Annotated in this window: 59 protein-coding genes (1 of these 59 running past the window's edge); 7 read left to right on the plus strand and 52 right to left on the minus strand. The window is 33.9% G+C overall.

Annotated elements, in window-relative coordinates; genetic code table 11:
- Positions 1-356: 356 nt before the first annotated feature.
- The 5 genes from DWV06_RS09410 to DWV06_RS09430 form a co-directional block, all read right to left on the minus strand.
- Positions 357-710 carry a hypothetical protein gene (locus DWV06_RS09410; protein ID WP_115481931.1) on the minus strand — a complete coding sequence of 118 codons (354 nt, stop codon included), beginning with the start codon at positions 708-710 and terminating at the stop codon, positions 357-359.
- 22 nt (positions 711-732) lie between these two features.
- A complete protein-coding gene (locus tag DWV06_RS09415) occupies positions 733-1,110 on the minus strand; it encodes a plasmid mobilization protein (protein ID WP_115481932.1) in 378 nt (125 codons plus the stop codon).
- Positions 1,103-2,185, minus strand: a complete 1,083-nt coding sequence (locus DWV06_RS09420) for a site-specific integrase (RefSeq protein WP_115481933.1) — start codon at positions 2,183-2,185, stop codon at positions 1,103-1,105. Before DWV06_RS09420 ends, DWV06_RS09415 begins: the two co-directional genes overlap by 8 nt.
- Position 2,186: 1 nt before the next feature.
- Positions 2,187-2,939, minus strand: a complete 753-nt coding sequence (locus tag DWV06_RS09425; protein WP_115481934.1) for a replisome organizer — start codon at positions 2,937-2,939, stop codon at positions 2,187-2,189.
- Between the two features lie 115 nt (positions 2,940-3,054).
- Entirely contained in the window at positions 3,055-3,264 is a 210-nt protein-coding gene (locus DWV06_RS09430) for a LysR family transcriptional regulator (protein WP_115481935.1), read from the minus strand.
- A gap of 164 nt (positions 3,265-3,428) precedes the next feature.
- On the opposite strand from DWV06_RS09430, the gene DWV06_RS09435 reads away from it, so the two are divergent.
- On the plus strand, positions 3,429-4,046 hold the full coding sequence (locus tag DWV06_RS09435) for a helix-turn-helix domain-containing protein (protein WP_115481936.1): 618 nt from the start codon (positions 3,429-3,431) through the stop codon (positions 4,044-4,046).
- 86 nt (positions 4,047-4,132) lie between these two features.
- Here the strand turns inward: DWV06_RS09435 and guaA are convergent, their stop codons facing one another.
- The 6 genes from guaA to DWV06_RS09465 form a co-directional block, all read right to left on the minus strand.
- Positions 4,133-5,677 (minus strand): glutamine-hydrolyzing GMP synthase, encoded by a 1,545-nt coding sequence (gene guaA / locus DWV06_RS09440; protein ID WP_115481937.1) that lies wholly within the window; start codon positions 5,675-5,677, stop codon positions 4,133-4,135.
- Positions 5,678-5,909: 232 nt separating this feature from the next.
- Entirely contained in the window at positions 5,910-7,235 is a 1,326-nt protein-coding gene (locus DWV06_RS09445; RefSeq protein WP_115481938.1) for an MATE family efflux transporter, read from the minus strand.
- A 75-nt stretch (positions 7,236-7,310) separates the two neighbouring features.
- A complete protein-coding gene (gene spoIIID, locus DWV06_RS09450) occupies positions 7,311-7,571 on the minus strand; it encodes a sporulation transcriptional regulator SpoIIID (RefSeq protein WP_115481939.1) in 261 nt (86 codons plus the stop codon).
- Between the two features lie 114 nt (positions 7,572-7,685).
- Positions 7,686-9,392 carry a S8 family serine peptidase gene (locus tag DWV06_RS09455; protein WP_115481940.1) on the minus strand — a complete coding sequence of 569 codons (1,707 nt, stop codon included), beginning with the start codon at positions 9,390-9,392 and terminating at the stop codon, positions 7,686-7,688.
- Positions 9,393-9,404: 12 nt separating this feature from the next.
- Positions 9,405-10,730, minus strand: a complete 1,326-nt coding sequence (locus DWV06_RS09460; protein ID WP_115481941.1) for a radical SAM protein — start codon at positions 10,728-10,730, stop codon at positions 9,405-9,407.
- 382 nt (positions 10,731-11,112) lie between these two features.
- A complete protein-coding gene (locus DWV06_RS09465; RefSeq protein ID WP_115481942.1) occupies positions 11,113-11,805 on the minus strand; it encodes a M48 family metallopeptidase in 693 nt (230 codons plus the stop codon).
- A gap of 145 nt (positions 11,806-11,950) precedes the next feature.
- Here DWV06_RS09465 and DWV06_RS09470 point away from each other — a divergent pair, with 145 nt between their 5' ends.
- Both DWV06_RS09470 and DWV06_RS09475 read left to right on the plus strand, forming a co-directional pair.
- Positions 11,951-13,309 (plus strand): SPFH domain-containing protein, encoded by a 1,359-nt coding sequence (locus tag DWV06_RS09470; RefSeq protein WP_115481943.1) that lies wholly within the window; start codon positions 11,951-11,953, stop codon positions 13,307-13,309.
- A gap of 31 nt (positions 13,310-13,340) precedes the next feature.
- Entirely contained in the window at positions 13,341-14,438 is a 1,098-nt protein-coding gene (locus DWV06_RS09475; protein WP_115481944.1) for a hypothetical protein, read from the plus strand.
- Positions 14,439-14,497: 59 nt separating this feature from the next.
- Here DWV06_RS09475 and DWV06_RS09480 read toward each other — a convergent pair whose 3' ends face one another.
- From DWV06_RS09480 to tig, 17 genes are all read right to left on the minus strand, one after another.
- Positions 14,498-15,415 (minus strand): (4Fe-4S)-binding protein, encoded by a 918-nt coding sequence (locus DWV06_RS09480; RefSeq protein ID WP_115481945.1) that lies wholly within the window; start codon positions 15,413-15,415, stop codon positions 14,498-14,500.
- A 59-nt stretch (positions 15,416-15,474) separates the two neighbouring features.
- Positions 15,475-16,635, minus strand: a complete 1,161-nt coding sequence (locus tag DWV06_RS18825) for a glycosyltransferase (protein WP_115481946.1) — start codon at positions 16,633-16,635, stop codon at positions 15,475-15,477.
- A 166-nt stretch (positions 16,636-16,801) separates the two neighbouring features.
- Positions 16,802-17,959, minus strand: a complete 1,158-nt coding sequence (locus DWV06_RS09490; protein ID WP_115481947.1) for a C40 family peptidase — start codon at positions 17,957-17,959, stop codon at positions 16,802-16,804.
- 207 nt (positions 17,960-18,166) lie between these two features.
- Positions 18,167-19,153 (minus strand): helix-turn-helix transcriptional regulator, encoded by a 987-nt coding sequence (locus DWV06_RS09495; protein ID WP_115481948.1) that lies wholly within the window; start codon positions 19,151-19,153, stop codon positions 18,167-18,169.
- A 119-nt stretch (positions 19,154-19,272) separates the two neighbouring features.
- Positions 19,273-19,953 carry a prepilin peptidase gene (locus DWV06_RS09500; protein WP_115481949.1) on the minus strand — a complete coding sequence of 227 codons (681 nt, stop codon included), beginning with the start codon at positions 19,951-19,953 and terminating at the stop codon, positions 19,273-19,275.
- A gap of 77 nt (positions 19,954-20,030) precedes the next feature.
- Positions 20,031-20,258, minus strand: a complete 228-nt coding sequence (locus tag DWV06_RS09505; RefSeq protein WP_115481950.1) for a PF20097 family protein — start codon at positions 20,256-20,258, stop codon at positions 20,031-20,033.
- A gap of 79 nt (positions 20,259-20,337) precedes the next feature.
- Entirely contained in the window at positions 20,338-20,592 is a 255-nt protein-coding gene (locus DWV06_RS09510; RefSeq protein ID WP_115481951.1) for a hypothetical protein, read from the minus strand.
- 436 nt (positions 20,593-21,028) lie between these two features.
- Positions 21,029-21,706: an ABC transporter ATP-binding protein gene (locus DWV06_RS09515; RefSeq protein WP_115481952.1), complete on the minus strand. Its 678-nt coding sequence runs from the start codon at positions 21,704-21,706 to the stop codon at positions 21,029-21,031.
- A gap of 1 nt (position 21,707) precedes the next feature.
- Positions 21,708-22,562: a hypothetical protein gene (locus DWV06_RS09520; RefSeq protein WP_115481953.1), complete on the minus strand. Its 855-nt coding sequence runs from the start codon at positions 22,560-22,562 to the stop codon at positions 21,708-21,710.
- On the minus strand, positions 22,555-23,355 hold the full coding sequence (locus tag DWV06_RS09525) for a hypothetical protein (protein WP_115481954.1): 801 nt from the start codon (positions 23,353-23,355) through the stop codon (positions 22,555-22,557). Before DWV06_RS09525 ends, DWV06_RS09520 begins: the two co-directional genes overlap by 8 nt.
- Positions 23,348-24,493, minus strand: coding sequence for a hypothetical protein (locus DWV06_RS09530; protein ID WP_115481955.1), 1,146 nt, complete (start codon positions 24,491-24,493; stop codon positions 23,348-23,350). The genes DWV06_RS09525 and DWV06_RS09530 overlap by 8 nt, the downstream gene beginning before the upstream one ends.
- Before the next feature lie 15 nt (positions 24,494-24,508).
- Positions 24,509-24,931: a hypothetical protein gene (locus tag DWV06_RS09535; RefSeq protein ID WP_115481956.1), complete on the minus strand. Its 423-nt coding sequence runs from the start codon at positions 24,929-24,931 to the stop codon at positions 24,509-24,511.
- 169 nt (positions 24,932-25,100) lie between these two features.
- Positions 25,101-27,056, minus strand: coding sequence for a bifunctional metallophosphatase/5'-nucleotidase (locus tag DWV06_RS09540; RefSeq protein WP_115481957.1), 1,956 nt, complete (start codon positions 27,054-27,056; stop codon positions 25,101-25,103).
- 21 nt (positions 27,057-27,077) lie between these two features.
- Complete coding sequence (locus DWV06_RS09545) at positions 27,078-27,800, minus strand: tRNA threonylcarbamoyladenosine dehydratase (RefSeq protein WP_115481958.1); 723 nt, start codon at positions 27,798-27,800, stop codon at positions 27,078-27,080.
- 87 nt (positions 27,801-27,887) lie between these two features.
- Positions 27,888-28,898, minus strand: a complete 1,011-nt coding sequence (gene asnA, locus DWV06_RS09550; protein ID WP_115481959.1) for an aspartate--ammonia ligase — start codon at positions 28,896-28,898, stop codon at positions 27,888-27,890.
- A gap of 24 nt (positions 28,899-28,922) precedes the next feature.
- Complete coding sequence (asnS, locus tag DWV06_RS09555) at positions 28,923-30,314, minus strand: asparagine--tRNA ligase (protein WP_115481960.1); 1,392 nt, start codon at positions 30,312-30,314, stop codon at positions 28,923-28,925.
- 27 nt (positions 30,315-30,341) lie between these two features.
- A complete protein-coding gene (gene tig / locus DWV06_RS09560; RefSeq protein ID WP_115481961.1) occupies positions 30,342-31,448 on the minus strand; it encodes a trigger factor in 1,107 nt (368 codons plus the stop codon).
- Between the two features lie 221 nt (positions 31,449-31,669).
- Between tig and DWV06_RS09565 the strand changes: the two genes are divergently transcribed.
- Entirely contained in the window at positions 31,670-32,143 is a 474-nt protein-coding gene (locus tag DWV06_RS09565) for a hypothetical protein (protein ID WP_115481962.1), read from the plus strand.
- A 66-nt stretch (positions 32,144-32,209) separates the two neighbouring features.
- Here the strand turns inward: DWV06_RS09565 and galU are convergent, their stop codons facing one another.
- The 9 genes from galU to ispE form a co-directional block, all read right to left on the minus strand.
- A complete protein-coding gene (galU, locus tag DWV06_RS09570) occupies positions 32,210-33,100 on the minus strand; it encodes a UTP--glucose-1-phosphate uridylyltransferase GalU (RefSeq protein ID WP_115481963.1) in 891 nt (296 codons plus the stop codon).
- A 13-nt stretch (positions 33,101-33,113) separates the two neighbouring features.
- Positions 33,114-33,563, minus strand: a complete 450-nt coding sequence (locus tag DWV06_RS09575) for a DUF1934 domain-containing protein (RefSeq protein WP_115481964.1) — start codon at positions 33,561-33,563, stop codon at positions 33,114-33,116.
- A gap of 1 nt (position 33,564) precedes the next feature.
- Positions 33,565-34,413, minus strand: coding sequence for a glutamate racemase (gene murI / locus DWV06_RS09580; RefSeq protein WP_235828934.1), 849 nt, complete (start codon positions 34,411-34,413; stop codon positions 33,565-33,567).
- A gap of 69 nt (positions 34,414-34,482) precedes the next feature.
- Positions 34,483-35,145, minus strand: a complete 663-nt coding sequence (gene spoIIR, locus DWV06_RS09585) for a stage II sporulation protein R (protein ID WP_162300614.1) — start codon at positions 35,143-35,145, stop codon at positions 34,483-34,485.
- Positions 35,146-35,206: 61 nt separating this feature from the next.
- A complete protein-coding gene (locus tag DWV06_RS09590) occupies positions 35,207-36,271 on the minus strand; it encodes a Ger(x)C family spore germination protein (protein WP_115481966.1) in 1,065 nt (354 codons plus the stop codon).
- Positions 36,264-37,340, minus strand: a complete 1,077-nt coding sequence (locus tag DWV06_RS09595; RefSeq protein ID WP_115481967.1) for a GerAB/ArcD/ProY family transporter — start codon at positions 37,338-37,340, stop codon at positions 36,264-36,266. Before DWV06_RS09595 ends, DWV06_RS09590 begins: the two co-directional genes overlap by 8 nt.
- 3 nt (positions 37,341-37,343) lie before the next feature.
- Positions 37,344-38,858, minus strand: a complete 1,515-nt coding sequence (locus DWV06_RS09600; protein ID WP_115481985.1) for a spore germination protein — start codon at positions 38,856-38,858, stop codon at positions 37,344-37,346.
- 120 nt (positions 38,859-38,978) lie between these two features.
- Positions 38,979-39,653 carry a GntR family transcriptional regulator gene (locus DWV06_RS09605; protein ID WP_328587641.1) on the minus strand — a complete coding sequence of 225 codons (675 nt, stop codon included), beginning with the start codon at positions 39,651-39,653 and terminating at the stop codon, positions 38,979-38,981.
- A 45-nt stretch (positions 39,654-39,698) separates the two neighbouring features.
- The gene (gene ispE, locus DWV06_RS09610) at positions 39,699-40,565 is read right to left on the minus strand and encodes a 4-(cytidine 5'-diphospho)-2-C-methyl-D-erythritol kinase (RefSeq protein WP_115481968.1); all 867 of its coding nucleotides are present in this window, start codon (positions 40,563-40,565) and stop codon (positions 39,699-39,701) included.
- 175 nt (positions 40,566-40,740) lie between these two features.
- Here ispE and DWV06_RS09615 point away from each other — a divergent pair, with 175 nt between their 5' ends.
- Positions 40,741-41,337, plus strand: coding sequence for a hypothetical protein (locus tag DWV06_RS09615; RefSeq protein ID WP_115481969.1), 597 nt, complete (start codon positions 40,741-40,743; stop codon positions 41,335-41,337).
- A 60-nt stretch (positions 41,338-41,397) separates the two neighbouring features.
- Here the strand turns inward: DWV06_RS09615 and DWV06_RS09620 are convergent, their stop codons facing one another.
- The 3 genes from DWV06_RS09620 to DWV06_RS09630 all read right to left on the minus strand — a co-directional run bounded on the left by DWV06_RS09620 (position 41,398) and on the right by DWV06_RS09630 (position 43,814).
- Positions 41,398-42,963: a DUF3794 domain-containing protein gene (locus tag DWV06_RS09620; protein ID WP_115481970.1), complete on the minus strand. Its 1,566-nt coding sequence runs from the start codon at positions 42,961-42,963 to the stop codon at positions 41,398-41,400.
- Positions 42,964-43,061: 98 nt separating this feature from the next.
- A complete protein-coding gene (locus tag DWV06_RS09625; protein ID WP_328587642.1) occupies positions 43,062-43,310 on the minus strand; it encodes a Veg family protein in 249 nt (82 codons plus the stop codon).
- A gap of 93 nt (positions 43,311-43,403) precedes the next feature.
- Complete coding sequence (locus DWV06_RS09630; RefSeq protein WP_235828935.1) at positions 43,404-43,814, minus strand: protease complex subunit PrcB family protein; 411 nt, start codon at positions 43,812-43,814, stop codon at positions 43,404-43,406.
- A 136-nt stretch (positions 43,815-43,950) separates the two neighbouring features.
- Here DWV06_RS09630 and DWV06_RS09635 point away from each other — a divergent pair, with 136 nt between their 5' ends.
- Positions 43,951-44,679 carry a lysophospholipid acyltransferase family protein gene (locus DWV06_RS09635; RefSeq protein ID WP_115481972.1) on the plus strand — a complete coding sequence of 243 codons (729 nt, stop codon included), beginning with the start codon at positions 43,951-43,953 and terminating at the stop codon, positions 44,677-44,679.
- Positions 44,680-44,713: 34 nt separating this feature from the next.
- Here DWV06_RS09635 and DWV06_RS09640 read toward each other — a convergent pair whose 3' ends face one another.
- From DWV06_RS09640 to DWV06_RS09660, 5 genes are all read right to left on the minus strand, one after another.
- On the minus strand, positions 44,714-46,081 hold the full coding sequence (locus DWV06_RS09640) for a UDP-N-acetylmuramoyl-tripeptide--D-alanyl-D-alanine ligase (protein ID WP_115481988.1): 1,368 nt from the start codon (positions 46,079-46,081) through the stop codon (positions 44,714-44,716).
- 14 nt (positions 46,082-46,095) lie between these two features.
- Complete coding sequence (locus tag DWV06_RS09645; RefSeq protein WP_115481973.1) at positions 46,096-47,148, minus strand: D-alanine--D-alanine ligase family protein; 1,053 nt, start codon at positions 47,146-47,148, stop codon at positions 46,096-46,098.
- Between the two features lie 222 nt (positions 47,149-47,370).
- Positions 47,371-48,504, minus strand: a complete 1,134-nt coding sequence (locus DWV06_RS09650; RefSeq protein ID WP_115481974.1) for an Ig-like domain-containing protein — start codon at positions 48,502-48,504, stop codon at positions 47,371-47,373.
- Between the two features lie 361 nt (positions 48,505-48,865).
- The gene (locus DWV06_RS09655; RefSeq protein ID WP_115481975.1) at positions 48,866-50,050 is read right to left on the minus strand and encodes an Ig-like domain-containing protein; all 1,185 of its coding nucleotides are present in this window, start codon (positions 50,048-50,050) and stop codon (positions 48,866-48,868) included.
- A 367-nt stretch (positions 50,051-50,417) separates the two neighbouring features.
- Positions 50,418-51,992, minus strand: a complete 1,575-nt coding sequence (locus DWV06_RS09660) for an O-antigen ligase family protein (protein ID WP_115481976.1) — start codon at positions 51,990-51,992, stop codon at positions 50,418-50,420.
- A gap of 367 nt (positions 51,993-52,359) precedes the next feature.
- On the opposite strand from DWV06_RS09660, the gene DWV06_RS18360 reads away from it, so the two are divergent.
- Positions 52,360-52,521: a hypothetical protein gene (locus DWV06_RS18360; protein WP_155522625.1), complete on the plus strand. Its 162-nt coding sequence runs from the start codon at positions 52,360-52,362 to the stop codon at positions 52,519-52,521.
- Between the two features lie 83 nt (positions 52,522-52,604).
- On the opposite strand, the gene trpA is transcribed toward DWV06_RS18360, so the two are convergent.
- The 7 genes in view from trpA to trpE are tightly spaced (at most 11 nt apart) and all read right to left on the minus strand, a layout consistent with a single transcriptional unit that may run on beyond the window.
- A complete protein-coding gene (trpA, locus tag DWV06_RS09665) occupies positions 52,605-53,378 on the minus strand; it encodes a tryptophan synthase subunit alpha (RefSeq protein WP_115481977.1) in 774 nt (257 codons plus the stop codon).
- Positions 53,371-54,555 carry a tryptophan synthase subunit beta gene (gene trpB, locus DWV06_RS09670; protein WP_115481978.1) on the minus strand — a complete coding sequence of 395 codons (1,185 nt, stop codon included), beginning with the start codon at positions 54,553-54,555 and terminating at the stop codon, positions 53,371-53,373. The genes trpA and trpB overlap by 8 nt, the downstream gene beginning before the upstream one ends.
- Positions 54,548-55,153 (minus strand): phosphoribosylanthranilate isomerase, encoded by a 606-nt coding sequence (locus DWV06_RS09675; protein ID WP_115481979.1) that lies wholly within the window; start codon positions 55,151-55,153, stop codon positions 54,548-54,550. Before DWV06_RS09675 ends, trpB begins: the two co-directional genes overlap by 8 nt.
- Positions 55,150-55,935, minus strand: a complete 786-nt coding sequence (gene trpC, locus DWV06_RS09680) for an indole-3-glycerol phosphate synthase TrpC (protein ID WP_115481980.1) — start codon at positions 55,933-55,935, stop codon at positions 55,150-55,152. The genes DWV06_RS09675 and trpC overlap by 4 nt, the downstream gene beginning before the upstream one ends.
- Before the next feature lie 11 nt (positions 55,936-55,946).
- On the minus strand, positions 55,947-56,957 hold the full coding sequence (trpD, locus tag DWV06_RS09685; RefSeq protein ID WP_115481981.1) for an anthranilate phosphoribosyltransferase: 1,011 nt from the start codon (positions 56,955-56,957) through the stop codon (positions 55,947-55,949).
- Positions 56,958-56,961: 4 nt separating this feature from the next.
- Entirely contained in the window at positions 56,962-57,525 is a 564-nt protein-coding gene (locus tag DWV06_RS09690; protein ID WP_115481982.1) for an anthranilate synthase component II, read from the minus strand.
- A protein-coding gene (gene trpE / locus DWV06_RS09695) for an anthranilate synthase component I (RefSeq protein WP_115481983.1) crosses the window boundary here: on the minus strand, positions 57,525-57,671 show its end. The gene runs 1,329 nt beyond the window's last position; 147 of the gene's 1,476 nt are visible here — the last part of the coding sequence; its start codon lies off the right edge, out of view — the gene reads right to left on this strand; its stop codon occupies positions 57,525-57,527. The genes DWV06_RS09690 and trpE overlap by 1 nt, the downstream gene beginning before the upstream one ends.

The following is a 57,671-nucleotide window of genomic DNA, read 5'->3' on the forward strand; positions in this document are numbered from 1 at the left end:
GACATAACACCGCTGGACTCCTATAAAAAATACCTAAATAAAATATTAATCAGTTTCTTAATCAACTTTTTATATAATTTTATTATTCTAGAAAACAGGGGTGTTAGGGAATCTCCCTAACAAGAACTTTGTATTTGTACCCACAAATGCGTATCTTGCCACCTTACTGAGTAAATTTTTCTAGATTTTTTCTAGATTATACATATAATCTAAATTAACTTCTTTCTGTTAAATAAACACTTCATCCATAAAATCTCAAACATACTATAGGTTCATAGTTAAAATCGTAATCCTATGCCAAAATTCCTTTTACTATAAAATATAAATTTATTAGTATATATAATAATTAAATACCATTAATCATCTAAATTTAATCCAGCATAAAACTCAGCTATATCAGTATTATAATTAAAAATTTCATTTGAATTTTCCGAAAATTCATAGATTGATTCATCTTCAGATCCATATTCCATTTGATCCAATCGTTTTTCTAACTGATCTATCCGTTCTTGTAGTTGATCTATTAATAAATATTCCTTGTTCTTATCCTTATTTCTTTCATATTCATCAAATTTAATTAAACAATCTACTATATAATCACTTAGATTATGGTATTCATTTCTATTAAAATTTTGAATTAACTCATACGCCTTCACATGATCCACTAATGCCAAATTAAAACGTAGATTTTTCTGTTCTATTTTTCCCATTATTTTTTCCTCCAATATAAAATTAATTTGCTTCTTCCAAAATGTCCAAATCTAAACCTTTTAATATTTCTACTATCATTCTAAAAGATTCTAATTTTACAATATCTACATCACCTAAATACTTTATTTGCATTAAATGATTATTGGTTTCTATAATTTGTTTTTTCATTTCTTGAAATACCCTAATATTTCCAACTGTAACAACTTTTTGATATAGAGAACTTTGTATCATATAGTCTTGTTTTAATAATCCTGATAATTTTATTCTCTCATCTAATATTTGCCTTTCCAGAGGTGACATTCTAAAATTAACAATTAAACTTCTCTTTCTGTTAAGGTCACCCTTCTGTTGTTTTCCCTTGTTTATCTTCTTAGATTTTCTCTTATATATTTTACTCATAATCCTTTCCCCTATCTTCATCTAATCTTTTTGCAAGTTCTAATTGTTTCGACGGATATAAATGTGCATATGTATATGTAACCGAAATACTCTCATGTCCTAATCTTTCTGCAATTTCAACTGGTGAAAATCCTAGTTCAATAAGGTGAGCACAATGACTATGTCTAATATCATGGATACGAATCCTTTTTACTCCACTTTCTTTGCATCCTCTGTCCATTTCATGATGTAAATAACTCTTTGATACAGGAAATAAACGAGTATCACTATCATATCCATACATCATACCTAGATAGTCCTCTAAATCCAAACATAAGGAATTTGGTAAATCAATCACACGATTACTTTTTTCAGTCTTTGGTTCTGTAATATAATCTTTTCCTTTTAATCGTTGATAAGATTTGTTTATTATCATTTTTCTATTTACTAAATCGATATCTCCTACTGTTAATGCAAGTAACTCCCCCTCTCTAATACCACACCAATATAATGTTTCAAATGCATAATAAGATACAGGCTTACAATACATAGTATGCATAAAGTCCGAATATTCGCTTCTTGTCCAAAATAACATTTCTTTTGCTTTTGCTTTTCCCATTTTACCTGCTTGTGATGATGGATTGACAGACAATCCATAAAATTTGCAAGCATGATTGAATACTGCACTCAATTGGTTCTGAACCGTTCGCAAATAGGTAGGGGAATAGGATTTTCCCTCTTCATCTTTTTGACCTATTAATTCATTTTGCCATTGCATAACATCCGTAACTGTTATTTCAGATAGATTTTTTTTACTAAAATAGGGAAGTATTTTCTTCTCGATAATATGTTTTTTCGTTAAATATGTATTATATTTAATTCGTGGGGTTTTTTCATCTAAATATATGCTCACAAAGGTTTCAAAACTCATATTAATATCTCTTGATTTTGATTGTAAAAAATCACGTTCCCATTCTAGAGCTTCTTTTTTTGTTTGAAATCCTCTTTTAGTTTTTGGCTTTCTGTTTCCTTGCCAATCAGTATAATAACAATATACCTTCCATGTTCCTCTCTTAAGATCTTTACTTGCAGACATCTTATCCCCTCCCTACTTTAGTTTCTGAACCAACAAATAACAATGCTTGTTCTAATTTATCAAAATCATAATTTCTCTGATTAAAATTATTAAATTTATTTTTGCTTAGATTTTGACTTGATTTTGTTCTTTTCTTAATTTCATTACACCATTTACTTATCGTTTCTACATTTAAACAATTCACATATGGATGTTGCATTATTCTCTGTATCGTAAAATCTACGACATTTTTAGAATAGTGTGATATCAATTTTTCGTATTCTAAAATTGAAAGTTCTTCTTCTCCCAACTTATATTTACACTCTTCTTTACTATATTTTTCTATACTATCCTTTACTCCACTATACTGCTCCGTCCATGGACCGTCCATTGGAGACAATTTAGTTTCCTTATTCGTCTTTGTATCTGAGCGATGTTTTTTCTCCAATAAATCTACATTTGGAATAAACTCAATTAAAAGTTCTTGATATATACTGTCTACTTTTCTATCTGCCCTAACCTTATTATTATCTCTCCAATGCACAATATATGTTACTAAATCCTCATTCAAAATTTGAACAAATCCTTTTGCAATTAATACTTTTAAATCATCTTCATTTGCTCTTATTAAATTCAGAACTGTATAAGCTTCTACTACTCCATCATCATCTGCATTTATACCTAAATGAAAATATAGGTTTTGTGAAGTTGATGGCAATTTTAAAAATTTCGCACTTTCAACTATTTTTCGTGCAAACATTCGTCTTTCTGCCATTTCTATTCCTCCTCTTGTGTATATGTAGATAATGTGCTATTTTATAATTAGTGGATATATCACATTATCTGATTTGTCTTTGCCCTTCCTTTGCCGAGGAGGGGCTTTTTTGTTTTCAACTTTTTTCTACTCCCATACCAAAAAATCTGGCATGATAATATGCCTTTGGAACTCTTCCTGATATCGTAAGATAACCCTGTGAGCGAAGTTCATCGTTCATTTCTTTCATTAATCTATAAGCTAATGCCTTAGAAATTTTCAATTCATTCATCAATGTATCTACACGTACAAAAACATCCCGATTTAAATTTTTTGTTTTATTCATATTGTATCTCCTTTATTTATCGCTTGTAATATATATTATTATAAGTAATATTTATTATATGTCAATACTTTTTATAATTTATTATTTATTTATTGCATAAAATTTGTTATAATATATACTATTATTACAAATATATATTATTTTAAAGATAGAGGAGTATTTTTATGAATTTAGGGAAGAATCTACAAAAATTAAGAAAAGACTTAAAAATGTCGCAAAAAGAATTTGCAGAATTTTTAGACATCCCCCAACCTACTATGTCTGCATACGAAAATGAACGAATTTCACCCGCTATAGATGTTTTGATACATATAGCAAAAAAATGTAATACTTCGCTTGATTGGATTTGTGGTTTAAATAACTATAATAAATCTCTTTCTTCCATGTCTGATTATGCTATTTTTCTATATGATATTTGTGAAGCAAATGAAATTGGTTGTGAATTTGAGATACATGATCGACTAGAAAATGGAACTGATGAAGAAAAACCTAATGAAACCGATGATAGATATAGATGGTATATAAAATTAACTTTTTATGGAAACGATAAATCATATCCAAATAATGTTGAAGTCTGCCAAATTACGAAAAGAATTTTTGAAGATTTTATTGATTTAGAATCCTATAGTATTTCTAAGGAAAAATATGATATGAGTAAAAAACAACTTATTGAACGCTATACTTCACCCATTACAAAAAAGGACTATCCTGAACTTAGTCTTGAAGAACGTAGAAAAAAACAGCTTGAGTATCTTATATCTTTAGAAAACGATAAGAATTAGTTTAAAATTACAAGCATTTTGCAAGCACAACCAACAAAGAAAGCCTACAAACCTTTATATATTCAAGGTTTGTAGGCTTTAATATCCTACTCAAACTCAATCGTCCCCGGCGGTTTCCCCGTACAATCGTACAGCACCCTATTCACGTGCTTCACTTCATTCACGATCCTGCTCGTCACCTTCCCAAGAACATCCCAAGGTATCTGAGCCGCTTCAGCGGTCATAAAGTCAACGGTATTCACCGCACGAAGTGCGATTGCATAATCATAAGTTCTTTCGTCGCCCATTACGCCTACAGAGCGCATGTTCGTAAGGGCTGCGAAGTATTGACCAATGCTTCTGTCTAAGCCCGCATTCGCAATTTCTTCACGGTAAATAGCATCTGCCTCCTGAACCATTTCAACTTTCTCGGCAGTCACATCTCCAATAATACGAATTCCGAGCCCGGGTCCTGGGAAAGGTTGTCTAAATACTAAGTTTTCCGGAATACCAAGTTCCAGTCCTGCTTTACGTACTTCATCTTTAAATAAGTCACGAAGAGGTTCAATGATTTCTTTAAAATCCACGAAATCAGGCAATCCACCTACATTGTGATGAGATTTTATAACAGCAGATTCACCACCCAAGCCGCTTTCTACAACGTCAGGATAAATCGTTCCCTGCACAAGGAAATCAACAGTTCCTATTTTCTTCGCTTCCTCCTCAAATACACGGATGAATTCTTCACCAATAATTTTTCGTTTTCTTTCAGGTTCTTCAATAGCGGCCAATTTTTCATAAAAGCGTTCCTGTGCGTTTACACGAATAAAGTTCAAGTCATAAGAGCCGTTCGGTCCAAATACTTCCTCTACTTCATCACCTTCATTTTTGCGGAGAAGACCATGGTCTACGAAGACACAGGTGAGCTGTTCTCCGACAGCTTTGCTTAATAAAACTGCTGCCACAGAAGAATCTACACCACCGGATAATGCACAAAGCACTTTTCCGCTGCCTACCTTTTCCCGAATAGCTTTAATAGAATCTTCAACGAAGGAGGACATGATCCAGTCACCGGCACATCCACATACGTTCATAACAAAATTGGATAAGATTTTAGTTCCTTCCACTGTATGAAGCACTTCAGGATGGAATTGAATTGCATACAGATTTTTATTAACATTCTCAGCTGCTGCAACCGGGCAGTCTGCTGTATGCGCTGTCGTGCTAAAGTCCAAAGCTGCATTGGATATATAATCATTGTGGCTCATCCAACAAATTGTAGTTGGTGATACGTTTTTAAATAGAGCAGAATTAGTATCTACCTGAACCTCTATTTTTCCATATTCACGAATCGGTGCTTTCTCAACTTTTCCGCCCAATAAGTGCATCATAAGCTGTGCTCCGTAACAAAGCCCCAGGACAGGGATTCCCAGTTCAAATAATTCTTTGGAATATGTGGGTGAATCAGTCTCAAAACAACTATTTGGTCCTCCTGTCAGAATAATTCCCTTGGGATTCATTGCTTTAATCTTCTCAATATCTGTTTTGTAAGAATATATTTCACAATATACATTGCACTCTCTTACACGTCTTGCAACTAATTGGTTGTACTGCCCACCAAAGTCTAATACAATCACAGTTTCTCTTTTCACAAAGGTTCCTCCTATACTTTATCACTTTCGTTCCTCATAGTTTATCATATAAAGCATAAATATCCGTACTGTTCATTGATCGTTGATCGCTAGTTCAGCAATTATTCTTTACGCTCATTATAATCCAAAAAATATTATATGATATCCCAGTATTGTTTACAAGCTATTTTACTCTGTTTTGTAGGTTTCCACAATTTTCTTACAAAAATACAATGTTTTACACACAATGCGCTCAATTTTTATGTAACCTCCATTTGCCTTTCCAATAACGGATCGAGAAAAAAATTCCTCTGAACAACCAGTCAATCGTCATCGCAACCCACAGACCAAAAACGCCTAAGCCTAAACTTCTTCCCAAAATATAACTGAATGCAATTCGAAATATCCACATAGATGCAATAGAAATGAGCATTGTCGCTATTACATCGTTAGCAGCACGCAATGTATATGGAATACTAAAAGATAGCGGCCATATCGTGACGCAGCATACAGCATGATAGCGGATAATTAATGTTGTGACTCTGAGCGTTTCTTCCGTCAAATGATAAGCTTTAAGAATATAAGGGCAAAAAATAAAAATTAAAATATTTACGATAAGCATACAGATATAGGTCATTTTAACCAATAGTTTCGTATAGTATTGCGCCTGCCCATAATCGCTTGCTCCTACACATTGGGCTACAACTGCAAGAATAGCTAGTCCAATTGCCATTCCGGGCATGACCTGAAACATTCCAATCGTATTCGATACTGCATTTGCTGCAATAGCTGAAGTCCCAAAGCTGGCAGCCAGACTTAAGACCAATAATTTTCCAATCTGAAACATACTGTTTTCCATTCCATTTGGTACTCCAATACGTAAAATCTTCTTTATAAGATATCCATGAAATTTGAGTTTAACACTCGGTGAAATATGTATTTCCCGTTTTGAATTTAAAAGCATTATCATAATAATCCCGGCTGCAATGATTCTGGAGATCAAAGAAGAAACGGCTGCACCTCTTACCCCCCAGTGTAAACCGTAAATAAACAATGCATTACCGGCAATATTTAATGCATTCATAAAAATGGAAATTCTCATTGTGACTTGAGAATTTCCCATAGCTCTGAATAACGCTGCACCGCTGTTATAAATGGCCAGAAAAGGAATGGATATCCCAGTTATTAACAAATAGATACTGGCATATTCCATTACCTCGTGATCTATGGCCCCAAAAACTATGTTTAGAATAATACTGCGCCCCAGCAAAACAACTCCCATAATAACTACAGAAGACACTGCTGAAAAGAGCAGCAATTGACCTGCTGCTTTACATGCTTCTTTTTTGTTTTTCTCTCCTAAGTAATGTCCCGCTACGACAGCTCCGCCTGTTGCTAAAGCAGCAAATATATTAATCAATAAAATATTGAGTGTATCTACCAGTGAAACGCCCGAAACTGCTGCCTCTCCGGTACTTGATATCATTATGATATCTGCCATCCCAACTGTGACACTTAATATTTGCTCAATTATTAGCGGAACTATTAACTTTCGTAAATCTTTTTTGGTAAAGAGCATAATTTTTCCTGACTTTCTCTTTTATCTCGTGTTTTTATTGTACTACTTAATATATTATGCTCTTATTTCGAAAAGTCAAGTAGCATTACTTTGATGTAAATATTTTTCTTTGGTAGCAAGACCACCTCTAATGTGTCTTTCCGATTTATTTATGTCTAATACTTTTCTAGCTTCTTGTGCTAAAGCTGCATTTATTAATACCAGACGTTCGGTTACGTCTTTATGTACTGTGGATTTACTCACACCAAATTGTTTCGCTGTTTGTCGCACCGTTGCATTATAATCAATGATATAGTTTGCAATTTCCACAGCTCTTTCTTCAATATATTCTTTCATATTAAATATTCCCACGTTATCTTTTTTACAAGATATGCGCGGGAACAAAAGATTATTCTTATTTGAAATTTAACTCCTGTATGAATCTGATATTCATTCATGATACCTTTCCGCTCAGAGCCTGCCAGCTCTTTGCCCTTCGCAAATACCATTATAAAAACCTACCATTCGCTCTGTAAGTTTTCCTTCCTCTACTTCATTGTAACTGAAAACTTCATACTTTGAGAATCTTTTTTTCACTTCCTCATAAAAACTTTGTAGTTGATTTGCACTTGCCGGAATTATATTGACTTCATCATAACTTTCCAGCTGCATGGTACTATAAAATTGAGAGGATATCACTAATATTACCTTTGAAATATTTTCTAACTCTAATTTTGCAAGCTGCCGCTCCAAACGGTCAAGATTAATGCCTGAATTTATAGTTAAAATAATAATATCCGCATCTGCAGCATTTCTATATGCAAAAAATAATGCTCCAAAATTATTTCTGTTATAAGTATTTAACTGCGTAATCCCTCCTGCGATATTAGCAATTACCAAATCTGTAGATTCTTGTTTGCTTAACTCATATAAATCGTGATTTATACTATAAATAGTCTCCGGAATGTTGACATTTTTGGGGTAATCATATACCTCAAAGCCAAACAAAATGCCCAGAGGATTATAGGTGATATTCTCAGACCTAATATTATGTTCTTTCAAACCTTTATATAATTCCAACTGCAATTCAAACTTTGAACTGGAATAACCTAAACTGCAAATAAAAATAACCGGCTTCTTTATATAATTTATATAATGAAACCTGCCGAACTTATGATTCTTTAAGTATCCTTTTTCGCTCTGACCTTTGAATATTCCCAGATAAACATGACTCTTAGAACGAAAGCAATTTTTATTCGTCAATAAATTACGTTTATATTCATAAGGATTAATTTCCAATATCTCATTGTAATCTTTGTCAGGAATGATTTCTCCTTTATAATTTACAAATAACTTTCTTTCCATATCATAATAGCCAATAATATTTTTATTCAATTCAGAAAGATTATTTATCAGGATATGTGGATCTGACGACATTGCTGCTACTGATTTTTCATTTACTACAAAACCTTCCTGCTCTATATCCTGTTTATCTTCCATAACGTCTTCAAAGATATAACGTGCCAGCTCTTTATTGGAAGCCAGAGGCCTTGCTTCTAAAATAAGGGATAATAATCCTGAAAAGTGTGCACAGGCAATACTATTTGATGATTTTAACTTATATACTTTCCCGAAAAGATTACAATTAAATTCATAATTTTTTATAGAAATAAAATTTTCTTCCACTTCTTCAATTTCTAAATCTTGTTCACTACTTACTACTTTAATTACATCAGGAAAATCTGCCGGATAAGATAACTCTCCATCCGATGATGCAATCAAAAAAACACCTTTACTATAGGCCTCTTGACACTTCTCAAAAAATTTTTCACTGAATTTTTCCATTTTCAGACTCAAATTAATGATGTCTGCCTCTATTTCCATACACAATTCAACTGCTTTTATAATATCTTCTTCTTTAATCGAAAATAAATCATCTGCTATATTAACATCAATAATCTGTGCATCAGGAGCTATTTTTCTAATTTCTGATGCACAAAATGTACCATGCATATTTTCTTTATAATCCATATAAATATTTTTTTTCTTTTCACCGTCCCTTACATCATTAATATTATAATGCGTTATTTGCGAATCAGGAAGATATACTCCTGAATCTAAAACTGCAATACGTACATTTTTTCCTGTAAAATTTTTTTTATAAAAATCATAATTCATATGCAATCTCCTTTAACCTATAAAAGAAAAATTATTATTTAAATTAATATCATGATCACCTTTCTCTATCAATGAAAGATATTCAACAAAATCTTTGGCAGCCTGATTTCTTATTCGGTTACAATACTCTCCGTTATAATCAATTGAGCCTTGTTTTAAGTAACAAACAGGACAGATGCGCACTGCCCAGCATTTGCTGCAATTCTTCTCAAATACATCCAAGGTCTTATTCAAGAAACGATTAAGCTTTTCATAATCAATCCAATGGTAAACATCACCGATTTCAAATTCCAAAACTTCTTCCTTTACTTTTTCGCAAACCAATAACTCGCCATCCACTTTTAAATATATTTTTTTTAAATATGGAAAACAAAAACTACAAGGATTGGATATCTCATGAGATTTTAATTGTAAACGATTATGAATTTTTTTGACCCCTTCTTGTTTCGTTCCTTTTCTGACTCCAACAAGAGGTTCACGTTCTTCCTTATTTTCTATTAAATATTTTTCTTTAAAGTAGTCGGTTGGCTGCAATTCAAATATATTAACTTTACAGTCCTCAAAAAATTCTTTTAATAATTCGCTCTGACAGGGGGGAGCGGCCACTGCATTATAACTAATCTTTGTTTTAAAATAGTTCAAATTAGTTCTTTTTATTTTTCTGAGATTATCCATAATCCTCTTGTAGGTCGGTTCCCCATTTTTATCAATCCTATAGCGGTCGTGAATTCTCTCAGGTCCATCAAGACTTACTGTAATGAAAAAATCATTCTCGATTAAATAATCACAAATTTCTTGCTTTTCTAAGAACAATCCGTTGGTCGTAATCAAATACAAAATATTTTGCCCAAAATGGTTATTATTTGCATAATCTACGGCATGTTGAACCAAATCAAACTGCAAAAGCGGTTCTCCTCCATAAAATGAAATGGTTATTTCTTTACTCTCTTTTGAATGAATCATGAATTGGTCAATGGCCTTCTCTAACATGCTTTTGCTCATTTGCTGAGGTTGATGACCTTCTCTATCTTTTTTGTAATTGGTACAATACTCACATCTCATATTGCACTCTTCCGTTAAAGAAATAATTAGAGTTTTCTGTTTGTTTTCAATAATCCAACGATACACATGATCTTCAAGAGGAGATTTAAATGTAATGAAATCCTCTTGATAAATATCCCTAAGTTTGTTTTCGTTAATAAACTTTTGATAAATATCATTATTTCTTTCGTTTTTAATGATATTGAAGATTCTTTTTGGTAATTCAACAAGTTCATTCTCATATGCATCGTAAATATATTGCTTACTTTTTGTTTCTAGTAATTTATACAAACTCATTTTTTCACTCCAATCATATTATATCTTATATAAGGAATAAAGTTATGTATCAAGTCTTATTATAAAGCCATAATTGTTCTTGACTGAATCCGCTTCTTACTTATTAGTCTCGAGCAAATATTTTGGCTTACCAATTAATACGTCCCTGACTATTCTTTCTTGTTACAATACTTGCAAAACATAAATTACATTTTTGCAGGTTTCATAATTACTACCTCCTTAATTAACTATTTCTCGTTCATGTTACTAACTTTATTCCTTATTCCTTTAAATTCTCCTTGTTGCAATATAATAATCTTGTCCCAATTTTAAACACAAAAATCCCATGCCTTTTATACAAGATATGCATGGGATTAGAGTAATATTCGTTTTAATCATAAACCTAGTAATATTTTCTGTTTTCCAGATTGCGTTTATATTCCTTCCATTCCGGTAAAAATTTGTCCATATAAGCAACAAATTTGTCGTTATGTTTTCTTTCCAACAAATGTACCATTTCATGTACGACTACATATTCTAAACATTGGATCGGCCTTTTGGCCAGCTGCAGATTCAACCATATTCTTCTGTCTCTGATATTGCAGGTCCCCCATCGTGTTTTCATATTCTTAACACCCCAGTCATCTACTTTCACCTTCATAGTATTCTCCCACTTACGAATAAAAATCGGAATATAAAATTTCATCTGTTCTCTATACCATTTAAGTAAGACCTTTTCACGCTGTTTTAAAGTACTGGAATCTTTTACTCTTAAAATCAGCTTGTCCCCTTCTATTTTTACATGATTCCTGTGGTAAGATATTACTTCTAATTCATAGTCCCTGCCCCACAAATAAATGGTCTCACCGGAGATATATTGATGCTCTATCGGAAGTTCTAGCTTTTGAAATTCTTTCTGCTTTTCTTCAATCCAAGATAACTTTATCTGTACAAACTTCTTGATTTCTGATTCCGGCATCAAATAAGGAGCACTTATCTGAACTTGTCCATCCGGAGCTTTTACTTTAAGATAAAGATTTTTGATTCGTTTCTTTTCTATAAAAAGCGGAATTCCTTCCACTATTATCTTCTTCATTCAGATTCTCCTTTTATTCTATAATACAAACCATTATAACTTATAACCGATCTTATTTCCAATTTCTTTTACCCTATATTGCCTAGACAATCGTCGAAAAAAAAGATATAATTTTATAAAAACCTTATACATGGGAGGATATAACATGGGATTAATCAGAGCGATGAAAAATGCTGTAGGAAGTGTTACCGCTGATCAGTGGCGTGAGTATTTTTACTGCGATTCAATAGACAGTGATATCTTAGTAACGAAGGGACAGAAACGTACTGCCGAAAAAAGAAGAAGCAGCAATACCAAGGCAGAGGACAATATTATCAGTAATGGTTCTATTGTAGCAGTGAATGAGGGACAATGCATGATTATTGTAGACCAGGGTAAAATCGTAGAAGTCTGCGCGGAAGCCGGAGAATTTGTTTATGACACCTCAACAGAAGCCAGTCTGTTTTATGGTGATTTAAGTTCTAATATTTCAAAAACTTTTTCTAATATCGGAAAACGGTTTACATTTGGTGGTGATACTGCGAAAGACCAGCGAATTTATTTTTTCAATACCAAAGAAATAATGGGTAATAAATACGGTACTGCGAATCCCGTACCTTTCCGCGTAGTTGATACAAATATCGGTTTAGACATTGATATCGCCATTCGGTGTTTTGGCGAATATTCCTATAAAATCGTAGATCCACTACTTTTCTATTCAAACGTTTCTGGAAATGTAACGGAAGAATATAGCAGAACAGAAATTGATGATCAATTAAAATCTGAACTAATGACAGTTTTGCAGCCAGCTTTTGCTAAAATTTCTGCAATGGGAATCCGCTACAGTTCTTTACCTGGACATACGATAGAAATTTCAGAAGCTTTAAAGGAACTGCTATCAGCCAAATGGACAGAACTTCGTGGAATCGAAATCAGCTCTTTTGGTATTAATGGAGTGAAAGCATCTGAAGAAGACGAGGCTTTAATTAAAGAAATGCAGAAAAATGCTGTTCTTCGAAACCCAGGTATGGCCGCTGCTACTTTAGTTGGTGCACAATCTGAAGCAATGAAAGCTGCTGCTTCTAATACTTCTACAGGTCCAATGATGGCCTTCGCCGGTATGAATATGGCTGCCAATGCAGGTGGAATGAATGCAAATACACTCTTCAATATGGCTCAAGACCAACAAGCAACCTCTCCTTTGACGAACTCAAATGCGGTAAATGATACAACACAATCTACTCCTGAAAACAGTTGGACTTGTTCTTGTGGCAAAACTGGTAATACGGGGAAATTCTGTACGGAATGCGGACAATCCAAACCTGCTGACAATTTAGGATGGACTTGTTCTTGTGGTGCTGTCAACAAAGGGAACTTCTGCCAGGAATGTGGAGCTAAAAGGCCTGTCGGTGCCCCATTATATCGATGTGATAAATGTGGATGGGAACCTGCCGATCCCAAAAATCCTCCTAAATTCTGTCCGGAATGTGGAGATATATTCAATGATGAGGATATTAAAAAATAATTTTTGATATCTAATACATAGGAGGAGTACAATGAGTTTTTTTGAAGAACCAAACTTAGCAAAAACCATGGAAGAGACTGACAAAAAATGTCCTTCCTGTGGAGGTGTTATGGATTTTGATCCGGCAACCGGTGGATTAAGCTGCCCTTACTGTGGACACAAAGAGTCGATTCCGGTCGAAGAAGAAATCCCATCAAAAGCAGAAGAATTAGACTATGAATCTGCCGAATCAACTGAGAATTGTAACTGGGGTGTAGAGACCAAAACTGTAATATGTAAAGCATGTGGTGCCGAAACTATTTATGACTCCTTACAAATTGCAGCCGTCTGTCCATTCTGCGGCTCAAACCAGGTAATGGAAGCCAATGACAAAAATACATTAGCACCTGGAGGCGTTGTTCCTTTTCAGATAACAGATAAAGAAGCATCGGAATTATTCAAAAAATGGATCAAGAGAAAATGGTTTTGTCCAAAACTTGCAAAAGAAAGTGCCAAACCGAAAGCTTTTAATGGGGTATACTTTCCTTACTGGACTTTTGATACGAACACCTATGCAGATTATACGGCAGAATATGGGAAAAACCGCACTGTAAAAGTGAAAGATGGAGAAACCCGTATAGTTACAGATTGGTATCATACCTCTGGTTCTTATTCTACAAGAATAAACGATGAACTGGTACATGCATCGACTACTCATGATCAATTCATGCTTCTAGGCCTTGAACCTTTTGATACAGAAAACAACAAAGCTTACAAACCCGAATACATAGCCGGTTTTACTTCAGAGCGATATACCATCGGACTGAAAGAAGCTTGGGAAATCGCAAAATGTTCCATAAATAATAAACTCCGTAATGATATTTCTTCTCAGATACGCTCCGAACACTTTGCCGACCAGGTCCGTGATATACAGATGACCGCTATCTATCAGGATATTACATACAAATATTTACTGTTACCAGTTTGGATTTCCAACTATAAATATAATGACAAAGTTTATCAGTTTATGGTGAATGGACAGACAGGAAAAGTATCCGGAAAATCCCCTATCTCAAAAGGGCGCGTTGCTGTTGCAATACTTATCGGAATCATTTTAGCTATCATCTTTTATTTTTTCTATCAATCTTAAATACAAAATGTAAACCTTCCGAGAAATATCATTTTCTCAGAAGGTTTTCTTTTATCATTTCATTTCCCTAATATATCTTCTTTTCTATTTAATAAATCTTCACAAAAAAGAGATTGTTCCATATTTTCTACCCCAATACGATCAATTACCGCCCCTAATCTTTCTTTGGAATTGCCATTCTCTATGTACCAAAGAATCGTTTTCTCTAATAGTGGAGAAATTTCTTCTTCACTGACCAAACGTGATAATGGTGTTCCTACCCGAGTCTTTTTTCCCCAGGTTCCTCCTAAATAAATTTGATATTGTACTTTATCATGTCTCTTCACTGCATTGAATGGACATTTCCCTGAACAGACTCCGCAAGTCAGACAGATACGAGTATCTATTCTCATTTTTCCATCGATCAATTTGCAGGCCTTCATAGGACAGCTTTTTTCTATATTACATACTTTACAGCCTTTACACGCTTCCATATTATAATCAGGTGCTTTGTGCCCTTCTATCCCAAAATCATTAAGGCTTGGCTTCATACAGCTATTGGGGCATCCGCCTACTGCAATTTTAAACTTATGAGGAAGGTTAACGTCATGCCAGCCTTTATAATATTTCTCATGAATTTCTTTTGCTAATGCCTGTGTATCAAAATTACCATAAACACAAGTTGTTCCTTTGCATGCAGTTATCGGCCTAATTTTACTCCCGGTACCTCCAAAATATAGCCCGTGTTCTGCTGCATATGCTTTGGCATTCTCAATCTGCTCATATGGAATCCCAACTACTTCCGCAGTTAAACGTGTCGTAAACGCAACCTTTCCATTTCCATACCGATTTGCAATTTCCGCAATTGTTATTAAATCCTCTGCTGAAAAAACACATCCGGAAGGCAATATTCTACCTGAAAATTCTTCTGTCCCACGATTGATAAGAAATCCCTGTGCTTTTACTTCTTTTATCTGTGCAGGTAATATTTTTGCCATTTAACTTTCCTCCAAACTACTTTTGTATAGCTTGATTTTATCAAGGAAATACTATAAAATCAAACTACTAATTCAGATGCTTGTTTGATAATTTCGTCCGTACCTCCCAAAGTACTTAACGAATCTTTTAGTCGCTTTGCATTCTTTTCATAATCCTTATTGCCGGTTACTTTTTCAACCAACTGTTTCAACTTATCTGCTTGAAACCCGCTCTCAGACAAATAAATTCCTGCATGATTGTCTGCAATGGACTTTGCATTATATTTTCTCTCAAATACTTTACCCGGGCAAATAATCTGCGGCACCTCATAAAATATGGCATCCATAATACTATTCTGTCCACCATGATTGATATACACTGCTGTACTTGGTAATAATTCACTAAAATTAAACCTATCATTGATATGGATATTATCTTTATCTTCTTTCTTCAAGCCTCTTCCGGCTATGTACAATTCATATTCACTACCTTCAAACGCACTCCTCAATTCTTGGACCAGAATTTTCTGAGAAATTGTCCCATTTCCCATATAAGCTAATATCTTGTTTTTATTATTTTCAGTTACATAATCTGTTGGACGATGGAATGGCCCTGTGAATATCGTATTCGGTTTATCTACAGGCTCCAGATCATAACTACTAGGAATCACTCTTAAATCAGCTAATTCCATTAAATCTAGGGTTGATTTAACTTCCGGCAAATTCAACTCGTTTAAAACACGATTCACACCTTTACAATATTTGGGCGTGGAAGCAAAAGAAGACTGAATTGGATAACTATAACTGGTAATCACCGGCTTCTGTGTGACTAAAGCAGCGACAATTGCAGACATATTTGCTTCTGCATAAACAAAATCAGGATCAAAGTCTTTGATTGCATCCCGGATACATGAAACGCTGTGATAAAAATAGGAATAGGAAATAGCTCCTGTCAAATGGAGCACTTCTTCAAAACTATGAACGGTCTTCGCTTTAAGTAGTCCTAATTTCCCTACTATAGGGAAAACTCTTTTTCCTATCGGCGCTGGTAACCCTAACGGTATCGGAATTGGTATATAATAATTCCTTACACCTTCAATTTCTTCGTAATTAACATCTTTTGCAGCGCATAAAGCGACTTCAGATCCTTGATTGATAAATGCATTGGCTAACGTCTTTGCTCTTGAGAACGGTCCAGACGTTTCAACCATAGCAGCCATAGGTACAATTAATATTTTCATGTTTTAGCCCCTTTCTTGACAATTAGTTTCTCACTCCCCTTTTATATTTTAAATACCAACTATTGTATTGATACAAAATACTTTCATTTACAAACTTCTATAAAAGAAAAGTCTCACATCCTACAAAAAGGATTGTGAGACTTTTTTATTTTCAACTTATATTTTATTATATAACTCTTCGTACTGATAAAATTGTACGATATGTAGCGTTTCCTGTTACAATACCAAGTGCACTGTTTGCTGCATGAACAATCTGTCCATTACCCATATAAATAGCAACATGTCCACTGTAGCAAATCAAATCTCCCGGCTGCGCATCCGCATAACTTACTTCAACACCGGCGCCACGCTGTTCTCCAGATGTTCTAGGTAAACCTACACCAAAGTTCGCAAATACCGATTGTGTAAATCCTGAACAATCTGCTCCATTTGTTAAGCTTGTTCCGCCCCATACATAAGGGTTACCAACAAATTGTAACGCATATTGTACTACTGCTGAACCTTGTCCACTTCCGACAGGTACTGATGGTGCAGGATTGTTATTCGAGGATGGAGTATTTGGAGAAGACGGAGTGCTTGGAGAAGGTGGATTATTAGCCGCCCGTCTCTGAGCTTCTCTCTGCTCTGCTGCTCTGATTTCCGCATTCTTTGCTTCTACTTCTGCTTGATAAGCTGCTGCTTTTTCTTTCGCTTCTTCTAATTGTGAATCAAAATCAGCAACTTGTTCTTTCTTTTCTGATATCAGTGCCTGCAAAGAATTTTCTTGTTCCTTTTTCGCACTCTGCATTGATTCTAAATCTGCTTTATCATTTTCTAATTGTTTCTCCAGATTCAGTACCTTAGTTTTAGCTTCCTGATATTGCATCAATAGTTTACGATCTGATTCATATATCTTGTCCACATATTCAGCTTTATTTAATAAATCAGTAATACTGTCAGCATCTAAAAGAACGGAAACTAAAGTTGTATCTCCATTTTCATACATGAAACGAATTCTTTTTTTCATGTCTTCATACTGTTTCTTCTCTGTTGCTTTTGCTTTCTTTAAGTCTACACGACATAAATCCAATTCTTCCTGCTTGCTGTCTAATTCACCTTTTAAAATATCTATTTCAACTAACAAATCAACTAATTGTGAATCTAAATTTTTAATAGCTGATTTTGTTTCTTCTTTCGAGTTCTCAAGTGCATCAATACTGTTCTTCGCCGAATCCAGTTTTTCCTGAGCTTGCTGCTTTTCTTTCTGTAATGACGTAGCTTGTACACTCATTATGGGCTGAACAATTAATACTCCTGCTAAAAGCACATATGCCAGTTTCTTCATTCTTTATCCACTCTCCTATTTTATTAAATAAATGTTACACACTTATTAAATTTTATTTTATTTTCTATGATTTTTTTCTACTCCAAAAAGTAACCTTTAATGATTTTTCCCATATAAAGGGCGCATCATTTATGTTAACACTAGTATAGCACCAAATATTACAAAATGCAATTAAAAATTTAAAAACTTCCTTAATATTTTATTCCCTTATTCATACTTTGATAAAATTTGTTTCATATGTTGTTTGTATTGTTCTACTACGTTTTCAGGTGAGACTACTTTTACCCCCATACCGAATCCGCTTAGCCAAGCAAAAAATTGATTGCTCACTGCTACTTTTACTCTTATTAAAAAACAGTCATTTTCTGTTTTACGAATTGTAATATCTTTACCGAAACGATCAATTACTACACCAATTAAATGATTTGCAAACATAATGGTAACATCTTCATCTTTTCCGCCAAACATACCGAACGTTTTATTCCCATAACTGACCAGATCGAAATTTTCGAATTCTTCTTGTCCCATTCTTTTTTCGGAAATCACATCGATCTTTATCATTTTATCAACCCGGTAATGTTTAATCATAGATGCTTCTTCATCATAACCTATCATGTAATAATTTTCATCATCCCAAGTAAGAGCCCAAGGGCTTATTATATAGAAGTCACCTTCTTTTTTTAATTTCATTTCTTTATCTAAGGTCCATTCAAAATACTGGAATTTAATTTTGGTATTGGCTGAAATAGCACTGTGAATCATATCTACATTATAATAGATACTTTCATTCATAGTTTTAATCCGATTGGACACAAACACTTGACGCTGCAAATGTTTCGCATCAAATATACTGGTCAGACTTTCTATTTTCTTAATCAAATCCTTGGACTTTTTGTAAGTAATAAACTTAGAAGATTGAACAGCATCTACTAATAATTTCAATTCCGGCAGCTCAAAATATCGCTCCCCTACATAATATCCGGAAGGAGTCTCTTTCTGAAAAATAATATCCATTCCATACTGCTTTAATGTTTCAATATCGTTATAAATACTTTTTCTTTCTGCAGATATATCATATTCTGCAAGTCTGCTAATTATCTCGTGCATTGTCATAGGATGATTTTCATCGGTCTTATCTTGAAGAATTTCCATTAAGTAAACTAATTTTAACTTCTGATTCGGCGACTTTGCCATACATTCTCCTCCTAATACCATGACTTATGAAATTACTCTTTCCCTTTCATTATAAATGAGCAAGAAAAAAAAGCAACTTTTTTTTGTATTAACTTTTGTAGGTAAAGAAGAAATAAATTTCATGCTCCTGTTAATATTACGGATAAAAATGTACCCACTAATATGGAGGGGCCAAATGCAATCATATCTTTTCTTGATTTTCTTTTCATTATCAGAAGAAAAACAGAAACAATAAAAGCTATAATTAATGATGCCAGAACAGCGTTTGATACACCTACAAATCCTTGGAATAGTCCCATAATAGAAAATAATTTTACATCTCCCATTCCTATTTTCCCTTTCATAATTAATAAAACAATCATACAAACTACAAACAGACCAAATGCTGATATTACTTCCGATGTAAGCGTAAAAACTAAATTCTTTTGTGGAAAAAGAAATTCAAATACTAAAATTACACCACGGCAGATTAAAGATGTTATCAATAACTTATTAGGAATAATATATCTCTTATTATCAATCACTGCCATTGGAAATATTAAAGTTACAAGACAAACTCTTTTCAATAAATAAAGCGTTGTGAGACCTTGATAAAATACACTCATAAAGACTGCAAGAGAAAGACTGGACACGAGCATAATCAAAAAGAAAATCTTTTTCTTATTTGTCTCTGGCAGGACCATTTTTATTTTTCCGATAATTCCTTGAACACTTTTCCATCTTTTTTTCTGCATATAAACAAGATTTAAAATACAAAGTGCTACAGTAGCGATTACAACATACCAATTTACTACATTCACTTTAAGTCCCCTTTACTTAATCCATTACAACTGTTACCAACCTTCTATAGCTGTACATTTTGTAATACTAAATAATATCAATCTAATTCATCTTCTTTACAATCAATTATTATCTTATCACAATCAGAACAATACCATGCCGGTTGTTTTTTCATATCTCCAAAAGCATGTCTACCAATTCTAAAACCGTTTGATTTATCACTTTTATAGAACAAATGCGGCTTATCATATCTTGGTATCCATTCAATAGCCGGTGTAAGTATATAACCCAATTTCATTTCAGAATTACATATTGGACAATTCATAAATATCAACTCCACAATCTTATACTTAAATTTCTAAATTTTCAACTTGTAACATTTAATTTCCCTACACTTAACAATATCAATTCTTTTGATATAAAATAATCAAAAGACCAAAACCTGAAAAAGCAGAAAGTATTGTTCCTGCTAAATTCATGCTTTGTTCACTACCAAATTCCCAAGTATCGCTCATAAGTATAAATCCTATCCCACTAAAAAAAATAACAATTAAAATAAAAGTAATTATGTATTTTGTCTTACTTTTTATCAACCAAATCACCACCTGAATTAAACTTTGATTCATTTCTTGATAAACAGCAGAAATCTCAAGAATCAAATAATTTATCCTCTACCCTTAAAAATTCAAAAGATAAAACCCTTAATCCGCTCTATATCTGGAAATATTTTCCCACACCCCAAAACTATTGTCAACACATATACCAAACATACCAAACTCAAACCAAAAAACCATTACAATAACAATTCAAAAAATATAGCAATACATTAATAAAAATCTAAGAAAGACTAACCATTATAAAAACCTAATCAAAAAATCCATTACCAAAACCAGCAAGTTCCCCATCTGGATTCTCGCCTACTTGAATGTATTTAGGGAATCTTAGTTCTGGAAATGGATGCATTTGTCTGGAAATCCCACCTGTTTGAGAGCTAGCTCGAGTTTGGGATTTCCAGACACGTATTTTGCATCCAGATCCAGAACTTAGATTCCCTTAATACAAGAAACCCAAGAGAAGCCAGATGGGGAACTTGCCCTACTTTAGCTGACGAACAATCCCCCCATCAATCTCATAAACCTTATCGCACAAAAGATTAATATCATCCATATTATGAGTTGCAAGCAGAATCGTCTTCCCCTGTTTTTTCAAGTCCAAAAATAAATTTCTCATATCCTCAACACCTTCATTGTCCAAACCATTCATAGGCTCATCCAAAATCAATATTTGCTGTTCTTCCATAATAGCCTGAGCGATTGCAAGCCTCTGCTTCATTCCCATAGAATAATTACCTACTCTTTTTTTTGATGAGGGATTCAGTCCAACCAGTTTCATAATATTGCACAAATGTTCTCGGTTCTTCTTATTCTGAATCATATACAAGAATTCCAGATTCTTCATACCACTTCGAGTACTCAAAAAAGATGGCTCTTCAATAATAATCCCAGCTGTTGTAAGCATATCAATGTCTTTCTGCATTTCTTTCCCCTCGACCCATATACTTCCTTCATCTAATTTAAGAAATCCACATATCGCTTTAAACAACACTGTTTTCCCCGAACCATTCCTCCCTATGATTCCACATATTTCACCTTTATTACAACTGATATTAACATCATTTAATACACGAACATCTTTAAAACTTTTCCGAGCATGCAAAACTTTGATAATACCATTTTCATTTTCAATTACTTGTATCGTTTGTCCCTCTTTCATTTTACTCCTCCTTATTCCAACAAAAGTCAATCTTCCTAATCTTAATCAAAATTAGACCCGTCAATATACTTATCACTATTACCATAACTGCTATTACACATTTCACTGTGGGTTCATTCCCATTACCAAACAATACGTTGATATCCATCCACGAAATTGGTGATATCAATTCAATCCAATATACGATATAAGAAATATTTGCAGCCATAATAGAAAACACTGCAAAAAACATAGCTGCAACAACAGCACATAATCTAGAAATATATAGACTCACTGCAAACATAAAAAGCCCAATAAAGGATAAAACAAATCCTCCCACTAGGATTAATACTCCCAATCCTTGAAACGGTGTATAAGAATCCATTATTTTATAAGAAAAATCTAATTTAATATGATACTTTTCACAAGCATCCGTCAAAGCTAATGTGTATAGCACCTTTCCCCAGCCCGCTTCTAACATTACACTTGGTAATAATACAATAGCGCTCAAAAAAACTTCCAGCAGCATAAGAAAAAAACCACTTAATATAATTCCAATAATTTTCCCAAGTGCCCACTTTATCCTTCCTCTTCTGATGATTTGATAGATCTGGTCAGACTGCATAAAAGGTATTTTGGAATAAAAATACATGACTCCTGCTATAAAAAAGAATCTAAAATAGATATCTTTCATCAAAAACGGAAGAACCCATGTACTTACCGGGTAACTCGCACTAAGTGCAAATTTCTTAATAGGATATAAATATACGTGCATAATAAAAATTTGCAGTACTATAAATACAATTAATCTTACATTTATAAAGTTTTTCAAAAAGTCCCGAATACCGTCACGTATTTGCCATATTATTTTACTCAAATTGTATTTTCCCCTTTAACCGTGTATAAATTAAAACATAAAATACGACTACAAAACAAATGCCAATTCCTACAGAAAATAGATAAGAAATTAAATCATCCGAACATAGCCTGATCACTGAATTAAATATATCAACTAACCCTATTGATTGTTCTCCAAATATCTCTATCAATAGAATATCAAAAAAGTAATAGCCTATTACAGGCACTGACCATATTAAAAGTTTATTTCTGATAAACAAGGATAAATATGATCCAAACAATGCCAAGATTCCGGCTAATATCCCTTGCTGTATTCCAGACAAAAAGTAATATAGGTAAAAATCACCATTCTGCAGGATTCTGTGAAATCCCCCCGTAGTTAATAAGGTCTGTGAAACGGAATTCTCCTCGGTAATCCAGGGAAGAAACGTATGTAAAATAGTGATAAAGATAAGAAGTCCTAATATCATAGTAATCATAGCAGTTAAAAATATCACTATGACCTTGGAGCAGGTATAGAAACTCAACTTCCCTCTGATCACCTCTAAGTTAAAATAATTATTTTCACTATCTTCGCAAAAACAGGAAGCATAAGTGAAAGCGCAAAAGATGTAGCTGACCAAAACTGGAACTCCCTGTAAAACAAGTGTACATACATACACTATATTATTATTCAATTCAATATCATCGAAAATTGCGAAAAACATTACACCAACGACTCCAAAGATTCCGATTACAAATTTACACGAAAAGATAGAACGGTTAAAGTCCATTCTTAAATAACTTGAAAGTAAATTTCCATCTCTACTCATGATAAATTTCCTCCGCAGTCACCGCATCGATCACCATCTGTACTTTATTTTCCATGCCCTCTTCTGGAGTGTTTTCTTCTATTTCTAATATCCAGACAGGAAAAACATGATAAGAATCCTTTCCATTTAATATATCAACCATATAATACAACTCTGCTGATACTACTTTATAGGTAGAATCTCCCAAAATTCTATGATATTTATTGACAACAGTCTGAGCGATTTTATCAAATTCCGCTAGGGAAACCTGCTCTGTTTCCTTGGAAAAATCAAAGACTCTTTCTACCTCAAGATCCTCTATTCCATTCTTAGAATAAATGACTTTCACTGGTGAATAAGCTTCTGATACCTCATGAAAAATTTCTGCATACACATGATATACCGGTATTCCCTCAAATTCTTGCCCCGCAAAAAAATAGTAGCAATTATCATCTTCAGTCCATGATTCTTTATATGCACCATTATCTATCTGCCCATCCATATCAACACAATGTTCTTCTTTCTGTAAAGTCTGATAATCCAGGCAGTATACTTTATAAGATTGAATCTCAATCCCCACATTTGACAAACTCTTCTTTATGTTGGCAAACGCTTTTTTCCTAGACGCAAATGAAAAATCCACTTTTGCAGAATATTTATCCGCATTATAATCAGGTGAACTTTCCTCATTCCAAAATGAATTAAATATATATGGTGCTAATCTTGGATTCGAATAAATGACCCGTGAAGAGGGGGAGGTAATCGATAATTTAGTATTGTCAGGTGCAATATAATCAGTTATTTTTACCTTTCTTCCCTTCTTATCTCTCAATGAATCTTCCATTTTTTCATATTTTTTTACATCTGAAAAATATTCGAAAAGAGCCTTGTCTTTGTCTACAACATGCAAAGTTGCTTTCGTTGTAACAAACGGTTCTTTCCTATTCTTTATTACTAAATCGGTATCAAAAACTACATGTTCATACATCTTCTGATATCTTTCTGGAATCGAACAAGGTTGTATTTCATCACAAGTATTTATGATATCTTTGCTGACTTCTGTATTCTCAGATTCCACAGTTTGGTCACATGCTGCCAAAATACCTGAAACAATTGTTATAAAGAAGAATATTACTTTCCTTTTCATAATTTTTTCCATTTCTTTCGCTTCTCCTTAAGGTGTATACCTGCCTTTTGCAGTTATAGCCCTTAGAGATAAGCTTTGTATATACTTTGCTTCTAAATAATAATACTCACGTTCATGAGGTTTGATATAATAAGCAGAAAACTGCTTTTTATGTAATTCTCTGGATGATAATACTACTTGATCCGTATGGATATGTGGATAACTATATGAGACTGACTTTGCATAGATACAACCATCAACATTAAATGAAATAGGTGTTGCATAAAATACATATTCAAATTTATCACCACCAGCTTTCAGTGTCTTTTTTGACAATCGATCTTCATTTTTCCCGTTGTATGTTAATCTTACTGTAAAATACTGTGTTTGAGCAGTAACTCCCAATCCTACCAAACAAGTTAATAACAATACTCCTAATATCATTTTCTTAATTATTTTACGTTTTATCATAATTTATGCCTCCTTTTATGTTTTATATTAAAATACTAACATTAAAAAACAAAAGAATTTTGAAATTAGTAAAAATTTATAAGATTATTGTTGAAATATAATTTAATAATTAAATAAAAATAGAGTAATGTGCTTTTTTCCACATTACTCTACAAAATACGTCAATTTATTACTGAACTGTTTTTTTTCTTTTAATCTTTTTTACAATTCGCATTACAACAACTATAATTAAAGTTAGAATAACAACTATCAATACATAAACAACCACCGTAATATGATTCGGTTTCTGCAGTAAAGCTAGTATATTTTTACTATTATCAACTACTTTACGTTCTTGATTCCGATTGTAACGTTCAGGAATCTGTGAAATCCCATCTTTTTGTTCAAATGACTTAAGATATTCAACGATAGCATACCACTCTTTTACTTCTGTTTTTTTTCCATCGGAATTATCATAAATAATTTGTGATTCAAAATCTGTAATTGGGTTTCCATCCTTGGTCTTAGGTTGGATTTTAAGAAGTCCATGGGATTTCTCTCCCACTACCGACAGCATCTGTGCAGAATACAGACCCGCAGCTACACGATAAAGCTTTTCATCCTCAATTTCCTGCGCCGTTCCTTCTTCATTCACTAAAATAGTTTTAATTACTTTATTAAAAATGAAGCGATTAGGATTAAAGGTGAAGTTCATGCCTGATAAGAACAATTGTGCTTCTTTCATAATAGGAGTGATGGAAGCATCGACTTCACAGACTGTCTTCAATTCTTTTCCTGTCAAATATACACTGATTAGTGGATAACCGGGCAAATTATCCGCACCCATTCCTAAAGAACTGACATTAAAGGCATCCCAAACTGTTATATCCCCTTGAAAAAAGGTTCCCCTTATTGTACCTGCCGGAACAATTGCAGCAGACACTGGAATATAATCTTTTCCCTCCGCCTTTTTCACTGCATATATGTAAGAATCACTAATGAAATTACCCAAAAGAGATTCTTGATGATGTTTTATTATATTCTTGGGCGAATCAAAATAAAAGGATGATTGTGCTAGTACTTCATCGCATTTTAAGCGAAACTGATCAAAATACTTCTCCTGTACTATCTTCTTATAACTCTTAATACGGTCTGAAATCTTTTTATCTTCTTCCATTTTGTCATCAATTCCTCTTAAATCATAATGGTCCATCTTCCAATTTTTACTCTCTTTTTGAGAAAATTGTACGATTCCAAGATTTTTACCACTATCCTCACAAGAACCAATGACTGTATCTCCAACCACAATAGGTTCCGACAACTTTGTATGTGTATGACCGCTGATAATCAAATTAATGTCCGGCACTTTTTTTGCAAGAATTTCGTCTTCCGATTTGGATGCATCTTTATCCGTTCCTGAATGAGATAAGCAAATAATAAAATCCACTTTTTCCTGTTCTTTTAAAATTTGCACTTTTTGCTTTGCATGTTTAATCGGATCTTTAAATTGTACTTCGGACATTGGAGCCATAGATGCTGAACCTTCACCCATTATCCCAAAAATGCCTACTCTTACACCATTTCTTTCCAATACGGTGTATTCTTTGGCACCATATTCCTCCATTGCATGTTTCAGTTTCAACAATGTATCAGTAAGATTTCCTTGTTTATCTTTTGGATAACTGATATTAGATTGAACCAACTGTGGAAGTCTGCCTCCACTTTTCTTTGCTGCTTCTAGACTTTCTGCCAGTCCTGTTGCCCGATAATCAAATTCATGATTGCCCAAAGTAACAACATCATATCCCATCTCTCCCATAATACTAAGCTCAGGAGCATCTGATCTGAAAATCGTCTGAAATGGAGTTCCCATAGAAAAATCTCCGGCATCTAAAAGCAATGCCTCCTCATCCAGTTTTTTCTGTTCTTTTATAGCTGTTTGCAATCTTGCAAAACCACCACATTTCTCTACCTCTCCATTCTTTTCTGTTTTTAATGGAAGAAAATTATCGTGCAAATCATGGGTAAATAAAATGGTTATCTTCTTGTCTTGCTGACCTGCTGATGATTTACTTACAGATATTGGAAACAACACCAAGCCAATAACAATCAGGCAGCTCAAAAATAATTTAATATTTTTTTTCATATTATTTTCCTTTCGACAACTCTATTTAAATCCAGTCAAATCTTTAATTACTTCACCTGAAATAATCAAACCTGCCACTGAAGGTACAAAAGCTGTACTTCCCGGTGTCTGGCGTCGGGCGGAACCTTCCGGGATCTCTAACTGTTTCAAGGGTTTTTGGGGAGTTTCTTTTGAATAGACTACCTTAAGCTTTTTTATTCCTCTACTTTTCAGTTCCTTACGCATTACTTTCGCTAAAGGACATACGGAAGTTTGATAAATATCAGTTACTTCAAACCTGGTGGGATCCAATTTATTTCCTGCTCCCATAGCGCTGATAATCGGTACATCTGCCTTCTCAGTCTCTAGTACAAGTTGGATCTTACCTGCCACAGTATCGATCGCATCTACTACATAAGAGTAAAGAGAAAAATCGAATTGATCAGCAGATTCCGGAAGGAAAAACATTTTATGCACATAAACTTTTGCTTCCGGGTTTATATCTAAAATTCTTTCTTTCATTACATCTACCTTATATCTTCCAACTGTACTTGTTACTGCAACAATCTGGCGGTTTATATTACTCAAAGCAACGATATCATTATCAATCAAGTCAAAAATACCAACTCCGCTTCTGGCCAAAGCTTCTACAACATGACCTCCTACGCCTCCAATTCCAAATACTGCAACTCTGGCGCGGCTTAGTTTTCGTATTCCTTCTTCCCCTAATAAAATTTCCGTCCGCTCGAACCGATTATTTTCCATCGTTCTCTATTCCTCTCTATCTCTTCTTAAAAGTATTCAAATGTACGGAATGTCTGTCAATCATTTCTGACTAACAGACATTCATTTTTAGAGTAGAACTACTCCTTTATCTTGTGCATAATCTAATACTTCTTGCGGCCATACAGAAGATTGTACTTCTCCGATATGCGCTTTTCTTAAATAAAACATACAAATTCTAGATTGTCCAATTCCTCCACCAATGGTAAGGGGAAGTTTCCCTTCCAACAATGCTTTTTGAAACGGGAGCTGTGCTCTATCCATACATCCGCTCATCTCCAACTGTTCCTTCAGCGTTTCCTCATCTACTCGAATTCCCATGGAAGACAGTTCTAATGCAATATCAAGAATTGGATAATAAACAATAATATCACCATTCAGATTCCAGTCATCATAATCCGGTGCTCTTCCATCATGTTTTTCTCCGGACTTTAACGGACCGCCAATCTGTGTGATAAAAACTGCTCCATATTCTCTCGCAGCTTTATTTTCTCTTTCTTTTGGTGTAAGTTCCGGATATTTATCTTCCAATTCCTGAGATGATATAAATGTAATTTCTTCCGGCAGATATGTTTCGATGTAATCGTACTTTTGAGAAATATATTTTTCCGTTACTCTTAATGCTTCATAAACACTTTTCACTGTTTCTTTTAATGTTTCAATATTTCTTTCTTGTTTTGAAATTATTTTCTCCCAATCCCATTGATCTACAAAAATTGAATGTAGATTATCGGTATCTTCATCACGTCGGATCGCATTCATATCCGTATACAGGCCTTCGCCTTGATTGAATCCATATCGTCCCAAAGCATGACGTTTCCACTTTGCAAGGGAATGTACAATTTCAAACCTGGTTTCGTTCTGCTCTTTCACCCCGAAACTTACTGGTCTTTCCGTTCCATTTAAATTATCATTCAAACCACTTTCCGGTGTTACAAAAAGCGGTGCCGAAACTCTAGTCAAATTTAATTGTACTGCTAATTCTCTTTCAAAAAAATCCTTTACCTGTTTAATCGCTACTTCTGTCTGTTTTATATCCAAAGCTGATTCGTAACCATCCGGAATCACTATATTTTCCACTTTTCGCTCTCCTTTGTTATACTATTACAATTCACAATTGCCAACTGTTCTTGGAAATGGAACTACGTCACGGATATTCGACATTCCGGTAAGATACATCACACATCTTTCAAATCCCAATCCAAAACCTGCATGTCTGGTAGAACCATATTTTCTAAGATCCAGATAGAATCCATAATCCTCAACATTTAAACCTAATTCATTCATACGGGAAATTAATTTATCATAGTCATCTTCTCTTTGACTTCCTCCTATGATCTCACCGATTCCAGGTACCAGACAATCCATAGCTGCTACGGTCTTATTATCTTCATTCATTTTCATATAAAAAGCTTTGATTTCTTTTGGATAATCCGTAACGAATACCGGCTTTTTAAACACTTCCTCGGTCAGGTATCTTTCATGTTCTGTCTGTAAATCACAGCCCCAAGATACTTTATAATCAAATTTATTGTTATTTTTCTCCAGAATATCAATCGCTTCTGTATAAGTGACATGTCCAAATTCTGAATTTACGACTCCATTCAATCGTTCCATTAACCCTTTATCCACAAATTGATTAAAGAATTTCATTTCTTCCGGTGCATGTTCCATAACATAAGTAATAATATATTTGATCATACTTTCTGCCAAAATCATATTATCCTGTAAATCTGCAAAAGCAATTTCCGGTTCTATCATCCAGAATTCTGCCGCATGCCTGGTCGTATTGGAATTTTCTGCTCTAAAAGTCGGGCCGAACGTATAAATATTACGGAAAGCCTGTGCGTAGGTTTCCCCATTAAGCTGACCACTTACGGTAAGGTTGGTTTCTTTTCCAAAAAAGTCCTCACTATAATCGATCGTTCCGTCGGGATTCTTTGGCAGTTGAGCCATGTCCAGCGTAGTGACCCGAAACATCTCTCCTGCCCCTTCGCAATCGCTTCCTGTAATGATCGGAGTATGAACATATACAAAATCACGCTCTTGGAAAAACTTGTGTATCGCATATGCGATTAAAGAACGTACACGAAATACGGCCTGAAATGTATTTGTTCTGGGTCTTAAATGTGCAATGCTTCTCAAATATTCAAAAGAATGTCTCTTTTTCTGCAGTGGATAATCCCCTGTAGACTGACCCTCTATGAAAATTTCATCTGCTTGAATTTCAAAGGGCTGTTTTGCCTGTGGCGTCTCTACCAAAGTACCTTTTACAATAATCGCCGCACCTACATTTAATTTCACAATCTCAGAAAAATTATCCATTGTATCATGATAAACTACTTGAAGCGGTTCGAAATAAGTTCCATCATTCAGAACTATGAATCCAAATGTTTTCGAATCCCTTATACTACGTAACCATCCTCCTACTTCAACCTTTTTGTCCATATATTTCTCACGATTTTTGTATAACTCTCTAATACTGATTAACTCCATTGTTCGACTCCTTTGTCAATTATTTATTTACTTTTCTACTGCTTTTTCTGATACGAAATTCCATGTCTTTTGCAATTGGAATTCTTCTTTTATAGAATCTTTTCCATATTGTTTCTCAAAAACATCTACTGTGCTCTGCATTTGATTCGCATATTTTTCTACTTGTTCTTTATATTCTTTATCCGTTAATTCCAAACCTTCTTTTTTCGTAATAGCTTCTGTTATTAATAATAAATTCAATCTATCTTCCACTGAAGTTTTAACCTGCTTATTAAAGTCTTCTAATGTCAGTCCTGCATAGTTTTGTGTAAGGAATTTTTCCAATTCCATTCCCTGACTTTTGGCCTGCTCTGTTACCTGCTTCTTAATATCACTGATTTTTGCTTCAAGCAATCCTTTTGGAAATTCTTTGACTTTAGAATTTTCAAGTACTTTTGTTTTCACCGCATCAATTCGATTGGTTTGTATTGTAGTCTTTTTTTGTTCTAAAAGTTCTGATTTCAATTGCTCCTTAAATTCATCAATTGTCATATCTTTATTTGTATAGGTTTTAATAAACTCTTTTGTCAGTTCTGGTATCTTCTCTTCACCTATATAATTTATTTTAACGTTAAAAACAACTTCTTTTCCTGCTAAATCTTTATTACCATATTCTTTCGGAAATGTTACTTTGATGCTTTTATCTTCTCCTACTTTCGCTCCGATTAATTGTTCTTCAAATCCCTCAATAAAGGTTCCGGAACCTATTTTTAAATTGGCACCTTTTTGTGTACCATTATCAAATGCCTTACCATCTAATAAGCCTTCATAATCAATATTTACAGTATCATCCTTTTCCACAACTTGTTTATCTGTCTTTACTGTTTCCGGATAAGATTGCAAGATATTTTTAATTGCCGTATTTAAATCCTCATCGGTTACTTTTGCTTCTTCCTTAGCTACTTCGATTCCTTTGTAGTCTCCTAATTTTACATAATCATCTACATTATATTTAATTTTCGAAGCTGCGCTTTCATCACTCGTCTGGTCTTCTGTTTGTGATTTCTCATCTTTGTTTTTTTTGGATCCACAGCCAAATGCTACAGCTGCCATAGTGATACATAATACACCCATTAATAATTTTTTCTTGAACATATATTGTTTTCCTTTCTTTCTGTGGCTTTGTTATCGTTCCCCTTATTTTACGGGCCAATTCATATATTTTGTTTACTATGAGCACCGTACATAATACCATATCACATTATTTGGAAAATTTAAAGCACTTTTACCAATATTTAAGTTTCTTTCGTTTGCAATTTGCCAACAACAATGATACAATGGACAGGTATGAATTAGTTAAGGAGGATTGTATTATTATGAATAGTACACTAATAACAGTATTGCTGATTATTTTGGCTATTTTACTTATTGCAATTGTTGTTTTATATTTCCTTGGAAGAAGAGCACAGAAAAAACAAGCGGAACAACAAGAACAAATAGCTGCGGCTGCACAAAATGTTACTATGCTGATTATTGATAAAAAGCGGATGAAGCTTAAGGAGGCGGGACTTCCGTCTGTTGTTTATGAAAATACGCCCAAATTGTTACGCCGTTCAAAATTACCTATTGTAAAAGCAAAAGTGGGACCAAAAGTCATGACTTTGATTTGTGAAGAATCAATATTTGAATCTATCCCAGTGAAAAAAGAAGTGAAAGCTGTTGTCAGCGGCCTTTATATCACAAGTGTTCGAGGTGTACGCGGACCTTTAGAAAAAGTAGACACCAAGAAAAAAGGCTGGTTGAAACGTACCCAGGAAAAGTTACAGAAAAAAGTGAATGCAAATAAATGATAAAATAGATAGAACCATCCATTCAATTTACTTAAAACTGAATGGATGGTTCTTTTCATTTATTCTTTAATCATATTTCAACATTTCTTCCATATTATCATGAAGACGATTCAAATATTCCAGCATATCATCTTTTACTTCATCATTTCTCAGGGCAAATTCAATATTAGCTTCAATAAAACCGGATTTCGTTCCAACATCATAACGATGACCTTTAAAATTATAAGCATACATTGCTTCATCTAATGCCATACGTCTCAAAGCATCGGTTAATTGAATTTCTCCTCCTGCTCCTGCGTCCTGCGTTTGTAAATATTCAAAAATGGTAGGTGTGATTATGTATCTTCCTAATATAGCAACATTAGATGGTGCATCTTCTTTCTTAGGCTTTTCTACCAAATCCTTCACTTTGAATACTCTTTCTTCAATATGTTTACAGTCAACGATTCCATATTTGTCTACTGCATCATCCGCAACTGTCTGTACCCCTAAGACAGTCGTTTTATATTCATCGAATACTTCCATCATTTGTTGTAAACATGGTTTTTTGGAAACTACGATATCATCTCCAAGTAAAACGGCAAATGGTTCATTACCAATAAACTGTTTTGCAGTCAAAATAGCATGTCCTAATCCTCTCGGTTCTTTTTGACGAATATAATGAATATTCGCTATATCGGAGATCTTTCTGACCATTTCTAATGTTTCCAGTTTGTTACTGCGTTCTAATTCTAACTCTAACTCGATGGAACGGTCAAAATGATCTTCAATCGAACGTTTATTACGCCCGGTCACAATAATAATATCTGTAATCCCAGATGCTACAGCTTCTTCAATAATATATTGAATCGTCGGTTTGTCAACAATCGCTAACATCTCCTTTGGCTGTGCCTTTGTTGCCGGTAAAAATCTTGTACCAAGTCCTGCTGCCGGAATAATCGCTTTTTTTACTCTCATTAATTATCTCCTCCTATGCTTTTAATGAAAAATCTTTTGCGTCTTTTGATTTTATGTTCATTGTTATCTTGCAATCCGCCAAATGCTCATAATTAACCTCTAAAGCATAATTTACTACTACATCAATATTTTCTTTGGTTTCCTTCACGTCAACATTTCTGGCGGCAATTCCAACTAAAAGGCTTCCGAATGGCGTATCATAATATGTAACGTTCTTTTTATTCTTTTCAAAAACCATATGCACGTTTGTGATGCCCTTTTTTGTAATATCTAAAGAATCTTCCCCAATTTTAATCATGTTTTTTGTAATGCCTTCGAAGCCTTCCAATACTTCTTCATAAAGAACATAATGCTTTCCATTCCTTTGATAGTAATCTCCTGCTGTAATCACTTCTATCTGCTCATCTTTATCATTGGATTCAAACTGTAAACCTGCAATGGCAATCAAAACTTCTTTTGTCATTTTAGTACTCCTCTATATTTATTTGTTTAATTGTCTCAATATCATACGGTAAAATTGAATTTGCAAAATTTTTAAACTTATCAGCAGTATCGCTTACATAAAATTGATATCTCTCTTCAGGCTGATTGTCATCCTCTTCATTCTTAATATTTTCTTTCTCTAACATCCTTTTGAGTTCTACTGCAGTCTCATAGGCTGGATTGACAAGTGTGACATCTTCTCCCATAATTTTTCTAATGGTAGAGCGAAGCAGTGGATAATGAGTACAACCCATAATCAAAGTATCTATTTCTGAACGTTTCAAATCCTTCAGATATCTGGCAGCAATTTCATCCGTCACCGGATCTTTTAAAAGCCCTTCTTCTACCAATGGGACAAATAATGGACATGCTTTTCCTATTACTTTAACTTTTGGATTGTGATTCTTAAGAAATTTAGAATATATCTGACTATTAATGGTAGCTTCTGTCCCTATTACGCCTACATTTCCATTTTTTGTTGTATCTGCTGCCACTTTAGCGCCTGGTTTCACCACTCCTATCATTGGAAGATCTATTTCCTGTCTGATTTCTTCTAACGCATAAGCACTGGCTGTATTACAAGCAACAACAATAGCCTTTACTTCTTTGGTCTGTAGAAATCGGATAATTTGTCTTGCGTATTTTATGATTGTATCTTTTGATTTACTTCCATATGGAACACGAGCTGTGTCACCAAAATACACTACACGCTCTTGTGGTATCTGACGCATGATCTCACGAGCTACCGTCAGCCCGCCTACACCTGAATCAAAAACTCCTATCGGTGCATTGCATCGATACCCATCCATATCCATTTCCTTTTTTGCCATGATTTCCTCCATCAAACGTACTATTCACATTTATTTTACACGAAGTAGTAACGAAACACAAGATAGAGATTAGCTTTTTTCTTTGGTCTTTTCTTTCCTTTCTTCCATTATTTCCTTAAAAAATGTAAGTGTTTTGAAAGTATACTTAATTTTTATCTCTTTATCTGTCTGATTTGTTATGACTGCATACTCTTCCTCTGTAAGGACATGCTTTAATTCTTCCTTAGTCTCTTCGGAAACAACGGCATATGTCCCATCAACAAAACACAAACTCGGATAAACAACACACCACCAATTCCTTCCTACTCCATTTCCAATAATAATTTCCAAAGCTTCGTAATCTCCTGCCGGAAAACTACAATCCCCATAAACTTTTTCAGGAAAATGACAGCCTCCCAATTTTGTCTGAATTTTATAAGTATATCCTTTCTTTTCAATAAAACCCTCTGCTTTTTTCTGAATCTGTGACATATTTTCTTTTATCAATTCTCTCGTCTGCTCAATACTGGAAGAATCCTTTAATAGCTCTTTCATATATCCTGCTATGTAATCTTTTAATTCTATTTTCAAACTCTGATCTTCATTGCTGTTACTATTTGCTATCACATGAAAACGTATGACTTGTTCTGCTATCCCATGCTGAATTTGTTGTGCCTTTGCATTGTTTAAGCAAATGGCAGCAATCGCTGCGCTCCCCAAAAGAATCGATTTAAAATATTGTTTCCATTTCATAAATATGTACCTCCTGATTACTTTCATATATCAGGAGTATTTCCTCGTTCTTTTATTTTATTCAGATACCGGACCATTCTATATCAAATTTTATTTTTCTGTCATTAACATACTGATCCTGCTTCTGATTATATTTTTTCCATAATTCTCTATCTTGTCTGCCCAGCATAACAAAAGTATTCCACAAATCCACCTTTTTACCCCATGTTTCCTCCAATATCTTTAGCCTTTCTTGAATTTGCTTTTCTATTAATTCCTTTATTTCTTTTGCTTCTCGTTCTTCCTGAAGCGTATTTTCCTGCGAATTACCTTTTAAATATATTTTAACAGTAACTTCTGGCAATAAAGAATACGGTTCAATCAAATATTTTACTCTTGCTTTTTTAAGCGTTATTTCAGGCTTTCCATTTAAATAGTATGTTTTATTAATTATTTTTCCTGTACTTAAAAGTAACATTTCAAGTTCTTCTTTATCTAACTGACCATAATTAGTAACATTTTTTAAAATTACAGCGTTATCCATAAGAACTTCCGATTTTTCAGCTGGTTCTAAAATAGGAATTAATAGCGTTTCATTTTGGTTTCTCCAATGAGTAATTAAATTTCCAAGAGTAACTTTTTGTTCACCTTTCAATGGTTTATTCATAAGCTTCTCTAAGTAGGTCCCTAGTGAACCTTCCTTCTTTGAACCTCTGTCGATCACTTCTTTTGAATCGTCACTCACAAATATCATAACACTTTGTGAAATTGCATTATGGCTTTCTAAATACTTCAACATACTTACTAATAAATCTTTTTTTTCTAACAAACGCCGACCTATTACAATTGCTTTCAATTGACTATAATCCAATTGCTTATCTGTATTTTTAAGATATTCTTCTTGTGCTGCGGCAAAGTTCACACCTTCCACTTCTAAAGTAGTTTCTAGTTCTGACTCTTTATTCTGTTCTGTCACTTTGGATAAATCAGGAAGGTTATAAATTATCTGTAGATTATTTCCGGCATTCTCAGCAACATCAAGCCCTAGAGTCAAGGGAAATTCTTTCCGTTCCAATTCTGTATTTGCGCATCCAGTTAAGATAAATACAGATAAAATAGGAATAAACCAAATAAACCACTTACGCATTTTTAGCCCTCCGTTTCCAAAATAGCAAAGGTAGTACTACCATGATCGGCGTTCCAATATACCATAGATAAAAAGTAAACATCCGATACAATTGAGAATATTCTTTTATCCATAATCCAGCGAAAAAAACCGCAATACTAAATAAGTATCCCCATCCGGTACTATTATTACCTATAATTTTCTGAAATAAATAACCTCCATATGAAATGCAAGATGACAAACCAATTAGAATACTAATAAGAAATACTGCAACCAAAAATGCATCATATCTTTGTAAAAATCCTCCTGGAGTATTTAATACCGAAATTAATGTAATTCCAGGCCATCTCTGAGTTTTCATAGCTGCCTCTTGGAAAAATCCTAAAGCGATCGCATAGAGGCAGAGATTTAAAATTGTGACGGTAACTACCCCTTTTATAATTGCCTTTTGGACTGTTTTTGTATCTTTTATAAAATTTCCCATTAAAAACAGTACTGATATAGAAGAAAAACCTGCAAAGACATAATATACGCTCAAAACAGTTCTATTAAATCCTACGGTCACCAGTGGAGCCAGATAATCCATATTTACATCTTTAACAGCAAGTACAATCATTAAAATAAGTGGCAGCATTACAAAATAAAATGAAATTTCGCAAATACGCCCTCTTGATTCTATTCCTTTTTTGACACCATAACTGCAAATCAACAGCGTAAGAACCATAATGGCTGTCCTTGAACTTTCCAACAAAAACATATCTTGAACTACTTCTGTTAATAAACAGGATAAAAAGACTGCAATAATAAAAAAATGTATAAGATAAAAAATGCTGCTTATTATTAATATCGCTTTATTTCCTGATGAAATCGATGACTCTTCCCCCGCTTCCTTCAGAACCCTCATACGATAACTCAAGAAAACTGCAAACAATGCTGCTAAACTTCCTCCCAAAATAAAGGCTATGATTCCATCTTTACCTGCAGTTCTTGATAATTCTGTTGGAAGCAGCAGACCTATTACTCCAAAAAAATCTAAAATAATTATCCTTGTTATCTGGCGGTTTGATACTTTTCTATTATTTGAAAACATAATCTACTCCTTATCTTCTTTCTTAAAGCGCAAACGCGTTCTTTGATCTTTCTTTGCAAAATAAGGTCTTCGTTTTAACCCAAATAACGGTCTTCGAATAATTGTATCTTTTTCATCCTCATAACCATTCATATCTGCAGCACTAAAAGGCATTAGATAAGGAATTCCGAAACTTTCCAACTGAGCAAGATGAAAAAATACAAAAAACATCCCTAACACAAATCCGTAAAGACCCATAAAAGCGCAGAAAAATATAAGGAAAAATTTGATCAGACGGGAGGCCGTTGCAAATTCTTCATTAGGAATTGCAAACGAGCATAAAGCCGTAAGCGCAACAATAATGACTACAATAGGGCTTACCAGATTTGCCTCTACCGCTGCCTGTCCTACAATAAGTCCTCCAACAATACCAATCGTACTTCCCATCGGTCCCGGTAATCTTACTCCGGCTTCCCGCAGCAGCTCAAATGCCAATTCCATAATCAATACTTCTATCACTGCCGGAAATGGAACCCCTTCTCTAGCAGCCTGAAATGATAATAGTAAATTAGTCGGTATAATCTGAGCATGAAAAGTCGTAACCGCCAGATATAACCCCGGCATTGCCAATGCAAGAAAAGAAGCAAAATACCTTAAGAGTCTCGTAAAAGATGCTATTTCCCATCGATTAAAATAATCATCTGTTGTCTGCAAAAAGCAATTATATGTTGTTGGAAGCAATAGACATACCGGTGAATTATCTGATAATAATGCAATTCTTCCATCTAGAATTGCCATTGCCGCCCTGTCCGGCCTTTCCGTTGTCTGATACTGCGGGAAAGGAGAACGCCAGGAATTTTCTGTAAGCTGTTCAATAACACCACTATCTAAAATTCCATCTATCTTAAAACTCTCCAGACCGGATTCTATCTGGCTTAGTATTCCAGGATCTACTAAATCATCAATATACACCAGATAAACGACCGTATCAGACCGTTCACCCATCCGCTTTTCTTTTACTTTTACTTTTGTATCTCTTACTCTTTTTCGAATAAGAGCAGCGTTGACTTTAACTGCATCAGAAAAGCCTTCATTCGATCCTCTGATTACCTTTTCAGACTCCGCCTGTTGTACCCCTAAACCGGGATAACCTTTACTAGAAATTTTAAGTGCTTTATCATAACCATCAATGAATAAAATAGCGTTCCCGGCAAGAAGAGCAGCTGTGGCTTCTTTCATCGTCTTTAATTCTTTAATATCTGCAATCCCTAATCCATTTTCTTTCGCCTGCTCAATAATCTTTTGGGGACTTTCATTCATCATCTGCATAAATGTCTGTCCGATTACGGAATCCTGAAGAATCATGTTGCTGACAGCTACTTCAATAAAAACTAAGAGACATTCTACCTTTGTTTCCCCTCCCAGCTTCATAGGCTGCCTAATTATGTCATCACAATCAAGAAGTAATTCTTCTATCCTTTGTTTGTTTTTTGAAAGACTGCTTTCAATTTTATCTTGTTCCTGCTGTGGTTGTTTCATTTTATTTTCATTTTTTACCTGATTTATTTTCTCCGACATTTTTTTCTCCCTAAGATAAATTAAAAAAAGAAAAGGCTCCTAATTCAGCCTTTTCCCTTAGTTTAATCAAAATATCATTTTTTATTCTTGTTCTCTAATTATGTTAATCACAGTTCTTTCTTGATTTTCTATATGACGATTCATTATATCTTTCACAAATTCTTTGTCTCTATTTTTTAATCCCTCGATCAAAGCCTGATGCTCTTGCAATAATGACGGATAAGTACTCGCATCTTTCAAATATTCAATCCGATAACGGTATATCTGCTCCCTAAGATTATTTAAAATTTGAACTAACCTTTTATTCCCTGTTGATTGGTAGATCAAATCATGAAATCTGACATCTGCCTCTGCAATCTTTTTCAAATCCTTACTATTCATAGATTGTTCAAAAGCCTTTGCCACTTCCTTTAATTCTACGATTTGTGGTTGTGTGATAACTTCACAGGCAATTTCAACTGCAAGGACCTCTAGCGCTTTCCTTACAACCAGAACTTCTCTCATATTTTTTTCAGTCATTTTGGCAACTTCTGCGCCGCGACGCGGAATTGTCAATACCAAACCTTCCAACTCCAATTTTCTAATTGCCTCTCGGATAGGAGTTCTGCTGACACCCAAACGCTCTGCTAATTGAATTTCCATCAGACGCTCGCCTGGTTTCAATTCACCTTTCAAAATAGCTTCCCTCAATGTATTAAAAACAACATCTCGCAAAGGTAAATATTCATTCATTTGAATCTTCAAATTGTCATTCACAGCTATTCCTCCCTTTTTCTCTAATTCCTCTTTTGTCAAAACTATTTATACATTAAAAATACTTGTCAAATAAACCTTATCTGCAATATTCTTTCTGCGGAAATACTCATAAGCTTCTTTCACCTTCGTCTGACTGTCAAATAAACCAAAAACAGTTGGACCACTTCCACTCATCATGGCATTTAAAGCACCTTTATCCTTCATCTCATTTTTAATTAACTCTATTTCCGGATGGACAGGAATTGTTACTGACTCTAATACATTACCCATCTTTTTGGCTATGCCTCTTAAATTCCCTTTTTCTATTTCCTTAATTAACCCATCGATATCCGGATGTACTGTCTTCTCATTCAACTTAAGATTATCATATACAAATTTGGTCGAAACACTAATTGCCGGTTTCGCAATTAAAACCGGACATTTCTTCATTGGATGTAATGGTGTCAGCTCTTCTCCAATTCCTTCTGCCAAAGCAGTTCCTCTCATTAAACAGTAGGGGACATCTGCTCCTATCTTTACACCTCTTTTTTTCAACTCTTCTAAAGACAATCCAAGATTGAACAACTTATTTATTCCAAATAATACTGCGGCGGCATCACTGCTTCCCCCTGCCATACCGGCAGCCACAGGAATAAATTTTTTCAAATTTATATAAACTCCTTTTGATATTTTAAATTCATCTATTAAAAGTTTTGCTGCTTTATAAACCAGATTGTTTTCATTCGATGGCAAATAATAAAGATTGGTATCCACTTTTATGACCGGATTTTCCAACACAATAATTTCTACACTATCAAATAAATGTATTGTCTGCATTACCATTCGTACTTCATGATAACCATCTTCTCTTTTCCCAACTACATCTAAACCTAAATTGATTTTTGCTAAAGCTTTTAAATTTAATTTTTTCATATTGCTCCCTCTTGTATTTTGTATACACACATTTAAATTATACCATTTAAGTTAAATAAATCAAGGGATTAGCCTAAACTTTTTTTTTATTTTTGTCGATATAAACATTGAAACCAATCTAATATTTCGGTTATCGAAGTAACAAGGATGCCAAGGAAGGCAAGGAGGACAAGATATGAATATAAATGGAATTAATAATGTTACTTCTGTTCCAAAACAATCAGACCCATCAATTGAATATGGAACAACAAGTACAGACAAGCCCCACTCCACGCAGACAGATGTCGCAACCGGGGTAATTTATGAAAAATCAAAAAACATTGAAAAAAACTCAGAAAAGAATACCCAAAGTACCGACATTATAAACCAACTGAAAGCAGACGTTGAGCAAAGAACTTCTCAGCTAAGAACTCTTGTAGAAAAGATGATGACACAGCAAGGCAAAACAATTGGAAAAGCAGACGATATCTGGAGTTTTTTAGCCAGCGGAGATTTTACAGTCGATGCTGAAACCAAGGCGCAGGCACAAGAAGACATTTCAGAAGACGGATATTGGGGAGTCGAACAAACTTCCGAGCGTATTGTCGAATTTGCAAAAGCCTTGTCCGGAGGCGATCCAAGCAAATCACAAGCTATGAAAGACGCTTTTATTGAAGGTTTCAATGCAGCTACGAAAGCTTGGGGAAAAGAACTTCCAAGTATCTCCAAAGACACTTACGATGCTGTGATGAATAAGTTTGATGAATGGAGCCAGGAAGAGAGTAATAAGTAACAGGAAAAGGGGAGCCTCTATTCATATTGCAGCTCCCCTTTTCCACTGAAAATCAGAAAATTACCCGGGCATTTGATTCACTGTTTTTATAATAAGAATCGGAATCCCTTTTGGAATATCATTTCCTTTTAAATTATTCGTTTCCCGTACTTGTGCAATGGTTGTGTAATTCTGCTTTGCAAGATTCCATAAATCATCTGAATCTCTTGGAATATAAGCCGTAATACTGGGTAGTTCCTGCAATTTTTCAAAATCTAATGGCTCTTCTTCCACCTGACTAATAATAGGAATTGTGTTTTTCTGCATCACTACTGTATTTAAATTTATCGTTGCTTTTACTTCGATCTGATCACTATCTATCATGGTAGTAGTCAACTGTTCCAAATCTGCAGTTAATCTATGTATACAATCTTTATTAATATTTGGAGCTTCAATCGTATGTTGGAAGAATACTGTGCCGCTATGTGAATTAAATGGACTTTGGTCATCATTTGAAACATACAAGATTTCCACTTGTACAATGCCTTCAACAGAAATCCCATCTTCCACCTGATTAATCTCATCTATCTTAACCGTTCCGGTACTATGACAGATTTGTAAAATCTTCGCCTCACTCTCTTCCATTTTCATTCGCTCTGCCGTTCTGCATTTAGATTGATTCTTAATTAATAAAGATTCAAACGTACTATCGGTTCTTATTGGGATTATTTCTCGATCCAACGCATACAGATCTGCAATCATATCAAATCCTTCTTCTTGGTATACTTTTATAATCATCTCTAACACAATTTCTAACTGAAGTACCCTTTCTTCCCCATCATAGTCGGGCTTGGCCTCAAGCTCTTGACTTAAGATCCAAGTCTGTATCATTGGAACCATCTCTTCGGTGCAGCCCATACACTCTATTTCTCCATGGAAAGGAACCGCAGTTTCTAACCATTGTAATGGACTATCTTCTTCTTCTGCACGATACAGAACAAAAGTCAATACTTCACCTTTGATAAATAATTGACCCTCACCCAAGCGGACTTCTAACCCTCTTAATTGAATGTTTTTCCATAAGATTTCTTGGATATTTGGTTTATTAGATGGTAAAACAATGTCTTCTTTAATTCGATATGTATCTTTTTGTGAAACTACCATCTGCAAGCATTCCAGTCTTTCCTTTTTCACTTCAACTTCATCTAAATCGCCTAAATCAACAGCTACTTCTTCATCATACAATTCTTCTATAATTGCTTGAAGACTTACAATTGCATTAACACTAAGCTTTCTGGAATTAATCATAGAGATTGATAAATCATCCAACTGATTTCTAACCGTTACATAATCTCCCTGTTCAGCTCCATCTACATTTATAGTCTCTTCAAAAGGTATTTCTCCCCGCAGACTATTAACGTTCTGACTTTCTTCATTAACTGAAAACAAAACATCAAACAGAAGTTTCCCTTTAATGGAAACATGATTATCCCACACTTGCGTTTCTTCCAATTTAATTTCGCCCTTACTCTGAATGATATGGATTACATCAGGTTTATTATCTTGTACATTATAATCATCGTCCACTGTAATTTGCGTGACTATGTTTCCTTTTATTCGATTCATATGAATATTTTTCTTAATCATAAAAAATCTCTCCTATCTTGAATTCTATTTCTAATTTATTCAAGGTAGCAGAGATTTATACTTGCTATTATAAAGTTTTGTTCTAATTGCTAATTCACTTAGCAAAGTTTCATTCTTACATCCTTTGTCAAAACGTCTGTGTAGCTGAATGACAACATTTTAGATGGCTCTTCTGTGGTATCTCCTTCGACTTCTATTACAAAAATGCTAGGATAAGCCTCTTTTATAATTCCTTCTGCAACATCAATCTTATGTCTTCCTTTATTTAACTTTATCAATACTTTACTTCCTAATTGTCTACCCACAGATGCACGTACCTTATCAATGTCTTCTTGTCTCATTATCATCTTCTCACCTCATTCTGCAAACTGCTTTAATATTATATCACAGTTATGAATTAATGTCAAATTCAGTAAATTTTACATTTGTATTTCTATACTTCACAGGAATATTACCTTTTTGTCTAAATATTCTGTCTTTAACACCAAGTATGGGTAAGTCAGGGTTTCATGAACGGTTTCATCCTTTTTAGGCCCTAGCAAAGTTGTATCCAGATAAATTGCATTACTTGTTGTATACAATTCATTAACTTGAATACTATAGCCACTGGTCTCTTGCTCACCATAACCAATAGCAATATATAGATATTCTCCTTCGGTATAAGTTAATTTAAATTCTGATTCTTGTTTTTCTTCAATAGAACGTTTTAGTTCTTTTGGAATAACCTCATCTTTTACTACAGTAAACTCCAAATCACTTTGCTTATTTTTATCTGCCTTTTCCACACTACATCCTGATATCGATATCAACAGAATACTTACACTTATTACAATAAATATTTTTTTGAACACGCTGTCCATCCCTTTTGCTTTTTATCTAGTCTATTACTTTTTTACTATTTTTATACACTCTTTCCATAGTTTTCAGTTGTATTTTATCGAATTCTTCAGTATAATTAAAACAGTTTAAATAGATAGGTGGATTTTTATGATACGGTTTTTACTAATTGCTGCTTTTTTAATACTTTATCTTGTCCTAACGATACCGATTCTGATAATTGAATGGATTCTAGGTAAATTTAACAAACCAGCTTCAGACATGCGCAGTCTTCGTTTAGTTCAATGGGCCTTTCGACTAATGCTGAAAATTGCGGGAACACAAATTACTGTTATTGGAGAGGAAAACGTCCCGGCCAACGAACCAGTTTTATATGTAGCTAATCATAGCAGTTACTTCGATATCTTACTTACTTATTCCAGATGTCCGGGTCTGACAGGCTACATAGCAAAAAAATCAATGGAAAAAACTCCTTTACTTTCAAATTGGATGAAACGTCTTCATTGTTTATTCCTTGACCGTGATAATATTAAAGAAGGTTTGAAAACAATTCTTATCGGTATTGAAAAAGTAAAGCAAGGAATTTCTATTTGTATTTTCCCCGAAGGTACCAGAAATTATGAAAAAGAACTTCTTCCCTTTAAAGAAGGAAGTCTTAAAATTGCTGAGAAATCAGGTTGTGCCATTATTCCAATCGCCATAACCAACTCTTCAGAAATATTTGAAAAACACTTTCCAAGAATCAAATCTTGTAAAGTTGTTTTGGAATATGGGAAACCAATTTATCCAAAGACCTTAGATAAACAGGAACAGAAGTTTCTGGGGGCTTATACCCAGAAAAAAATTCAAGAAATGCTGGATAAAAATAAAATTGATTAGAATAGCTCCCTCAAACTTGAGGGAGCTATTATCATTACTCCATTAATTCCTTAATCACATTCTCATAATGCATACCATGTGAAGCCTTTACCAAAACAGTATCTCCCGGTTGAAGGTTCTTCTTTAACTCTTCTATCAGATTATCCTGTTTTTCAAAATGTTTCAGAATACAAGTATTACCTGTGTCTTGAACTCCTCTTATTAATTCCTTCGAGAGTTCTCCTGATGCAAATACAAAATCAATAACTTTTTCTCCAATATATTCGCCTACCTGATAATGAAGTTCCTTCTCTTTCTCACCTAATTCAAACATATCACCTACAACAGCGATTTTTCTACCGAGTGCATGTGTCAAAACATCAATAGACGCTTTCATGGAAACCGGATTTGCATTATAACAATCATCAATAATTGTATAATCATTTACTTCGATCATATGATTCCTTCCACCCACACTGGCTAATGTTTCAATTCCTTTTTGAATCTGTTCTTTTGTCAAGCCCAGGATTTTACCTACCGATGCAGCTGCTAAACTGTTATATAACATATGATGCCCAGGGAGCGGTATATGAACTTTATAAGTATCCAATCCAATATGAAAAGTACCTTTACTTCCTTTCAACCCTAAACTTTCTATTTCATCAGCATAGTTACCTGTCGTATTCGCAACACCAAAAAATGTTGGTGTAATACCATTAACTTCTTTGACTGTTTCTAACATATCATCGTCACCATTTAAAACAATAGCACCATCCGAAGTAAGGAAATCGAATATTTCTGTTTTGGCTTTCAAAATTCCTTCTCTTGATTTTAAATTTTCGAGATGGCTGAACCCTATATTTGTAATTACACAAATATCAGGTCGTGCTACTTTTGCTAAGCGGTGCATCTCACCAAAATCACTGATTCCCATTTCTACCACAGCTACTTCATGCTCTTTTTGAATGTTAAAAATGGTTAATGGCAATCCAATTTCATTATTAAAATTTCCTTGTGTTTTCAATACATTAAATTCTTGTTCCAAAACAGAAGCTATTATTTCTTTTGTACTGGTTTTTCCAACGCTTCCTGTAATACCCACAACAAGAATATCCAAATTCTTACGATAAAATTCCGCAATGTCTTTTAACGCCTGTTCACAAGAATCTACAAATATATAAGGAAAATCTACATCTTCTAATACTTTTTCTGAAAGAGTGCATGCAGCTCCATTCTTCATGACCTCTGGTATAAAATCGTGACCGTCAACACGTTCTCCTTTTATTGGTATGAACAAAAAATTCTCTTTCACTTTCCTACTATCAATGACAACTCCATCTATACCTAATTTCTGCTGCTGTTCATTTCCAAAAAAAATTCCAGAGCAGGCTGCCGTTATAGAAGCTAATGTCATGTTCTTCATCATTACCTTCACCTCTAACTATACTTTTTTAATGAAACTTCTATCAGTTTCTCACATAATTCTTCAAACGAAATTCCTACCGCTGCTGCTTCTTGCGGCAATAAACTTGTTGGAGTCATCCCTGGGAGTGTATTTGCTTCCAAACAATATATATTATTATTTGCATCCAACAAGAAATCCATTCTAGAATAAGTGTCAAGTCCTAAAGTCTCACAGACCATTTCTGCACATCTCTGCATTTTTCCTGTGATCTCTTCACTAAGTTCTGCCGGACAAGTTTCAATCGCACTTCCCGCCTGATATTTATTCTTATAATCATAAAACCCTTGAATCGGTGCTATCTCAATCACAGGTAATGCTTTTCTTTCTATAACGCCTACTGAAAACTCTCTACCCTGAATATATTCTTCAATTACAACTTCATCCTCATACCGAAAAGCTGCTTCCAATGCCTTTTTATATTCCTCTTCATCCTTAACTATATAAACCCCTATGCTTGAGCCGCCACAACATGGTTTTACTACAAACGGTAAATTTAAATTCAGTTCTTTAAAAGAGACAGACCGTTGTCCTTTTTTTATAGTAATGCCTTGAGGAGTCGGTATTCCCTTACTGTTAAATAATTCTTTAGATATCCCTTTATCCATAGCTAATGCACTGCTTAAGTATCCCGATCCGGTATATTTTATTCCAAGTAAATCAAATGCAGCCTGAATCTTTCCATTTTCTCCATTTTCCCCATGAAGTGCCATGAAAACAATATCTGCCTTTTGACACATTTTTAAAACATTAGGTCCAAAAAAACAAGTAGATTGATCCGTTCTCATAGCTTTCACTTGCTCAATATCCGGTTCCATGTCTTGTATTTCGGAAACTCTGGAACTTATTTCATTTCCTTTTTCAAAAATATCTTCTAAATCTTTTTCTTCTGTTTCATATCCTAAAAACACATCCAACAAGACTGCATTATGTCCATTTTTTTTAAGAGCATTACAAACCATGGTTCCTGTGATTAAGGAAACATCTCTCTCTGTGCTCAACCCACCTGCCAACACTACTATATTCATGATAAACTCCTTTTCAACGACTCATTTTTTCTTTTAAATAATATAATAAACACTATTTAAATGCATATAGTATTAATTGTTCTTTTATATGCAAAACCTGCTATATTATACGTCTTTTAGATTTTATCACGACCTATTTAAAATGGCAACTTTTATAGAAATTGTCAATATCTTTCTTCTTATTAAAAAAGAGGGAACAAATGTCCCTCTTTTTTACACCTATTATTCTACTGTAACTGTACAAGTAGTTTTTTTCCCGCTTTCTGTTTTTGCAGTAATTTTTGCTGTACCTTTTTTAAGTCCTTTTACAACTCCTTTTGCTGTAACAGAAACCACTTTTTTGTTTGAAGTTTTCCAAGTAATTTTTTCTTTTGAATTAGCTGGAGCTATTGTAGCTTTTAGCTTAGTTTTTTTGCCAACTTTTACTTTGACGGACTTTTCTGCTAATGTGATTGAATCTGCAGGTTTTTTTACTGTTACTTTACATTTCACTACAGTCTTACCTACTTTAGCTTTAATCACAGCGGTTCCCTTTGAGACTGCTGTTACAACTCCATCTTTTACAGTAGCTACTTTACTATTTGAAGAAGTCCAAGTAATTTTATCTGTTGTGTTTTTAGGCTTTACTTTGGCTTTTAATGTAACTTTTTTACCTACAAATGTTTTGATTTTTGATTTATTTAATTTAACAGATTTAGCCTTTACTTCTTTTACTACAACAGTACATTTTGCTTTTTTCTTCCCAACTTTAACTGTGATAACTGCTTTTCCGGCTTTGATTCCCTTTACTACACCATTTTTTACTGTTGCAACTTTTTTATTGGAAGATTTCCATGTCACTCTGTCTGTTGACTTTTTAGGAGTAACGATAGCTTTTAATTTAGCTTTTTTACCCTTTTTAATACTTATTTTCTCTTTATTTAATTTAACAGATTTTGTTGAAACTGCTTTTACTGTGATTTTACAACTTGCTGTCTTTCCACTTGTCGTTGTTGCTGTAATAGTTGCAGTTCCTTTCTTGATTCCTTTCACTACGCCATTAACTACTGTAGCTACTTTACTATTAGAACTTGTCCAAGTAATTTTATCAGTTGTATCTGCAGGTGCCATAACAGCTTTTAACTTAACTTTTTTACCTTTATAAACAGTTACTTTTGTTTTCTTTAGCGAAATACTTGTTGATGGTACATTTTGATCTTGAGTTTGATCCTGAGTCTGTGATGACAAAACTGCTGCTTCATTCGCATGAACCATTGGTATGTTACCAACAGGTGCTGCAGCTAAACAAAATGCCATAACAAATCCTGCCGTCTGTTTCAACCCTTTCAATTTTTTTCCTTGTTTAAATTCTTTCATACTTATCGCTCCTTTATTGAATTGTATTCTTCCATTTCAAAAACTAGTTCTGATTTAACACAGATACATTCTACATTAATTTTATACCAAATTCAACCACTTTTTTAATTGATTTTTGTACGAGTTGTACAACTCATTTCAATAAAAAAGTCATATTTTATAATAACTCGAAGCGTTATATTAATGACACTGAAAAAAAAATTATTCTATAATTCTTTTCGAACTTAAATAAAAGGATTTCACAAATTCAAAATATTAATACTATTCCATCACAGAACAGGAAAAAAAAATCTTATAAGTGTTGTTTATATTCAACACTTATAAGACTTTCTAATTTAACTATTATATTGTGAAATAATAATTATTTTACATACACTTTACATTTCACTGTTTTCTTTCCTGCTTTTACAGTAATGGTCGCTTTTCCTTTTCCTACTGCAGTTACAACTCCGTCTTTAACAGTTGCTACTTTCTTGTTAGATGTTGACCATTTTACTGAATCTGTTGTATTACTTGGTTTCACTTTTGCTTTTAAAGTTAACACTGCACTTTTTTTCATAGTTACTTTTTTCTTATTTAATTTAATAGATTTTGCTTTTACTTCTTTAACAGTAACTACACATTTTGCAGTTTTCTTTCCTACTTTTACAGTAATAGTTGCTTTTCCTGCTTTATTACCTACTATAACACCATTTTTAACAGTTGCTACTTTTTTATTTGATGTTTTCCATAAAATTGTATCCGTAGATGTCTTTGGTAAAACTTTAGCTTTTAAAGTAACTTTTTTCCCTTTTATAATTGTTACTTTTTTCTTATTTAATTTAACAGATTTTGATGAAACTTCTTTTACAGTAATTGTACATTTAGCCGTTTTTCCACTTGTAGTTGTCGCAGTAATAACTGCTTTACCTTTTTTAATTCCTTTTACAACACCATTTTTTACAGTTGCTATTTTTTTATTTGATGTTGTATATGTAACTTTATCCGTTGTATCTGCTGGTGCCATTGTAGCTTTTAAAGTAACTTTTTTCCCTTTATAAATAGTTGCTTTCGTTTTGTTTAAGGTCACGCTGGTTGATGGAACTTTAACTGTTACTATACATGTTGCTGTTTTCCCATTTACTGTTCTTGCTGTAATAACTGCTGTACCTCTTCCAACTGCTTTAACCAAACCATTTGTAACATTAACTACTGCAGAATTTGAAGTTGTCCATGTAACTGTTTTATCCGTTGCATTTGTTGGATTCACAGTAGCTACCAACGTAAACTGAGTACCTTTCACAACTTCCTTCACTGTATGGTTCAAACTTACTGATACCACATCTACTGTTTCCTCTTGTTCTTCTGTTTGCTCTTCTGTCTGTTCTTCTGTTTGTTCTTCTGTTTGTTCTTCTGTTTGTTCTAATGTTTGTTCTTCTGTCTGTTCACCTTCTGCATGAACCATTGGTATGTTTGTAAAAGGCAATGTCACTAAGCATAATGCCATTATGCATGCAATCAATTGCTTCATACCCCTAAATTTTTTTGCGACTTTTAATTCTGTCATTTTCATCTCTCCTTTTAAAATGTTTTTAATTTATAAAACTGCTTATTCTGAAATATTTGGGAGTAAGTTAATGTATTTCTACATTTCACTGATATTTCAAAAAACATTATACACTTTTGCATAAATTCAGCAGGTTTTATTTCTATTTTTCGAACGTAAAATTATTTTATACTATTTTCATAAAAACTTCAACTATTTTTTATATTTTTTATCATTTAGAAATTTTTTCTAAAATTAAACCGGAATTGTAGTTAAAATTTGTCATATAACAGTGTAATAACTGTAAAACATTTCTTACTAAATAAAAAATCCAAAGCGTTATGCCTCGGATTTCTTTACAAACTGAAATATATTTTTAATTTTTACATTACTGTTGTTTAATAGATGCATCACGCAATTGATTCTCCCCAACTGCAATTACCCAAAAAATAAGTGGAGTCGTATAAATATGTGGGTTATTTATCATTCCCTGCACCAAATAAGATATCAAACATATTATGACAGCTATTAGGAACTGATTATTTTTATAAATCTTAATTGATCTTTTAATACTTGATATATAAATTCCAAAGTATGAAATTACACCAAATACTCCTGTTGTTATTAAAAATTGAAAAAATTCATTATGAGCATCTATAATTTTTTTATCCAAACTATAAACATCACCATTAAAACAATTTCTTAATGCATACACAAAACTTGCCGGTCCTTCTCCAATAAATTTATGTTTCAAATCAAATTCACGAAAAACCTGAATACTATAGATCCAGTTAGTACCTCGACAGGATCCCCACCATTTATCAAAATAAAGATAATTCCCTATCGCTCCAAACTTATTTACTACTTCAACTTTTTCATAACGTAAATTCAAAAAGACTATACCAAGGAATCCAGTGACAGCAATAAGACCAACCACTAAAAAGAAAATAGTTTTTGTCTTTTTAAGAACTTGCTTTTCGATTCCTTTCTTTTCACAAATTGTAATTCCCAAATAAAGTAAAATAATAACTGGAAGAAAAATCAACATTTTTCTATTCAATGCAAAGATACGGGCAAGTCCAACCAGCAAATCATCTTTATTAATCAGAATATGATGCACAATTGTAATTCCCTGTAATGACAAAATAAAAGTCCCAGCTAAAATCAAGTATTTTTTCACTTCCCACACTTCATTTAAGAACCAAAATAAAATTAAAAAAGAAACAATTACTGAACAAAAAATACTGTCACTTGATGAAGCTACCATACCAAAAAAACCTAAGATACAAAATATTCCATAAATCCAGGCTGACAATTTCTTTTTTGACACACAAAATAGTGTCATACCAATTGGAAGAATAATACTGCTATAACAGGCCAATGAATTTACATTTCCTAAAGTAGATATAAAACTTCCATTCTGCCAACCGAACTTATACATTCCCAAAATATCAATTTGAAAAAAGTTAAATATTGCAATGATATAAACTAACATGCCACACAAAAGAAATGACCACAAAATTACTTGATCGAATTTTAAATATCTGGATATAATAAAATAACCTAGCACGCAGAACATTATGGCTAAATAGCCAAACATTCTTCCGCTGGTTCCCCAAAAACTCTCAGCCATCTCATCTGAAAACAGCCATGAAATAGTAAGCACCAATCCAAACCCGAGAACAAACCAGTCTGTTAATGAAACTGATTTCATATTATCTTTCAGATTTCCTATTGACTTATAATTCGAAGGAATCCACGTTAGAAATAAAAAAGACAAAAATAAAAACATTATTATATTAATATTCAAATAACTGCTGCTCTTAAAATCCAAAATATCGGTATAACCATTTTTAAATAGTAATGGGTATAATCCAATTAAAAAAAGTACATATATATATACAATATACTGAGTTAAACTTTTTTGAATCGATACATCATTTTTATTACTCTTTTTATTCATTTCTAATTCACCTTTACCTTATCCCGCTCTTATTCTTGCTAAAATCTATCATATGTATAAAACAAACTTTTAAAATCAATTTATTTAGAACACTAAATATAATAACAAGAATACTTTTAATTTGCAATAAAATAAAAGTATTCAAAAAATATATCCCAAATTTCACAAGATAAATATGTCAAATTTGGGAAGAAAAATATTTTTCAAGAAAAGAATAAAGTTTTAGCATGGTCGACAACTATTTGACTTTTTCCCTAAAATCCACAAATTTTGACTCCAATTGTCGAAATAATGCAATTATTTTTAATTGTCCTTTTCCAATGATAATGCTATAATTTTCTTATTATAAGTAATAGGAGGGGAATGCATGCTTCATAGGCGTTATAAAGATGAAATTTCTCATCTAAAAAACGAGAATAAACAACTTCAGCACGAACTAGAAACCTTATATTCAACGCTTGCCCAGTTGAATACTACAATGGAACGCATGATTGACTATCTGTTGCTTCCCGAAAACAATAAATCATAGGCGCGCATTATTGTTTTGTGAAGCCACAGGGAGTTATGCCCCTTGCCATAACACCCTGTCAAATTTATCTATCTTATTACTTTTTATTTTTTAATTGCATCCTTCATAGCACGAACATATTCATAAATTTGGTGGCCCGCTTCTTCTTTATATTCTTGAATTATCTTTACAATTGCACTACCTACAATAATACCATCTGCCATTTGCCCTATTTCCTTCGCCTGTTGCGGTGTACTAATCCCAAAACCTATTGCACATGGTATATTCGTAGTTTCTTTAATAACCTTAAGGATTGATTTTAAATCTGTATTGATTTCTTTTCTGACCCCGCTCACTCCCATGGATGAGACCACATATAAAAATCCCTCCGCATTTTCTGCAATGGTCCGAATTCGTTGTTCTGAAGTAGGTGCAATCAATGAAATTGTTTTCACTCCATATCTGGATGCTGTTTCTGCTAACTCATCTTTTTCTTCATAAGGCATATCTGGAATAATTATTCCGTCTATTCCTACCTCTTCACATTTTTTAAAAAACTTTTCATATCCATAATAAAAAACTGGATTAGCATATGTCATTAATGCAAGAGGAATTTGCGTTTTGGTCCTGACAGACTTAACCATATCAAATATTTTATCGACTGTTGTCCCCACAGACAATGCTCTAATATTTGCCTCTTGAATCACATCCCCTTCGGCTACCGGATCTGAGAACGGTATCCCGATTTCTATCAAATCAGCACCTGCTCTCTCCATTTTCAAAATAAATTCCTCTGTCTTCTCTAAATTAGGATCTCCAGCTGTCAAAAACCCAATAAAACTCTTACCATTTTCAAATGCCTTTTCTATTCTATTCAACAATATCAACTCCTTTATATCGTGCAATCGCAGCAACATCCTTATCTCCTCGACCTGAAACACACACAATTATTATTTGATTATTATTCATACTCGGTGCTATTTTCCTTACGTGAGCAATTGCATGAGCACTTTCAATCGCACAAATAATCCCTTCTGTTCTCGCAATATATTCAAATGCATCTACTGCTTCTTCATCTGTTACGGGTACATATTCCGCTCTTTTTGTATCATGCAGATATGCATGTTCCGGTCCGATGCCCGGATAGTCTAAACCTGCTGAAATAGAATAGACCGGTGAAATCTGTCCATAATCATCCTGGCAGAAATAAGACTTCATCCCATGAAAAATACCAACACTTCCTTTGCTTATCGTAGCTGCATGTTTCTGTGTATGGACTCCATGACCAGCTGCTTCACAACCAATTAAACGTACCTCTTGATCCGGTATGAAATTGTAAAATGCACCCATCGCATTACTTCCCCCGCCTACACATGCTACTACAGCATCAGGAAGTTTTCCTTCATATTCTAGTATCTGCTGCCTTGCTTCCTTGCTAATCACACTTTGAAAATCTCTTACAATCATAGGGAAAGGGTGAGGCCCCATAACAGAACCTAGAATATATAAAGTATCATCTACTCTGGAAGCCCATTCTCGCATCGTTTCATTCACTGCATCCTTGAGAGTCATGGTACCACTGGTGACCGGATGGACTTTAGCACCAAGCAGTTCCATTCGATATACATTTAAAGCCTGACGATCTGTATCCTCTTTTCCCATAAATATCTCACATTCAAGTCCTAAAAGTGCTGCAGCCGTAGCCGTAGCTACTCCGTGTTGACCGGCTCCTGTCTCTGCAATTACACGAGTTTTTCCCATTTTTTTAGCCAGTAGTACCTGCCCTAATACATTATTGATTTTGTGGGAACCTGTATGGTTCAAATCTTCTCTTTTTAAATATATCTTTGCTCCACCTAAATCTTTTGTCATTTTTTCTGCATAATATAATATAGATGGTCTTCCTGCATAATTTTTTAACAAATTATCCAATTCATTCATAAATGCAGGATCTTTTTTATAAGTTTCATAACATTCTTCTAAATACTGAATCTCATTCATTAAAGTTTCGGGTATATACTGTCCTCCGTAAATCCCATATCTTCCTTTAGACATTTTGAATCCTCCTTATGATTTGTTCTATCTTGTTTTTGTCTTTTACTCCGTTGGTCTCTACTCCACTGCTGATATCAACTGCAAAAGGTCCTAATTCATTTATTCCTCTTTCAACATTATCAATATTCATCCCGCCTGCCAGGAAAAATGGTTTCGCTATTTTTATTCCAGACGCCAAGGTCCAATCAAATACCTTTCCGGTTCCACCTTCTCCCTGGTCTAATAAAAGAAAATCTACAGGCAGTTTCTGTGCTTCGATAATATCAACTGCATTTGTAACTTTTACTGCTTTAATAATTGGAACACTAGTTTTACTTTTTAATGTTTGAATATAACATTCATCTTCCTGTCCATGAAGTTGGACAACAGAAATGATGTTTTCATTTATAAGGTCAACAATATTCTCTACCTTTTCATTCACAAATACACCTACAGATATGATCTTATGATCTAACAAAGCCCTTAATTTTCCTGCCTGTTCTTTTGTGACCTGACGTCTGCTTTTGGCAAATACAAATCCTATATAGTCGGGTTTTGCTTCATTTACAAACTCTATATCGCAGCTTTGAAAAAGTCCGCAAATTTTTATTTTTGTCATCCTTTGATTCCTTTCAACTGATCTAAGACTTCCTTTTTATTCTCACTACGCATAAGAGTTTCTCCTATCAATACAGCATCAACACGATTTTCTCTTAATACTTGGATATCTTCTGCCGTTTTAATCCCACTTTCTGAGACATAGATTACATTATTAGGTATATTTTTTCTAAGTTTTATACTGTTTTGAACATCTACTTTAAACGTTTTCAAATCCCGGTTGTTTACACCAATAATCCTTGCACCTGCTTCTAAAGCACTCTGAACCTCATGCTGGGTATGTGCTTCTACTAATGCTGATAATCCAAGGCAGTGAGCAATATTAATATATTCCTTTAACGTCCTTGTGTCTAAAAGAGCACATATTAACAGGATCGCTGACGCTCCTAAAACTTTTGCCTCATAAATCTGGTAAGAATCAATCGTAAAATCTTTGCGCAAAACTGGAACTCGAACCTCGTTTGCTATCTTTTGTAAAAACTCGTCTTTTCCTAAAAAATATTCCGGCTCTGTTAGTACAGAAATGGCTGCAGCCCCTGCTTTTTCATAATCTAACGCAATATTTAAATATGGGAAATCTTCTGCTATAATACCTTTTGATGGAGAGGCTCTTTTCACTTCACATATAAAAGCAATCTCTTTTCCTTTTAAGGCTTTTTCAAACGGAAATCCTGTATCTGCGCTAATTTGAATCGCATCATTCTTAACTGTCTGCAAAGGCTTTCTCTTTTTTGTATTTTCAACTGCTATTCTTCTTTTGTCTGCAATTTCTTTTAAAATCATAATTTTCTCACCTACTTTTCATTGGTGTACTGTATAAATTTTTCTAATTGTTCCATTGCTTTGCCACTATCAATTACTTCTTCTACTTTTTTTACCGCTTCTTTCATACTCAATGACTGATCTGCTATATAAAGAGCGGCTGCAGAATTAAGAACTACTGCATCTCTCTTAGGTCCTTTTTCACCTTTCAAAATTGCTCTGGCAATACTTGCATTTTCTTCAGGTGTTCCTCCGACCAAATCTTCTTTTTTGCATCTTGTTAATCCCAAGTCTTCCGGTGTCAAAACATAAGACTTAAACTCTCCATTTCTTATTTCACAAACAGACGTTGGTGCACTTAATGATATTTCATCTAAACCATCCTGCCCAAATACTACCATTGCATTTTTCACACCAAGGTTATATAAGACTTTAGCAAGAGGCTCAATCAATTCTTCTTCATAAACACCCATAAGCTGCATCTTCGCGCCTGCTGGATTTGCAAGCGGACCTAAAATATTAAATACGGTACGGATTCCTAATTCTTTGCGAACAGGAGCTACGTACTTCATTGCAATATGATAGTTCTGCGCAAATAAAAAGCAGATACCTATTTCATTTAACATCCTGGCACTTTTTTCGGGTGAAATTGTAATATTTATCCCTAAAGCTTCTAATACATCAGCCGCTCCACATTTACTGGAAGCTGCACGGTTCCCGTGTTTTGCCACAGGTACTCCGGCTGCTGAAACTAAAATGGATGATATGGTAGAAATGTTGAACGAATTTGATTTATCTCCGCCGGTTCCAACAATTTCTAATACGTCAAGGTCATGTAACAATTTGATACAGTGCTTCCTCATCCCTTCAGCCGAACCGGTAATCTCATCAATTGTTTCCCCTTTCATACTAAGGGCTGTCAAAAATGCACTCATTTGAATCTGGCTTGCATCACCACTCATGATTTCATCCATTACTTGTTCTGCCATTTGGTATGTTAAATTTTCTTTGTTCGTTAATTTGATGATTGCTTCTCTAATCATATTATCACCTCATAAAATTTCTAATTATTTCTTTCCCTTGTGGTGTCAAAATAGACTCTGGATGAAACTGTAGTCCATAGGTAGAATGTACTTTATGCTGAATCGCCATAATTTCACCAGAAGCAGTTTTAGCAGTTACGTTCAATTCATTGGGTAATGTACGTTCATCAGCTGCCAAAGAATGATATCGCGCTACACTAATTTGTTTTTTCATACCCTGGAATAATGGAGATTCTGATATAATCTCAACTTCAGATTGTTTTCCATGCATTAACTTCTGAGCATATGTTACAACTCCTGAAAACGCTTCATAAATTACTTGATGTCCAAGGCACACTCCCAAAATCGGAATTTTTCCACTGAAATGTTTCACCACATCGATACAAATCCCTGCATCTTTTGGCTTCCCGGGTCCAGGAGAAATAATGATAGAACTTGGATTTAAATGTTCAATTTCTTCTATTGTCAACTCATCATTTCTTATTACCTTTATATCAGGATCAAGCTCTCCAACGAGCTGATACAGATTATAGGAAAAGCTATCGTAATTATCAATCAATAATACCATTACACAATTCCCTCCCTTGCTATTTCTATAGCATTCAAAACTGCTTTTGCTTTATTTAAGCACTCTTCATATTCCCTTTCCGGAACACTGTCTGCTACGATTCCTGCACCTGAACGAATGAATACTTTGCCATTCTTCTTAAATGC

Source organism: Anaerosacchariphilus polymeriproducens, from assembly GCF_003363435.1.
GTDB classification, from domain to species: domain Bacteria; phylum Bacillota; class Clostridia; order Lachnospirales; family Lachnospiraceae; genus Anaerosacchariphilus; species Anaerosacchariphilus polymeriproducens.

Excerpts from the sequence above, each read along its gene's own strand:
- DWV06_RS18825 (WP_115481946.1), bottom strand. The coding sequence starts at position 16,635 with ATGAAAATATTAATTGTACCTATGGCTGCTATGGTTGAAACGTCTGGA.
- murI (WP_235828934.1), bottom strand. The coding sequence starts at position 34,413 with ATGGCAAAAAAGGAAATGGATATGGATGGGTATCGATGCAATGCACCG.
- trpB (WP_115481978.1), bottom strand. The coding sequence starts at position 54,555 with ATGTCTAAAGGAAGATATGGGATTTACGGAGGACAGTATATACCCGAA.
- tig (WP_115481961.1), bottom strand. The coding sequence starts at position 31,448 with ATGTTCAAGAAAAAATTATTAATGGGTGTATTATGTATCACTATGGCA.
- DWV06_RS09640 (WP_115481988.1), bottom strand. The coding sequence starts at position 46,081 with ATGAAGAACATGACATTAGCTTCTATAACGGCAGCCTGCTCTGGAATT.
- galU (WP_115481963.1), bottom strand. The coding sequence starts at position 33,100 with ATGAGAGTAAAAAAAGCGATTATTCCGGCAGCAGGACTTGGTACAAGA.
- DWV06_RS09530 (WP_115481955.1), bottom strand. The coding sequence starts at position 24,493 with ATGGAAAAAATTATGAAAAGGAAAGTAATATTCTTCTTTATAACAATT.
- DWV06_RS09430 (WP_115481935.1), bottom strand. The coding sequence starts at position 3,264 with ATGAATAAAACAAAAAATTTAAATCGGGATGTTTTTGTACGTGTAGAT.
- DWV06_RS09645 (WP_115481973.1), bottom strand. The coding sequence starts at position 47,148 with ATGAATATAGTAGTGTTGGCAGGTGGGTTGAGCACAGAGAGAGATGTT.
- DWV06_RS09505 (WP_115481950.1), bottom strand. The coding sequence starts at position 20,258 with ATGAATTGTCCAATATGTAATTCTGAAATGAAATTGGGTTATATACTT.
- DWV06_RS09475 (WP_115481944.1), top strand. The coding sequence starts at position 13,341 with ATGAGTTTTTTTGAAGAACCAAACTTAGCAAAAACCATGGAAGAGACT.
- DWV06_RS09625 (WP_328587642.1), bottom strand. The coding sequence starts at position 43,310 with ATGATAATGAGACAAGAAGACATTGATAAGGTACGTGCATCTGTGGGT.
- ispE (WP_115481968.1), bottom strand. The coding sequence starts at position 40,565 with ATGAAAAAATTAAATTTAAAAGCTTTAGCAAAAATCAATTTAGGTTTA.
- trpD (WP_115481981.1), bottom strand. The coding sequence starts at position 56,957 with ATGATTAGAGAAGCAATCATCAAATTAACGAACAAAGAAAATTTAACA.
- asnS (WP_115481960.1), bottom strand. The coding sequence starts at position 30,314 with ATGGAGTTAATCAGTATTAGAGAGTTATACAAAAATCGTGAGAAATAT.
- DWV06_RS09465 (WP_115481942.1), bottom strand. The coding sequence starts at position 11,805 with ATGAAGAAGATAATAGTGGAAGGAATTCCGCTTTTTATAGAAAAGAAA.
- DWV06_RS09425 (WP_115481934.1), bottom strand. The coding sequence starts at position 2,939 with ATGGCAGAAAGACGAATGTTTGCACGAAAAATAGTTGAAAGTGCGAAA.
- DWV06_RS09515 (WP_115481952.1), bottom strand. The coding sequence starts at position 21,706 with ATGAAAGAGGGACAAACGATACAAGTAATTGAAAATGAAAATGGTATT.
- DWV06_RS09620 (WP_115481970.1), bottom strand. The coding sequence starts at position 42,963 with ATGATTAAGAAAAATATTCATATGAATCGAATAAAAGGAAACATAGTC.
- DWV06_RS09565 (WP_115481962.1), top strand. The coding sequence starts at position 31,670 with ATGAATAGTACACTAATAACAGTATTGCTGATTATTTTGGCTATTTTA.
- DWV06_RS09435 (WP_115481936.1), top strand. The coding sequence starts at position 3,429 with ATGAATTTAGGGAAGAATCTACAAAAATTAAGAAAAGACTTAAAAATG.
- DWV06_RS09635 (WP_115481972.1), top strand. The coding sequence starts at position 43,951 with ATGATACGGTTTTTACTAATTGCTGCTTTTTTAATACTTTATCTTGTC.
- DWV06_RS09600 (WP_115481985.1), bottom strand. The coding sequence starts at position 38,858 with ATGAAACAACCACAGCAGGAACAAGATAAAATTGAAAGCAGTCTTTCA.
- DWV06_RS09470 (WP_115481943.1), top strand. The coding sequence starts at position 11,951 with ATGGGATTAATCAGAGCGATGAAAAATGCTGTAGGAAGTGTTACCGCT.
- DWV06_RS09490 (WP_115481947.1), bottom strand. The coding sequence starts at position 17,959 with ATGAAGAAACTGGCATATGTGCTTTTAGCAGGAGTATTAATTGTTCAG.
- DWV06_RS09655 (WP_115481975.1), bottom strand. The coding sequence starts at position 50,050 with ATGACAGAATTAAAAGTCGCAAAAAAATTTAGGGGTATGAAGCAATTG.
- DWV06_RS09545 (WP_115481958.1), bottom strand. The coding sequence starts at position 27,800 with ATGGAAAATAATCGGTTCGAGCGGACGGAAATTTTATTAGGGGAAGAA.
- DWV06_RS09460 (WP_115481941.1), bottom strand. The coding sequence starts at position 10,730 with ATGAGTTTGTATAAATTACTAGAAACAAAAAGTAAGCAATATATTTAC.
- spoIIID (WP_115481939.1), bottom strand. The coding sequence starts at position 7,571 with ATGAAAGAATATATTGAAGAAAGAGCTGTGGAAATTGCAAACTATATC.
- DWV06_RS09495 (WP_115481948.1), bottom strand. The coding sequence starts at position 19,153 with ATGGCAAAGTCGCCGAATCAGAAGTTAAAATTAGTTTACTTAATGGAA.
- DWV06_RS09675 (WP_115481979.1), bottom strand. The coding sequence starts at position 55,153 with ATGACAAAAATAAAAATTTGCGGACTTTTTCAAAGCTGCGATATAGAG.
- DWV06_RS09525 (WP_115481954.1), bottom strand. The coding sequence starts at position 23,355 with ATGAGTAGAGATGGAAATTTACTTTCAAGTTATTTAAGAATGGACTTT.
- DWV06_RS09455 (WP_115481940.1), bottom strand. The coding sequence starts at position 9,392 with ATGAATTATGATTTTTATAAAAAAAATTTTACAGGAAAAAATGTACGT.
- DWV06_RS09650 (WP_115481974.1), bottom strand. The coding sequence starts at position 48,504 with ATGAAAGAATTTAAACAAGGAAAAAAATTGAAAGGGTTGAAACAGACG.
- DWV06_RS09415 (WP_115481932.1), bottom strand. The coding sequence starts at position 1,110 with ATGAGTAAAATATATAAGAGAAAATCTAAGAAGATAAACAAGGGAAAA.
- DWV06_RS18360 (WP_155522625.1), top strand. The coding sequence starts at position 52,360 with ATGCTTCATAGGCGTTATAAAGATGAAATTTCTCATCTAAAAAACGAG.
- DWV06_RS09540 (WP_115481957.1), bottom strand. The coding sequence starts at position 27,056 with ATGAAAAAAAATATTAAATTATTTTTGAGCTGCCTGATTGTTATTGGC.
- DWV06_RS09690 (WP_115481982.1), bottom strand. The coding sequence starts at position 57,525 with ATGGTATTATTGATTGATAATTACGATAGCTTTTCCTATAATCTGTAT.
- spoIIR (WP_162300614.1), bottom strand. The coding sequence starts at position 35,145 with ATGAAATGGAAACAATATTTTAAATCGATTCTTTTGGGGAGCGCAGCG.
- DWV06_RS09445 (WP_115481938.1), bottom strand. The coding sequence starts at position 7,235 with ATGCTCTTTACCAAAAAAGATTTACGAAAGTTAATAGTTCCGCTAATA.
- DWV06_RS09410 (WP_115481931.1), bottom strand. The coding sequence starts at position 710 with ATGGGAAAAATAGAACAGAAAAATCTACGTTTTAATTTGGCATTAGTG.
- DWV06_RS09595 (WP_115481967.1), bottom strand. The coding sequence starts at position 37,340 with ATGTTTTCAAATAATAGAAAAGTATCAAACCGCCAGATAACAAGGATA.
- DWV06_RS09480 (WP_115481945.1), bottom strand. The coding sequence starts at position 15,415 with ATGGCAAAAATATTACCTGCACAGATAAAAGAAGTAAAAGCACAGGGA.
- DWV06_RS09575 (WP_115481964.1), bottom strand. The coding sequence starts at position 33,563 with ATGACAAAAGAAGTTTTGATTGCCATTGCAGGTTTACAGTTTGAATCC.
- DWV06_RS09420 (WP_115481933.1), bottom strand. The coding sequence starts at position 2,185 with ATGTCTGCAAGTAAAGATCTTAAGAGAGGAACATGGAAGGTATATTGT.
- DWV06_RS09615 (WP_115481969.1), top strand. The coding sequence starts at position 40,741 with ATGAATATAAATGGAATTAATAATGTTACTTCTGTTCCAAAACAATCA.
- trpC (WP_115481980.1), bottom strand. The coding sequence starts at position 55,935 with ATGATTTTAAAAGAAATTGCAGACAAAAGAAGAATAGCAGTTGAAAAT.
- DWV06_RS09590 (WP_115481966.1), bottom strand. The coding sequence starts at position 36,271 with ATGCGTAAGTGGTTTATTTGGTTTATTCCTATTTTATCTGTATTTATC.
- DWV06_RS09535 (WP_115481956.1), bottom strand. The coding sequence starts at position 24,931 with ATGATAAAACGTAAAATAATTAAGAAAATGATATTAGGAGTATTGTTA.
- DWV06_RS09660 (WP_115481976.1), bottom strand. The coding sequence starts at position 51,992 with ATGAATAAAAAGAGTAATAAAAATGATGTATCGATTCAAAAAAGTTTA.